The organism is Kitasatospora sp. NPDC094028, from assembly GCF_049543595.1.
GTDB lineage: Bacteria > Actinomycetota > Actinomycetes > Streptomycetales > Streptomycetaceae > Kitasatospora.
Genome location: NZ_JBMVFA010000021.1, coordinates 57,672 through 112,288, shown reverse-complemented (window position 1 = coordinate 112,288; position 54,617 = coordinate 57,672). Strand labels below are relative to the sequence as shown.

The following is a 54,617-nucleotide window of genomic DNA, read 5'->3' as shown; positions in this document are numbered from 1 at the left end:
TCCTGTTCACCGGCCGCCACCCCCTGCTCACCGCCGACGCCGACGCCACCGCGATCGCCGAACACACCGCCCTCGCCCTCGACTTCGCCGACCAGCTCGCCACCATGCTGCGCACCCTGCACGAACGCGGCATCGCCTTCGGCGACCTGCACCCCGGCAACATCATGGTCCGCCCGGACGGGCGCCTGGCCCTGGTGGACTTCGAGCTCGCCTTCGACCTCGACGGCGGACAGCCGCCCGCCTTCGGCGCCCCCGGCTTCATCTCGCCCGCCGCCCGCACCGGCCGCGACGTCGACACCTACGCGCTCGCCTGCCTGCGCCTGTTCCTCTTCCTGCCGCTGACCTTCCTCATCGAACTCGACTCCGGCAAGGCCGCCGACCTCGCCCACACCGCCGCCCGCCGCTTCGACCTGCCCGCCGGCTGGGCCGAGCAGCTGCTCGCCGACCTCGCCGCCGCCACCGGCGGCACCCTGCCCCCCGGCCGCCTCGAAACCGCCCCCACCCAGGCCGGCCCCACCGACCTGCCCGACCCCGCCACCCCGGACGGCCTGCGCCACCTCCTCACCGACCTCGCCGACGGCATCCTCGCCGCCGCCACCCCCCACCGCACCGACCGCCTCTACCCCGGCGACCCCGAACAGTTCACCCGCCAGGGCGTCGACCTCGCCCACGGCGCCGCCGGCGTCGTCTACGCCCTCGCCACCACCGGCCACACCGTCCCCGACGACCACCTCGACTGGCTGCTGCGCGCCACCCGCGACCCCAAGGCCGTACGCCCCGGCCTCTTCGACGGCCTGCACGGCGCCGCCCTGGCCCTCGACGCCGCCGGGCGCAGCGCCGACGCCCGCGACGTCCTGGAACGCGCCCACCACCTCACCGACGCCCGCGACGACCTCGGCGTCCTGGGCCCCGACCTCGCCTCCGGCCTCGCCGGCATCGGCCTGGGCCTGCTCCACTTCGCCCACCGCCACGACGACCCCGACCTCACCCGCCGCGCCCGCACCCTCGCCGAACGCCTCACCCGCCCCGACGCACCCGCCCCCGGCCGCACCGGACTCCTGCACGGCACCACCGGCACCGCCCTCTTCCTCACCCGCCTGTACGAACACACCGGCGAACCCCACTGGCTCACCGCCGCCGCCCACGCCCTCGCCCACGACCTCGCCACCGCCCGCCTCGACGCCCTGGGCCTGCTGCTCACCGAGGACGACCGTGCCAGCGCCTACCTCGCGGGCGGCTCCGCCGGCGCCGCCCTGGCCGCCCGCGCGCTGGCGCGCCACCGCCCCGAGGACGCCGAACTCGCGGACACCGTCGTGCAGTTGGAGAAGGCCTGCGGGGCGGAGTTCGTCCTGATGCCCGGCCTGTTCGAGGGCCGCGCGGGCCTGATCACCGCGCTGGCCTCCTCCGACTCGCCCCGCTCCCGCGCCCAGGCCGGGCGCCAGATCGCCCGGCTGGCCTGGCACCTGGTGCGCCACCAGGGCCGCGCGGCCGTCCCCGGCCACCAGCTCTTCCGCCTCTCCACCGACCTGGCCACCGGCTCGGCCGGCCTCCTGCTGACGCTGCACGCGGCGTCGCACGGGACGGGCACCGCCCTTCCCCTCCTGGACCACCGGGGCGCCGCCGCGCACCGGTGAACGAGAAGGACCCGCCGACGCCTCGGCCGACGCGGCATCAGTTCGCACGACCCACCCGATCCGAACCCGGATCCGAACCCGAAACAGAGGTGTGACATGGCTTTCATCCTGGACCTGCAGGGCCTGCACGAGGAGTCCGAGTCCTACGTCGAGTCCCTGTGGTGCAGCCACTGGTCCTCGCGCGCCTGCATGTGAGGCGCCGCGGTGGCCCCCGCCCCCCCGGGGGGGGGGGCCCCCCCCGTGCCCCCCCCCCGTGCCGCCGCCGCCCCCACGGGGCCGCGCGCGCCGCCTGGTGCGGCGCCGCGGTGCCCGCCTCCCCGCGGGGAGGCGGGCACCGCCCGTTCCCGCCGCCCGTTCCCGCCGCCCGCGCCGCGGCGCCGCGGCGCGGGCGGGGGTGACTTCCCGCGCCGTACTGGTGAGTTGGCTAGACTGCCGCGGACCTGGTGTGATCACGAAGGGACAGGGCATGAGCATGGGGGAGAGCTGGATGACGGCGAACGAGCCCGGGCCCGAGGAACCGGCCGGCCTGCGGATACGCCAGGACATCCCGCACAGCGCCCGGATGTACGACTACTTCCTCGGCGGCAAGGACAACTTCGCCGTCGACCGCGAGGCGGCCGAACGCGTCCTGACGGTGTTTCCGACCATGCGCACCGCCGTGCGGGCCAACCGCACCTTCATGCACCGCGCCACCCGCGCCCTGGCCCGGCGCGGCCTGCGCCAGTGGCTGGACATCGGCACCGGCATCCCCACCTCGCCGAACCTGCACGAGGTCGCCCAGTCCGTGGAGCCGCGCGCCCGCGTCGTCTACGCCGACAACGACCCCGTCGTCCTGGCCCACTCCCGCGCGCTGATGACCAGCACCCCCCAGGGCCGCACCGCCTACGTCCACGGCGACGTGCGCGAGCCCGCCGCGATCCTGAGCGCCCCCCAGGTCCTGGAGACCCTCGACCTCGACCAGCCGGTCGTGCTGTCCATGGTGGCGCTCATCCACTTCGTCCCCCGCCTCGACGACGCGCACGCCATCCTCAAGCAGTTCCTGGACCCGCTGCCCTCCGGCTCCGCCCTCGTCCTCTCCCACGCCACCGCCGAACTCGACCCGGTCGGCGCCAACAAGGTCGAGGAGATCTACAACCAGGCCGGCACCACCCTGCGCCTGCGCCCCCGGGCCGAGTTCGCGACGTTCTTCGAGGGCCTGGACCTCCTGGAGCCCGGCATCACCCCCGCCCACCGCTGGCTCGCCCCCGGCGAGGACAGCCCCGCCGACGACCTGCTGCCCCCCACCGTCACCGACGCCCAGGTCTCCTTCTACGCCGCCGTGGCCGTCAAGCCCTGACCGCCGCGCCCGGCTGCCGCGTGCCAGGCCGCCGCTCACCCGATCGGGTGAGCGGCGGTTGGGCACGGGCCGCGGGTGGCACAACGGCGGGCATGACGACCTCCTCCGCACGGCGCCCGCGCCGCCGCCCGGCCCTCGACCCCACCAGCGCCCCCGTGCCCGCCCCGCCGCCCCGCCCGCGCCGCGGCGCCCCCCGCTGCTGCCGCACCTGGAACAGCGAGCACCGCCTGCCGAGCGGCCAGGTCGTGCGCACCACCTGGCACCAGGTCGCCTGCCCGGCCCGCTGAGCGCCTCAGGCGTCGGCGCGGGGGCGGTCGGCGAGCTTGAGCCAGACCACCCCGGCGATGATGACGGCCAGCCACAGGGCGCGCGCCGCGGTGAGGGTCTCGTCGAAGACGGCGGGCCCCAGCAGGGCGGCGCCCACCGAGCCGATGCCGGCCCAGACGGCGTAGCCGGTGCCGACGTCGATGCCGCGCAGCGCGGCGCTGAGCGCCCACAGGGTCAGGAGGAAGAACACGACGGCGGCCAGCGACCAGGCGAGCCGGGTGAAGCCGTGGCTGCCGCCGACGCAGAGCGCGTAGCCGACCTCGAAGCCGCCGGCGAGCAGCAGCATGAGCCAGGGGCGGGCCGGGCGGCGGGCGGTGTCGCTCATCAGGGACCTCCGTGGATACCCCCGGCTTGAGCCGGGGGAGGGAACGGGACTCCTGCGGGGCAGGGCAAGGGGCTGCGATTCGCCACATGGTGAACCTCAGTGCTCTGACCCGCAGGTTTGGTTCTTGCATCAGGTGTCGCTAGTTTGTGAGCGTGGCGGCCACTCAGGTGAAGCGGGCTTTCAAGTTCCGCTTCTATCCGACTGATGCGCAGGCGGCTGAGCTGTCGCGCACGTTCGGGTGTGTGAGGCTTGTGTACAACAAGGCTTTGGCGGCCCGGTCCGAGGCGTGGACGATGCGTCAGGAGCGGGTGAACTACAACGCCACGTCGGCGATGCTGACCGAGTGGAAGAAGACCGAGGAGCTGGCGTTCCTCTCGGAGGTTTCCTCCGTGCCGTTGCAGCAGGCCTTGCGGCATCTGCAGGGGGCGTTCTCCAACTTCTGGCTCAGGCGGGCGAAGTACCCGACGTTCAAGTCGAGGAAGAAGTCCCGAAAGTGCGCCGAGTACACCACCAGCGCGTTCCGGTACCGGGACGGGCGGCTCACGCTGGCCAAGATGACGGAGCCGCTGGCGATCGTGTGGTCGAGGGCGCTGCCCGAAGGAGAGTCGCCGTCGACGGTGACCGTGTCGCGGGATGCGGCCGGTCGGTGGTTCGTCTCCCTGCTGTGCGATGACCGGCCGTCGATGCCCGCACCGGTCAATATGGCGGTGGGCATCGACGCCGGGATCACCAGCCTGGTGACACTCTCCACCGGGGAGAAGGTCACGAACCCGAAGCACGAGCGCGCCGACCGGGAACGCCTGGCCAGGGCCCAACGGGAACTCGCCCGCAAGGCCAAGGGCTCGAAGAACCGGGAGAAGGCCCGGGTCAAGGTCGCCCGCGTCCATGCGAAGATCGCCGACCGGCGCAGGGACTTCCTGCACAAGCTCACCACTCGACTCGTCCGTGAAAACCAAACGGTCGTGATCGAGGATCTGACGGTCCGCAACATGCTCAAGAACCACAAGCTCGCCCGAGCCGTCTCGGACGCCTCGTGGACCGAGCTGCGGGCCATGCTGGAGTACAAGGCCCAGTGGTACGGCCGCGAGCTGATCACCGTCGACCGGTGGTTTCCCAGCTCCAAGCTGTGCTCGGCCTGCGGAACCATCCGCGACAAGATGCCCCTCAACGTCCGCGAATGGGCGTGCGGCTGCGGCGTGACCCATGACCGGGACGTGAACGCAGCCAGAATCATCCTGGCCGCCGGGCTGGCGGCAGCAGCCTGTGGAGACGGTGTAAGACCTCAACGGAGCACTCCGGGCGGGCGGTCGTCGGTGAAGCAGGAAGTCGTCCCACCGCCGCGCTCACGCGCAGCGGCTCAGCCGCGAGGCTGAGGGGAATCCCCCTTCTTCAGGAGGGGGAGGAAGTCAAGGGACACGGTCCTTTCGTGGGACGGGAATCGGGAGAAGGGCGCAGTGGCGGGTGCTCAGGCGGCGCCGCTGAGCTGGAGGCCGACGACGCCGGCGATGACGGTGGCGATGCCGAGCGCCTTGCGCCGGTCGAGGCGCTGGCCGAACAGCGGCACGCCGAGCAGGGTGATGCCCACGCCCGCGGCGGAGGTCCAGATCGCGTAGCCGACACCGACGTCGAAGGTCAGCAGCGCCTTGCTGAGGAAGTAGGTGCCGACGGCGCCGCTGGCCAGGGTGGCGGCGGTCCAGCGCCGGTTCGTGAAGCCCTCGGCCTTGCCGGCCGCGAGGGCGACGGCGATCTCGAAGACGTCGGCGATGGCGAGGTAGAGCCACTGCATGGGCGGTCCCCAATCCACTAGTTGCTTGTACGTGCAAGCTTTTTGTGTCCGCAAAGCCCCGCAGGCGAGGCGAGCGGGAGCAGCAGAAGATTGCATGAGCAAGCATTTCGCTGTCAAGCACCCGGTAGAAGGCCCGCACGCGCGGCGCGTACGAGGCCTTCGGGTCTTCCGGGCCTTCGGGGCTTCTGGGTCCTCGGGGCGGTGGTGGTGGCGGGAGCCGGCGGGCCGTCAGTCCCGGGCCGTCGCGCGCAGGGCCCGCACGGTGGGGCCCAGCTCGGGGTCGGCGGTGAAGGTGTTCAGCGCCGAGGACAGTACCTCCGCGTAGGTGGCGCGGGCGGCCTCGTAGCGCAGGCGCCCCTGCTCGGTGATGACGGCGTAGACGCCGCGCTTGTCGGACGGGCACAGGTCCTTGACCGCGAAGCCCGCCGCCTCCAGGCGGCCCACCAGGCGGGTGACCGAGGACTGCCCCAGCCCGACCCGCTCCGCCAGGTCCTGCATCCGCAGCTCGCTCGTCCGCGAGCGGTGCAGGTGCTCCAGCGAGCGGTACTCCGACAGGCCGATCCCGTGCCGGCGCTGCAGCGCCGCCGCCAGCTCGCGCTCCACCCGCGCGTGGAGCGCGAGCACGCGGCTCCACGCGGCCTGGTCGGAGGCGGGCAGGGGTGCGTGGGGGGTGCGGGGCGCGCGCGGTGACGCCGTCATGGGCGCCTCCTTCCGGAGTCGTCGGTCACCTGCAGAATACATGCACATGCAAGCTTCTGGGGTGGTGGGCCGCGGGCCCGCGCGGCCATTCCCGCCGACCCGCGGAAAACGGCGCCGGGGCCACCCGGTCGCCCGCCGAAAAGCCCTCGGCGAAACTCCCGGCCGCGCCCTCACGGCCGAATTCCCGCCGCCCGGGAAAACCCCGGAAAACCCCGGAGAACCCCGGAAACGGACCACCGCGCCGCCGGCCGACGAAAAACCGCCCCGCACGACCGCCCGCGCGCCCCGCCACCCCATCGCCCCCCCCGCATCGCGGGCGCGGCGAACCGCGGCCGCGCACGGCCGGGGAATCACCGGGAAAAGGCGGCGGAGGAAAGCGCGCCTACACCGCCGCGCGCACCGGGCCCGCCGCGCCCGCCGTCCGCACGTACTCGGCCAGGCACGCCACCGAGATCAGCGCCAGGCCGTGCCGGTCGGCGAACGCGCGCAGCTGCGGCAGCCGGGCCATGGAGCCGTCCGCGTTGGCGATCTCGCACACCGCCGCCGCCGGCCGCAGCCCGGCCAGCCGGCACAGGTCCACCCCCGCCTCGGTGTGGCCGCCCCGCGCCAGCACCCCGCCGTCGACGGCGCGCAGCGGGAACACGTGCCCCGGGCGCACCAGGTCGCCCGCCCCGGTGGCCGGATCGGCCAGCAGGCGCAGCGTCAGCGCCCGGTCGGCCGCCGAGACGCCGGTGCTGATCCCGGCGGCCGCGTCCACCGAGACGGTGAACGCGGTGCGGTGCTGCTCGGTGTTGCGGGCGACCATCTGCTCCAGCTCCAGACGGTCCAGGTCGGCGCCGGCCATCGGCGCGCACAGCAGCCCGCGGCACTCCCGCATCGCGAAGGCGACCAGCTCGCAGGTGGCGAGTTCGGCGGCGAACACGATGTCGCCCTCGTTCTCCCGGCTCGCGTCGTCGACGACCACGACCGCGCGCCCGGCCGCGATCCGGGCGATCGCCACCTCCACCGGGTCGAACGCCCGCTCGTGGTCCACCCCGTCCACCCCGTCCACCTCGTCCGCCCCGAGGGTCCGGTCGAGCGGGCCGAGGCCGAAGGAGCCCCGGTCGGGCGAGCCCTGGACGGCGGAGACGGCTGAGACGGCGGAGACGGCGGAGACGGCTGAGCCGGTGGAGACAGCGGAGTCGGCGGAAGGGTACGGCAGAGCATCGGTGCTGGTCATGCCCGTGGGTCCTAACCTCGGTGGGATTCGGGGGTGCGGAGCGCGAAGCGCGGACCCCGCACACCCGGACCCGGACCGGGCAGCCAGCCGGCCGGACGGGGCGTCGAAGGTGCGGCCCATCGGAACTCTCCTCGCGCTCGGGGGCGCGGACGTCCGGGGCATCAGGCAACGGGCGTGCAGGGGCCACCCACCGCACCGAAAACGGAGCACCCCACGGCCAGGGGAGGCCGACGGGACACCCCGGCGAAGGGGGAAGGACCCTGCCCGCCGCGCACTGCCTCCCTTCCGGACTTTCACCGTCGGTCCAGGAGTTCCACCTGGTCAACCGGCCGCTGGAGGCGACCGGGTCGCGGACTGTAACCGCCGGCTCGGAATTTCACCGACCCCGGAGTGCGCAAACGTGTTGAACGTCCGCCAACCTGACACACCCGAAGCCGTCTTGACAAGCCGTCACCATTCACGCCCGGAAGTGGGATGCGTCACGTACCCGCCGGCCCCGGGCACCGCCGACCCTTCCGACCGGCCCGTATTGCCGATGCTCTCCACCCGCGCCTAAGATCCCAGCCGCCGCCGAACATCCCCAGGTTGACGAAACATCATCCGAAAAACCGGCCGACGACGAACGGGCGAACGGTTCCACGAGGACGCGACGCGGCATTCCGGCCACCGGGGAACCGGAAATCACCAAACGGGGGAGAACAACGTTCATGCACGAACTCACCACGGGCCCGACGCCGACCCCCACCCGCAGGCAGACGACCAGGGAGCAGCCGTGCCACCGCTGAAGACCGCCGACCCCACCCCCCGCACACCCCCCACCCCACCACCCGCCACCACCCCCACCCGCCGCCCCGCACCCACCCCCGCCCGCACCCGCCTGGCCGCCGTCCTGCCACCCCTGGCCTTCGGCCTGCTCCTGCTCGGCACCTGGGAGAGCGCCACCCGCACCAAAGCCGTCTCGGCGTTCTTCCTGCCCGCCCCCGCCACCGTCGCCCACGCCTTCGCCGACGCCCTCACCCACGGCTCCCTGCTCGACTACACCCGCCAGACCGTCGTCGAGAGCGCCGCCGGCACCGCCATCGGCATCGCCGCCGCCCTCCCGCTCGGCTACCTGATGGCCCGCAGCACCCTGGCCGCCCGCGCCCTGCAGCCCTACCTCGCCGCCACCCAGGCCGTCCCCGCCGTGGCCCTGGCCCCCCTGCTCGCCCTGTGGATCGGCTACGGCCTGCTGCCCATCGCCATCCTGTGCGCCCTGCTCGTCTTCTTCCCGATGCTCGTCAACACGATGCTCGGCCTGCGCGAACTGGACCCCGACGTCCTGGCCGCCGCCCGCGTCGACGGCGTCGGCCCCTGGGGCATGCTGCGCCACATCGAGTTCCCGCTGGCCCTGCCCAGCATCCTCGCCGGGGTGCGCACCGGCGCCACGCTGTCCATCACCGGCGCGGTCGTCGGCGAGTTCGTGATGGGCGGCGAGGGCCTGGGCGAACTCCTGGCCGTCCAGCGCGGCCAGGCCGACTCCACCGGCCTGTTCGTCACCCTGCTCACCCTCACCCTGCTGGCCGCCGCCACCTACGGAGCCGTCCGGCTCCTGGAACGCGCCGTCGACCGCTGAGCACCACCACCACCGACGCCCCACGCCCGACGCCCGAAGCCCCACGCCCGACGCCCGACGCCCGACGCCGAAGACAGGACAAGGACTCCCGCATGCGCACCACCGCCGCCGCCCGCCCGGCCCGCTCGCTCGCCCTCCTGCTCGCCACCGCCGCCGCACTGTCGGCCTGCGCCTCCGACCCCACCGCCGCCAAGTCCACCGACGGCAAGGGCGGCGCCCTCACCATCGGCCTCACCTACATCCCCAACATCCAGTTCGCCCCCTTCTACGTCGCCCAGAGCAAGGGCTTCTACCAGGACGCCGGCCTCAAGGTGACCCTGCGCCACCACAGCTTCACCGACGACCTCTTCGGCGGCCTGACCGCCGGCAAGGAGGACGTCGTCTTCGCCGGCGGCGACGAAATCCTCCAGGCCCGCGCCAAGGACCTGCCCGTCGTCGACGTCGCCACCCTCTACCACACCTACCCGGTGGCGATGCTCGTCCCGCAGGACTCCCCGATCCACACCGTCGCCGACCTGCGCGGGCACACCATCGGCACCCCCGGCCCCTTCGGCGAGACCTACTTCGGGCTGCTCGCCCAGCTCAAGGCCGGCGGACTGACCACCAAGGACGTCACCGTCCAGCACATCGGCTTCACCCAGCAGGCCGCCCTGGTCGGCAAGAAGGTCGACGCCGTCATGGGCTACCTCAACAACGACGCCGTCAACTTCCAGCAGGCCGGCCTCGCCGTCCGCCCCGTCGAGGGCACCGACACCGCCACGCCGCCCCTGGTCGCGGCCGGCCTCGGCGCCACCAGGACCACCCTCGACCAACACGGCGACGACCTGCGCAAGTTCATCGCCGCCACCCTGCGCGGCGTCCAGTACACCATCGACCACCCCGACGAGGCGGTCACCATCAGCAAGACCTTCATCCCCGGCATGAACGACCAGAAGCAGCAGGACTCCGCCCTGGCCGTCCTCAAGGCCACCGTCCCGCTGCTCACCCCGCCGCCCACCGGCAAGCCCGGCCAGAACGACGCCGCCACCTGGGAGAAGATGGCCGCCTTCATGAAGGACCAGGGCCTCATCGACAAGCCCGTCACCGCCGCCGACGCCTTCAGCAACGACTACCTGCCGTAAGGCCGCCCCCACCCCCGGGCAAGCCCGTGGCACGGCTGTCACGGGCAACGCCTAGGGTGTGACGGTCCACCACAAGACCTACACCGGGGATCCTCGACCGATGCCTTCGCCCGCCGTGTACAGCCCGCCGCGAACCACCGCCACCGTCGCCACGGTCGCGCTCGCCACGGGCTGCGCCGCGCAGTTGTTCACGCTCGTCGCCGACTTCCGCATCCTCGCGGCGGCGGACGACCGCTCCGCGATCCAGGACGCGGGCGGGCTCTACGACGCCGCGCTCGTGCTGCAGGACCTGGTCCTGACGGCCGTGGCGGTCTCCTTCATCACCTGGTTCTACCGGATGCGGGTCAACGCCGAGGCGATCAACCCGCAGGCGCAGCACCAGCTCCAGCGCGGGTGGTCGATCGGCGGCTGGCTCGTCCCGGTCGTCAGCCTCTGGTTCCCCCGGCGGATAGCGATCGACACCTGGCTGGCCAGCACCCGGCCGGACCCCTCGGGGGACCGGGTGCTGGTGCCGCCGGCGCTGCTCAACTTCGGATGGGCGGTGTACCTGGCGGGCGGCGTGATCGGTCTGTTCGGCTCCATGGAGTACGACCAGGCGGACTACCCGGACTCCTACCGGACGGCCGCCCAGTGGATGATCACCGGCGAGACGCTGACGCTGGCCGCCCTGGTCTGCGCGATCCTGCTGGTCCACAAGCTGACGGCCCTGCAGGAGGACTACGTCGCCCACAGCGCCGCCCAGGCCTACGGCGTCCACGTCTCGGACGTCGAGGGCTGAGCGGCCCGCCGTGAGCCGCGGTGCGTCGGCGCGAGCGCCCGCGCACCGGGCTCCGGCTCGTCGGCCCGGCCTCACCCCGCCGGGGCGACGCGGAACATCGCGGCGCCGTGGGCCGGGACCTCGGCGCTGATGGTGCCGGAGGTCTCGCCCGTGGTGTGCTCCCACAGGTCGCGCACCACGTAGGAGCCGGCCGCCGGCAGGCCGACGGCGGAGGCGGTCGTGGAGACGACGGCGCGTTCGGCGCCCTCGTTGAAGAGCGTGACGGCCACGGAGCCGTCGCCCAGGGGCTTGGCCAGGACGTCCAGGCCGCCGAGCGGGCCGACCGGACGGCCCTGCCTGCCCAGCGGGTCCTGGTCCACGGCGATGACCTCGGTGTTCCCCAGGACCGCCAGGGTGTGGGGCGTGGCCGTGCGCAGGTCGGTGCCGGCGAGCAGCGGCGCGGCCATGGCGGCCCAGAGGGAGAAGTGGGCGCGCTCCTCGTCGGCCGTCATGCCGTTGCCGACCTCCAGCGCGTCGGGGTCGTTCCACGCGCCCGGCCGGGCGTGGTCCGCGAGCTGAGCGTTGACGTGGAAGATGTCCAGCATCCGCTGGAAGCTGGGGTCGATGTCCGGGGTGGTCCGCCACAGCTGGCCGACCTCGCCGCCCCAGGACGCGACGTCCTGGTCGCCCCAGTTGCACAAGCTGTAGACGATCGGACGGCCGGTACGGGCCAGGGCCTCGCCCATCGCCTCGTAGCGCTGGCGGGCCGGCATCGGCTGGTTCCCGGGGCAGCTGTCGTACTTCAGGTAGTCGACGCCCCAGGAGGCGAAGGAGTCGGCGTCCTGGCGCTCGTGGCCCAGGCTCCCGGGGAAGTGCGCGCAGGTCTCCGTGCCGGCGCTCTCGTAGATGCCGAGCTTGAGGCCCCTGGCGTGGACGTAGTCGGCCACGGCCGCGATGCCGTGCGGGAACTTCACCGGGTCCGGCACCAGGCTCCCGTCGGCGCCGCGCTCCCCGCTCATCCAGCAGTCGTCGATGTTGACGTACTGGTAGCCGGCCGCCTTCAGGCCGGTGTCGACGATCGCGTCGGCGCTCTGCTCGACCAACTGCTCGTCGACCTTGCAGCCGAAGGCGTTCCAGTCGTTCCAGCCCATCGGCGGGGTGGGCGCCAGGGCGGCGCCGGCCGAAGCGGCGACCGGCGCCCCGGCCGCCGGGGCGACGGCGAAGGGGGCCACGCTCAGCACGGCCGCGAGCGCCGCGACCCAGGGTTTGCGCATCGTGTTCTCCAGGAGGGCAGGCAGGGCGAGGGGAATCGCCGAGGACGGAACCGATGCTTCGTAATCTGGTGGCGCCGCAGGCCCGTCAACCGAGCACCCCATGACGATCACTCGAACGTGTCCGGCCACAGGTCTGGGCGGGCGTGCCGCTCCCACCCACCGGGCCCACGGGCCGACGTGCCCCGCCGCCGAAGGCCCGTGCCCGCACGGGGCGTCAACCGCCCGCACGGGCAAGGGCCTTCGGGCCGCCAATGGCCGCATTCGCCCGACCGCGCCCGCCCGGGGGACTACGCTGCGAACGTGCCGCGTCACCGACCGCAAGCGGCCGTTCGCGAAGGAGTCCCGTGTCCTCGTCCTGCGACCCCCAGTACGCTCCCGTCGGCGACGTGAGCACCGCGCTGATGCTGATCGACTCCCGCCTCCAGGCCGTCTACGACGGCAAGAGCGGGACGGACCCCGAACAGCGGCGCATGATCAACGAGTTCGCCGCGTCACTGGGGGAGGACGGGCTCGACGATCTGCTGGAAGGCACCTGCACGCTCATCTACATGTACATGAACTGGCTGCGCCAGGCCTGCACGGACCAGGGCGAGGAGGTCGTCGGCTACTCGGTGCCCGCGCTGGTCGCCACCATGCGGATGATGCCCCGCACCTTCAAGCCCGAGGTCGTGCCCATGATGGCCGGCCTGCTGATCGCCGCCGGGACCGGACTGAGCCCCAACCTGTGGCGCGCCCAGTACGGGCCGTGGACGGACGCGGAGATGAACCCGCTGGAGGCCACCGCCGTGCTGCTCGCCGAACACATCAACCGGATTGCCGGTGACGACCACAGCTTCGCCACCCGCCTGATCGCCGATGCCCTGGGTCGACTCGACGACGAGGAGTGAGGGAGTGAGGTGAGGGCGGCGGATCCGCCGCCCTCACCCCAAGGATCAGACGTCGCCGAACTCCCCGGAGCGGACAGCCGAAACGAACGACTGCCAGGTGTCGGCCGGGAAGGCCAGGGTGGGGCCATCGGGGTCCTTGGAATCGCGGACGGGGACGATGCCGGGCATGCTGTTGGATACCTCGATGCACTGTCCGCCGTTGCTGCTGTAGCTGGACTTGAACCAATCGAGGGTCATAGTTGCCTCCGTAGCTCGCGGATCATCGCCACCGAGTCCGCCTGTGAAAGGGCATGCGTTTGTAGCTGATAGTAGGCCGCCAACTCGGCCGTCACCGCGCCGGTATCCCGCTCCAAGCGCCCCTGGTGCGCACTCTCGGCGTAGGAGGTCAGAGATCGGTCCGGCAACGTCAGAATGGACACCGGAAGATCGAAGGCCCTGTCCTCGCCGAGCAAGTACGGGGCAAGCTGGAGCCTTGCGGTGGGCTCGCTGGCGAAGTCGATGAGATGGTCAAGCTGGGCAGCCATCACAGCCTCCCCACCTACAATCCGACGAATGCAACTCTCATCCATGACCACGTGGACCAAGGGCGGCGGTTCCCGGCGCACGCGGATTTGGCGGTTTATGAGGACGTGCACCCGTTCGTCTGCCTGGTCCTGCGTGATGGTCCTCCGGCGTACGGCGCCTGCCGCAATGGCGGTTGCGTAATCCCTCGTCTGCAGCAAGCCCGGCACGATGCCGAGTTCAAAGAGCCGGAGCTCAACGGCCCGGCCCTCTTGGGTGACGAACTCCGCGAATCCATCAAGTAGGGCACTGTACTTGACATCGCTTGCCTTGTGCTTGAACGTGCCCGCCTGCGATGTACCAAATGCTCTGTCAAGTGCCGCAGCGATCCGTTGAGTTGGCCTCCTGCGGCCATTTTCAAGAGCCGAGATGTGGGACGAGGTGCAGCCGATCAGCCCTGCAAGGTGTTCCTGCGTCCACCCCCGCCGCTCACGTGACGTGCGGAGGAATGCCCCGAACTCGGCGGCAGGGGAGGCCTGAGGGTCAAGTTCCCGCTTGTTCAAGGCGATTCGCCCTACCAATCAAACAGCACGGATACGTTGAACTGCTCTGAAGCCTAGAGGACAGTGGGGCACCCCGGGTAGTCGCTGCGCTACGGATCGGAGTGACGCTGTGTATAGCGCTATTTGCGCACTACCCTCGCGCTCCCCAATACGCCCCCTGAGGAACTTCGCCATGCTCGCTTCCCACCGGCCCCGCACGTTCGCCGCGCGGCTCGACTCCTGCGTCGAATCCACGCCCCTCGCGCGGCACTTGCTCCGGGCGTACCTCGCCGCCCTCCCCGCCGGCGACCGCTACGCCGACGTCGCCGAGCTCCTCCTCGGCGAGCTCTTCGCCAACGCCGTCCAGCACTGCGACGCGCCCGACGACCGGCACATCGAGATCCGCTTCGCCCTCACCAACGGGCTCCTGCGCGTCGAGGTCCACGACGCGGGCGGCGGCCGCCCGTCGCTGCGCACCATCTCCCTCTCCGACGAGCGTGGGCGCGGGCTGTTCCTCGTCAACGAGCTTGCCTCGCGCTGGGGTTGCTGCCCCCGGGCCGGCGGGATCGGCAAGTTCGTCTGGGCCCTGATCGCCCCCGCCCCCGCCCTCGCCGCCTGAACAGGAACCGCCACCCATGCGACTCGCCCTCACCGCCCGGCACCTGTTCGACACCGGCGCCACGCCCGCCGAGGCCTACGCCACCCTCGCCCGTCGCAGCCGCGAGCCCCTGCGCTCGGCCCGCGCGGTCTGCACCGCCCTCGGCATCCCCGCCACCGAGACCGACCGCCGCCTCGACGACTGCTACGACGCCCTGCTCGCCGACCCCCGCCCGGGCTCCGAGGCCGACACCGGCGAACTCCTCGAAGCCCTCGGGGTCTTCGACGTCCCCAAGCAGCTCGACGCCCACGAACTCGCCGTCATCGACCTCTTCCTCACCGCCATCGACGCCCTCGGCGGCATCCGCGCCGGCCACCAGCACGGGCTGGCCCGCTGGTTCACCACCGGCAACCTCACCGCCGCCTACCTCTCCCTCGCCGCCACCCGCCCCCGCCCCGCCACCGGCGACCCCGACCGCTACTGGACCACCCTCATCCAGGCCGGCGAACTCCTCACCACCACTCCCAACCCCGACGTGCGCCTGCGCAACGCCCTCGCCCGCTGCCGCACCCACGCAACCAGGGCCTGAGCGCGGGAAGTCGACCCCATCGACTTCCTGCGCTCAGGGGACCCCCGAGCCTCGGCCGCACACGCGAGGTGCGCGGCGGGCCGTGGGCCCTGCCGCGCACCCCGGATCGCGCCGGTCAGCCGGTCAGCTGGTCTTGAAGGTGCCGGAGTTGATGGTGTTCCAGTTGCTCCACGGGCCGGCGTTGGCGCTGTACGAGTGGTACATCTTCCCGTCGGTGCCGACCGCGAAGACCTCCTCGGTCTTGGTGTCGGGGTTGCAGACGACCGCCGGCTTGGACGTGAAGTTGCCGCCCATCGAGTTCCACGAGCTGTTTCCCTGGCGGCGACCACCGGCTTCGCCGCCTGCCGACCCCGCCGGAAGGGTTTCCGGTTGTCGCCAATCGGCCCGTCTGCATCCGAATGTGCCGCCATGTGCACGTCAGGAAAATCCTCGGACAACGCCTGCGCGACAACGCCTTCGCGCGGATGGCGCGGCGGGTTTTTCCCGCGCGCCCGCGCCCCCCTGACGCTCTGGCCGAAATACTCCACCCCCGTTGCCCCGCGGGTACGTTCACCGCGGACGAACAAAGCGCCCGCCGAACGTCCGGTCCCCGTGGCGGGTCCGGTGTTCGGCGGGCGCTTTCCGTGTCAGGCGCGGGTGTTCACGCCTTTTCGAGTCGGTCGGCCAGGCCCGCGGCGGCGAAGGCGGCCTCCAATTCCGCGCGGCCCTCGGTGAAGTGGGCCCAGCTGTCGTGGTGGACGGCCACCACGCGGCGCGCGCCCAGCAGGGCCGCGGCCTCGGCGGCCTGCGCGCTGTCCAGGACGAGCGGCGCGCCGTCGAACAGGACGGGGAAGCGCGGCGCCCCGGCGAACAGGACGGCCGTGTCGACGGGCGCGTAGCGGGCGGCGATCTCGCCCACCGCCTCCAGCGAGGCGTTGTCGCCGCTGACGTAGACGGTGGGCAGGCCCTCGCCGGTCAGGACGAAGCCGACGACCTCGCCGGTGACGGCCTCGACGTCCGCACGCGCGCCGGGCCCGTGCAGGGCGGGCACGCCGGTGACGGTGACGGTGCCGCCGCCGGGGCGCTCCAGCTCGACCGCCTCCCAGTCGGCCAGTGCCCGGGCGGTGCCGCCCAGGCGCTTCGCGCCGCCGGGGGTGGTGAGGGTGAGCGGGACGTCGGCCAGCAGCGCCCGCCCGGCGTTGTCGAGGTTGTCGGCGTGCTCGTCGTGGGAGAGCAGGACCACGTCGAGGCGGCCGACCTCGGCGAGGGCCCCGGCGGGCGGGGCGGTCTTGACGAGCAGCGGGCGGCCCTCGCGCCCGTACTCGCCGGGTCCGTCGAAGGTCGGGTCGGTGAGGAAGCGCAGGCCGCCGTACTCGAACAGGGCGGTCGGGCCACCGAAGACGCGGACGGGGAAGGAAGCGGACGAAGCCATGACGACGACACCTCTCACGGATGGGGATGGAGTATCCGTGAGAAAAACTAGGGGATCATCACGGATGAGCGCAACCGATACCATGAGAAACATGACGGACCCCGACCTCGCCGGCGGCGAACCCGGCACCGTGCCCCCCGCGCCCGGCGAGGAGCAGCACCCCGGCCTCGCCCTCGCCAACAGCGCGATCACCCTGCCCGGCGGCCACCTCCTCGACCGCCTCGCCGCCCCCGAGGCCGCGGACCGCTGGCTCCTGGAACACGGCCTGACCCCCGGCCCGGCCGGCCTGCAGGAGATGTGCGCCGCCCAGCTGCGCGCGATGCGCGAGCACGTCCGCTCCCTGCTGGCCGCCCGCACCGCCGGCCTGCCCGCGCTGCCCGCCGCGCTGGCCGCCGTCAACGACGCCCTCACCCGGGTGCCCACCGCCCGGCTCCTGCAGTGGGACGAGCGCGGCCCCTTCCGCGCGGCCCCCCACCCCACCACCGCGATGCTCGACCACGCGCTGGCCGCGCTCGCGGCGGACACGGCCGACCTGCTCACCGGTCCCGACGCCGAGCGCCTGACCGCCTGCGGCTCCGCCCCGTGCAACCGGTACCTGCTGCGGCAGGGCCGGCGCCAGTGGTGCTCGACCCGCTGCGGCGACCGCGCCCGGGCCGCCCGCGCCTACGCCCGCCGCACCCAGGCCGCCCCGGCCCGCTGAGCCCCGAGCCCCGTTTCCCCCCACCGCGATGGCATAAACCGTGCAACTGGCCCAAGTCCACGGTTGCACGCAGACCCTGACTGCAGGAAAGTCATGGGGTTTGAAGCAACTGCAGAGGTTCGTACGCTCGCATGGAGCTAAAACAATCAATTGCAGGGGGAATCGCGAAGATGGTTTTCAGCAACCTGCACCAACAACGGCCGGAGTTGCCCGAGGACGGCGTCACCAACCTGTGGGGAGTTTCCAGACTGTCCGAGGTGCACCGGGTTCCGGTCGCCTCGCTTCGCCCGGCCGACTCTCCCCGTCACCAGTCGGAACAGGCCGAGCACACGCATCTTCTGGCCAATAGCGCGCAGGAGTTACCCCCGATTGTCGTGCACCGGCAGTCCATGCAAGTGGTCGACGGCATGCACCGGGTCCGGGCCGCGGAACTGCGCGGGCAATCGGAGATCACGGCCCGGTTCTTCGACGGGGCACCCGAGGACGCCTTCGCCCTCGCGGTGCGGGCCAACACCAGCCACGGCCTGCCGCTGTCGCTGTCCGAACGCACCGCGGCGGCGGTGCGCATCCTCACCACCCACCCCCACTGGTCGAACCGCGCCATCGCCGCCGTCGCGGGGCTGTCCGCGAAGACGGTGGCCGCCCAGCGCCGCAGGCTCGGCCCGGCCACCCAGACCACCGCCCGGATCGGCCGCGACGGCCGGGTACGCCCGGCCAACAGCGCCGAAGGGCGCCGGCTGGCCGGCCGGCTCATCCTGGAATCGCCCGGCGCCTCGCTGCGGACCATCGCGCAGAAGGCCGGCATCTCCCCGGGCACCGTGCGCGACGTGCGGGCCCGGCTGCTGCGCGGCGAGGACATCGTGCCGCTGCGGCACCGGTTGGACGAGAGCGACCGGGGCGGGCGGCGCCCGGCCCCCGTGGCCCGGCTGGTCGCCGCCCCGCCCTCACCGCCCGACTCCGGCCGGGACGACTCCGGCCGGGACGACCCCGGCGTCAGCGGCCTCTTCCCCAGCCTGTGTCGCGACCCGTCGCTGCGGCTGACCGAGAACGGCCGCCGGCTCCTGCGGATGCTGGAACTGCACATGCTGGACCCGCAGGGCTGGGAGAACGTCGCGCGGTCGGTGCCCGCGCACCGTGTGCAGATCGTCTCCGAGCTGGCCCTGGAGTGCGCCCGGCAGTGGCAGCGCTTCGCCTCCCAAGTGCGTGATGCGGCCGTGGCCCCGGTCGCCTGAGCAACTGCCGCCCCCCGCCTGCCAGTCGAGGCGGATTTCCCCACTTGACCATCCTTGACGCCGAGTTCGCGGCGCTGCTTACCTGACGCACCGCACCCGGAAGTGTTCGTCCACCGACCTGTCCCGCTGGTATACCGCCGGAGAAAGGCTGTATCGACAATGAGCGAGCCCAGGAATGCACCCGTAGCCGAAGAGCCGGCCGGCGCCGGGCAACTGCCCTTCAACCCGGCCGATCCGGCGCTCCAGGCCAACCCGTACCCCGCCTACCGCCTCCTGCGCGACGCGTTCCCGGCCCTGCAGGGGCCGCACAACGTCTGGCTGATCAGCCGCTACGAGGACGTCGAGGCGCTGCTGCGGGACCGCCGTCTGGGCAAGGACTTCAGCAACTCGACGTTCTTCGAGCAGATCACCGGCGCGGAAGGCGACGACCCGCTGCCCTTCCTGGGCGTGGACGACCTGGACGCCAAGCTGTTCATGCTGACCGACCCGCCGGAGCACACCCGGCTGCGCGGCCTGGTCTCGCAGGCCTTCACCCCCGCCACGATCACGGCCCTGCGCGAGTCCGTCGCCGCGATCGTGGACGAGCTGCTCGGCGACCTGCCCGAGCGCTTCGACATCATGGACCGCCTCGCCACCCCGCTGCCGATCCGGGTCCTGGGCACCATGCTCGGCATCCCGGAGGAGGACCGCGAGCGGTTCACCCTGTGGACCCGCGAGATCGCCGCGCTGCTCGACTTCGACACCGTGCTGACGCCCGAGCAGTCCAAGGCCCGCCGGGTCGCGGTCGCCGAGTGCACCGGCTACTTCGTCGAGCTGGCCACCCGGCGCGACGGCACCGAGGGCGACGACATCGTCTCCCAGCTGGTGCGCGCCCGCGACGAGGGCAGCGCCCTGACCACCCACGAGATCGCGGCCTCCTGCCTGCTGATCGTCGTCGCCGCCCAGGAGACCTTCTCCAACCTGATCGGCAACGCCGCCCTGGTCTTCGCCCGCCACCCCGAGGCCCTGGCGCACCTGGCCGACGACCCGAAGACGACCGACGCGACGATCAACGAGATCCTGCGCCTGGAGCCGCCGGCCCACCAGGTCGGCCGGATCGCGCTGGAGGAGGTCGAACTGCACGGGCAGACCATCAAGCCCGGCGAGGCCGTCATCCTCATGGTGGGCTCCGCCAACCGCGACGAGCGGGTCTTCACCGACCCCGACGACTTCGTCCTCCACCGCGAGGGCCCCGGCCACCTCAGCTACAGCCGGGGCATCCACTACTGCCTGGGCGGCCCGCTGGCCACCATGATGGCCCGCGAGGCCCTGCTCGGGCTCGCCACCCGCATCACCACCCTGGAACTGGCCGACAAGGACGTCACCTTCAAGCCCGGCTCCACCGGCCTGCGCGGCCCGGCCCAGCTGCCGCTGGTGGTCACCAAGCGCTGACCCGAACACCGCCGCACCGCCGCACCGACGTGCCCTGTCCCCGCCCCCGTGGGACAGGGCACGTCCGCGCGCGCGGCCGGGCCCTCGGGCCGGCACGTCGCAGCCCGGGCGCGCCGGCCGGCCCGCCGCCCCGCCCCACCGCCGCCCCGCCCCACCGCCGCGCCCCGCCCCACCGCCGCGCCCCGCCTCACGGCGCGCAGCAGCCGTCGCGCCGCAGCGCCAGGCCGACCTCGTACCAGTCCACACCCCCCGCCGGCACCCGCCCCGCCGCCGCCGCACCCGCAGCCCGGCCCGCGCCCGCGCCCGCCGTCCCGACGACGTCCTCGCGCCGGAACACCACCCCGCCGCGCATCACCCACACCGTGCGCACCAGGTCCGCGAAATCCCGCAGCGGATCCCCCTCCACCACCGTCAGATCCGCCAACTTCCCCTCCTCCACCGTCCCCAAGTCGTCCGCCAGCCCGAACAGCCGCGCCGGCGCCACCGTCGCCGTACGCAACGCCTGCGCCGGCGACAGCCCCGCGAACCGGTGCAGCGCCCGCAGCCCCAGATGCAGGTGCAGCCCCACCGGCACCAGCGGCGCGTCCGTCCCCAGCGCCAGCGCCCCGCCGTCCTCCACGATCCGCCGGTACACCGCCATCTCCCGCCGCAGCGCCCGCAGTTGCTCCGGCGTCGGCGCCACCTGGGCCGACCGCTCCACCTGCGCCGCGTCCCACGGCGGCATCAGCACCCCCACCCGCGGATCCCGCGCCAGCGCCGGATCCTCACCCAGCAGGCACAGCGCCGAGAACGGCGTGACCACGATCGCGAACTCCCCGCCCCGGTACACCTCGTGGACGTCCTGGTAGCTGCGCCCGGTCGGCGAGGCCGCCCGCCCGAACTCCTGACGCTGGGTCGCCGACAGGTGCGTCGTCAGGTCCTGCCCCACCTGCACCCCCGGCGTCAGCAGATGACCGCCCGCCACCACCCCCAGCCGCTCGTGCGCCACCCGCGCCGCCCGCCCCATCACCGAAGCCGGCGCCCGCACATACGTCTTCAGCAGGTCGTAGTCCAGCGCCACCGCCCGCTCCAGGCTGCGCCGCACCCCCTCCTCGGTGCGGTGCGCCCGCCCCATGCTGTACGCGACCCTGGCCCCGTCGATCAGCTCGCCCGTCGTCAGGAACCGCGGCCCGTCCAGCACCCCGGCGTCCACGTCCTCACGGATGCGCGCCTGCTCGTACGCCGCCCCGCCCAGCGACGCCGTCCCGCTGATCCCGTACGCCAGCATCAGCCGCAACTCGCGCCCGCCGTAGGTGTTCAGATACGGATGGGTGTGCGCGTCCCACAACCCCGGCAGCACCGTGCACCCGGACGCGTCGACCAGCCGCTCCCCGGAGCGCCGCGCACCCGAACGGTGCGGCTCGACGGCGGTGATCCGCCCACCGCTGACCACGATGTCCACGTCCTCGCGCACCCCCTCCCCGGTGCCGTCCCACAGCCGCGCAGCGTGGATACGGGTGACGTCGGAGCGCGGCGGCACACTGCGCGCCGTGCGCAGCCCCACCGCCACCTCGCGCGCCCCGCCCCCGTCACGCCCGATCAACCGCAGCCGCCCGCCCGACAGGTACAGCAACTGCCGCGAATCGCCCGACCAGGACGGATGGTCGGCCGCCTCCTCGGTCAGCCGCACCGCCTCGCCCGCCGGCGCACCGTCCGCCCCCACCGGCAGCACCCACAGCGCCGACTCCACCACCAGCGCCAGCCACGCCCCGTCCGGCGACCACACCGGCCCGCTGTCGACCCGGTCGGCCACCGAGGTGTGCGCCAGCGGCAGGAACGCCCGCGCACCGCCGTCACCCGTGTCCACCACCCGCACCACGTTGTAGCCCTCACGGAAACGGTGGTTGAGCCGGTTGCGGTCGCAGAACGCCACGTACCGGCCGTCCGGCGACCAACTCGGCCGACCCGGAAGGCCGTTGCCGCCCAACGGCGCCACCAGCACCCGCTCCGCACCGCTCGCCAGGTCGACCACCAGCAGACGGCCCAGCACGTCCTGGCACGCCAGCCGCGCGCCGTCCGGCGACAGCACGGGATTGAACCGGCCCCCCTTCGCCACCACCTCGTCCGCCCCGCTCTCCAGGGTCAGCCGGTGCACCGCCCCCAGGCCGTCCCCGCCCTCGTCCCCGTCGTACACGTACACCACGCTGCGCCCGTCCCGGCTCCACGAGGGCATCTGCAGGTAGTGCGCGGGCGGGGCCTGCACCAGCACGCGCGGCGCCCGGCCGATCGGCAGCAGCCACAGCGCGCCCCGCGCGCAGAACACCACGCTGCGCCCGTCCGGGGACAGCTGGGGCAGGTGGACGCCGCGCACCTCGCGTTCGGCGGTGGAGGTGAAGTCGCGTTCCTTGCGCCGGTATTGGGGCCGGGGGACCTGCAGGCGGGCGGTGAACGGGATCGGCGTGGGCGCGTCCAGGGCGGGGGAGCGCTCGGTGATGTGCCCGTCGGCGAAGTAGACGATGCCGCCCTGCGCCGTCCAGGACGGCGGCAGCGGGGAGACGTCCTCCTCGCCCGAGACCACCGTGCCGTCGACGACCAGCGACGACTTCGCCGCCTGGTAGGCGGTGGCGGCGGAGGACTCGCCGATCCACACGTACGCCAGCCGCCCCTGCGGGGACAGCGCGGGGCACACCAGCGTGCCGCTGTCCACCGTGCGCACCGTGCTCACCGCCCCGCCCGCGGCCGGCACCGAGGCGATCGTGCGCCCGAGCCCGCCGCGGGCGCGCACGAACAGCACCCGGTCCCCGTCCGGGTGCCAGCACGGGTCGTAGTCCTCCACCCCGGCCTGGTCGGTCAGCCGGGTCAGGCGCCCGCTCGCCACCTCCAGCGTCCAGATGTCGTACGAGGAACCCGCCACCGCGTCCCCCGCCCGCTCCGAGGAGAACGCCAGCAGCCGCCCGTCCGGCGACCACGACACCCCGCGCTCGTCCCACGGCCCCTCGGTCAACTGCCGCAGCCCCGAACCGTCCGCGGCCATCGCCCACAGGTGGAAGCCCCCGCCCCGGTAGGCGCAGAACGCGAGCGTCGACCCGTCCGGCGACCACACCGGCCGGGTCGGCTCCAGCCCCGGATCCGTCAGCGCCCGCGCCCGCCCGCCACCGCGCCCCAGCGCCCACAGCACCCCCTGCACCTCCACGACCAGCCGGGCACCGTCCGGCGACACCGCCACCGCCGCGTTGGTGCCCGCCGTGAACTCCAGCTCGCGCAGCCGCCCGCCGGCCTCCTGCGCACCCTCCTCGGCCACGGCCCGGCCCCCGCTCGCCCCGAGCGCGGCGCCGGCCCCCGCCAGTGCCGCCGCCCCCAGGAACCCCCGCCGCCCCAACCCCGGGCCCGGCCCGCTTCCGACCCGCCCGTTCCCCAAAGCCGACACACCCGACTCCTTCCCGACCCGGCCCGCGGCCCGCCCGCAGCCCGCCCTCCCCAACCGTGTCCACCACCGTGCGCACCCACACCACCCGCAGGACCCGACGCCCCCACCCGGACGAACCCCCGGCCCCGGCACACACCACCCATCGCCTGATCAACCGTCACCACCACACGGCCCCGGCGACCCTGGCGCACCGTCGGGTATCGTCACACGCCACCGAAGCCCGGCCACCCGTTCGACGAGCCCTGCGAGGAACCATGGAAATCCGACCCACGGCCGAGCGGCCCCGTCCGGTCCTGCTCACCGGCGCCGCCGGCCGCATCGGCACCAGCCTGCGCGAGCTGCTGCCCGCCTACGGCTACCGGCTGCGCTGCTTCGACCGCCTGCCCGTGCCCGGCGACCCCGACGCGATCACCGCCGAACTGCAGGACACCAAGGCCCTGACCGCGGCGGTGCAGGGCGTCGACGCCGTCATCCACCTGGCCGGCATCGCCGGCGAGGCACCGTTCGACGACATCCTCGCCGCCAACATCGAGGGCACCTACCGGCTCTACGCCGCCGCCCGGACCGCCGGAGTGCGCCGGATCGTCTACGCCAGCAGCAACCACGCGACGGGCTTCACCGAGCGGCCCGCCGACGGTGCCGCCGTTCCGGTGGACGCCCCGCCACGGCCCGACACCTACTACGGGCTCTCCAAGTGCTTCGGCGAGAGCCTCGCCTCCCTGTACGCCGACCGCCACGGCACCGAGACCGTCTCGCTGCGCATCGGCTCCTTCGCCGCCGAACCCCGCACCGTCCGGATGCTCGCCACCTGGCTCAGCCCCGGCGACTGCGCCCGCCTCGTGCACGCCGCGCTCACCGCCCCGGTGACCGGCCACACCGTCGCCTACGGCATCTCCGCCAACACCCGCGCCTGGTGGGACCTCACCTCGGCCCGGGCGCTCGGCTACCGGCCGCTGGACGACGCCGAGGCCTACGCCGCCGAACTGACCGCGAGGCTGGGCGAGTTGCCCGCCGACGACCCGGACCACCGCTACCTCGGCGGCCGCTTCACCCAGACCGGCCACTGACCCGGGCCCGCCCCCGGGCCCGGGCCCGCCCGGTCACCGCGCGCCCATGTCCCCGGTGGCGGGCGTGCCGCCGGCGAGCCCGTAGCGCAGGTACACGGTGCCCTTGGGGCCGGCCGCCGGCGGCTCCAGCAGGGTCAGGCTGGTGGGCACCGCGCCGGCGTCGAACACCTTCTTGCCGACGCCGAGCACGATCGGGTGCACCCACAGGTCGAGGCGGTCGAACAGCCGCTCTCGCAGCAGGGTCTGCACCAGGTCCAGGCTGCCGACGACCCGCACCTGCCCGTGCCGCTCCCGGATCTCGCGCACGGCGCCGGCCAGGTCCGGGCCCAGCCGCACCGACCCGGCCCACGGCAGGTCGGGCGTGCCGCGCGAGGCCACGTACTTGGGGACGCGGTTGAACAGCTCGGCGATCTCCCCGTCCTTCTGCTGCGGCCAGTACGCGGCGAAGATGTCGTAGGTGCGCCGCCCCAGCAGCAGCGCGTCCGTGCCCTCGTACGCGGCCAGGATCTGCGCCCCGGAGATCTCGTCCACCAGCGGCGCCTGCCAGCCCCCGAACGGGAACCCCTCCGGGTCCTCGTCCGGCCCGCCGGGCGCCTGCCCGACGAGGTCGAGGGTCGCGAACAGCTCGATCTGAATGAGGCCCATGCCCTGCTCCCGGTGAGTCGACTGCCCCCGTCATGATGCAGACCCGCCGGGGCCGGAAAACTCATCGCCGCGCCGACACTCGATTCCGGGCCCGTCCGCCCGCCCAGCGCAGCCCTCAAATGCCGCCTTTGATGATGCCTAAGATTTACTATTCAATCTTAACATCGATGCTGTGCTTGCGATTTGATCTGCGAATCACAGGTGTGGAAGGCTGCCATTGGCGCGCCGTTACCGACAGGTAACTCGGTGTGCCGTCAGCGCGCGGGCGCCCCGGGGGAGTGGACGGCGTCGCGCGCGAGAAGCCGGAGGACCGCGCCCGGGGGGCATCGTGCGCGCGGATCGTCCTTCGGCCCGAACAGCCTGGACATCCTGGAAAGCGGGGAACCCCATGGGCAGCGGTATCGATATGACGAGCTTGCGCAGCGAACTCGAAGACCTCTGGCAGCGGCGCGACGACACCGCGCTGCACAGCGCCGAGGCGGTGGCCGCCGTCGACGCGGCGATCGGCCTGCTGGACACCGGCCGCGCCCGGGTCGCCGAACCGACCCCCGGCGGCGGGGTCGTCGTCCACGAGTGGCTGAAGAACGCGATCCTGCTGCTCTACAAGCAGGCCTCGCCGCAGCCCTCGCAGTTCGGCCCGTTCCGGTGCGCCGACAAGATCCCGCTGAAGAGCGCGATCGACGGCGTCCAGGTCTCCCCGGGAGCGGTCATCCGCCGGGGCAGCCACCAGGAACCCGGCGTCGTGGTGATGCCCAGTCACATCGGCATCGGCTCCTACGTCGGCGAGGGCACCCTGGTCGACTCCTGGGTCGGCATCGGCTCCTGCGCCCAGATCGGCCGCAACGTCCACCTGTCCGGGGGAGTGGGACTGGGCGGCATGATCGAACCCCCCATGGCCAAACCGGTCGTGATCGAGGACGACGCCTTCATCGGCGCCCGCTCGATGATCTACAGCGGCGCCCGGGTCGGCGAGGGCGCCCTGCTGGGCGCCGGCGCCCTGCTCACCGACACCATCCCGGTGATCGACGCCGCCACCGGCGAGGAACTCGCCCGCGGCGAGGTGCCGCCGTGGACGGTCGCCGTCCCCGCCAGCCGACCGCGCGACTTCGCCGGCGGCACCTTCGGCCTGCCCTGCCTGCTGGTCATCAAGCACCTGAAGAAGGGCGAGCGTCACGACAAGGCCAGGCTCAACGACGCCGTGCGCACCCAGCCGCCCGCCGAGCTCACCCTCTGACACCCCCCCCGAGGAACACCCATGCCCGCCACCGGCATCCGCCCGCTCCTGGTCCGCCACCCCGAACTCGCCGCCCTCGAAACCAAGTTGACGGCCTTCCTGGACACCCATCTGCCCGCACCGGTCAGCGAGGGCGACCCCCGCCCCGACTGGCTCGCCCTGCGCGCACATGCCGCCGCCGCCGGACTCACCGGCATCGACATCACCACCCCCGACGCACCCGACACCCCCGACACCCCCGACGAGCCGCACGGCCCGCGCGGCCGCGTCGCCCAGGGCATGGCCATGTTCCTCGCCGGCCGGCGCGACTGCGACGCCCGCGAGGTCTTCAGCACCGGACACGCCGCGATGGCGCTGCGCCACGGCTCGCCCGCACTCGCCCGCCACACCCGCGAACAGGCCATCGACGCGGGCAGGCTGGCAGGGGTCGCGGCCAGCGAACCGCACTCCGGCTCGGACCTGCGGGGCTTTCGCACCGTCCTGGTCGACCACGGCGACCACTACACGCTCGCCGGCTCCAAGGGACTGATCAGCCGGGTCGAGGAGGCCTACGGCTTCGTCGTCTTCTGCAGGCTCGTCGACCGCGCCGACGCCGGCCGCACCGACCTGCGCGAGGTCCCGCTGTCCGCGGTGTGGGTGCCCACCGGCACCGCCGACGTCCTCACCGAGACCACCGACCCGCTCGGCATGCGCGGCTGGAGCTTCGGCCACCTGCACTTCGTCGACACCCGCCTGGACAAGGACCTCCTGCTCGGCGCCCCCGGCGACGGCCGCCGCATCTTCGACGCCCACTTCTCCGCCTGGCGCCTGATGATGTCCCTGGTCTGCCTCGGCGCCGCCGCCGCGGCGATCGAGGAGTCCGCGGCCCGCACCCGCGCCCGCACCCTCGCCCGCACCCCGCTCGCCGCCATCCCCTCCGTCGTCGCCCGCCTGGGCACCGCCGCCGCCGAGGTCGAAGCCGCCACCGCCTGGTGCTTCGCCCTGCTGGAACGCATCGACCAGGGCGAGACCGACACCGCCGCCTGCTCCGCGGCCAAGGCCCTGGCCACCGACACCGCCTACCGCGCCGTCGACCTTGCCCTCCAACTCCACGGCAGCGAGGGCTACACCCGGCACACCCCGATGGAAAAGCGCCTGCGCGACATCCGCGGACTGCGCATCGCGGACGGCCCCAACGACACCCTCTACAGCGTGCTCGCCCACGCCCTGCTCACCGAGGACACCCCGCGCCACCCGGCCGAGAACACCAGGCTCCTCGCCCACCACTGACCGAAAGCGCACCGGGAGCCACCCATGCCGACGCCACCCGCACCGCCCTTCCGCACCGAAGTCGTCGCCATCCTCGACGAGTTGGGCACCCGCCCCGACAGCCCCGCACTCACCCACCGGGGCACCGCCACCACCGCCGGGGCCCTGCGCGACCTCACCCACCGACTCGCCCACGCCCTGTACGAGCGCGGCGTCGACCGCCACCACACCCTCACCCTGCTCACCGGCAACCGGCCCGAGGCCATCGCCGCCCGCTACGCCGCCAACCTGCTCGGCTGCCGCACCAACCAGCTCTACACCCGGCTGCCGGCCGACACCCAGGCCGCCATGGTCCGCGACGTCGACACCCACACCCTGATCACCGACCCCGAACACGCCCACCGCGCCGCCGAGATCACCGCACACACCCCCGTCCGGTCCCTCCTCTGCCTCGGCCCGGCCCCGGCCGCCACCGACCTGCTCGCCCTCGCCGCCACCCACGGCCCCGACCCGTTCACCAGCCGCGCCCGCCCCGGCGACATCCGCACCATCCGCCACTCCGGCGGCACCACCGGCCACTCCAAGGGCATCGGCATCAGCTACGGCCAGATCCGCCGCTTCGGCCTCGACCTGCCCGCCGACGACCCGGCCGGCCCACCGCGCCTGCTCGTGTGCACCACCATCGCCCACGCCGCCGGCCAGCTGACCGACAAAGTGCTGCGGGCCGGCGGCAGCGCCGTCCTCCTCGACGACTTCGACCCGGCCACCGTCCTCGCCGCCATCGAACAGCACCGCATCACCGACGTCTTCCTGATGCCCCCGCTGCTCTACCAGCTCCTGGACCACCCGCACTGCGCACACACCGACACCACCAGCCTGCGCCGCCTCACCTACGGCGGCTGCCAGGCCTCACCCGCCCGCCTCACCGACGCGCTGCGCCGCTTCGGCCCGGTCCTCGTCCAGCTCTACGGACAGCACGAGGCCGGCATCGTCAGCGTCCTGGACACCACCGACCACGACGCGGCCCGCCCGCACCTGCTGCACTCGGTCGGGCGCCCCGCCCCCGGCTACCGGGTCGCCATCCGCGACGAACAGGGCCGCGACCTGCCCGCCGGCCGGCCCGGCGAGGTGTGCATCGCCTCCGACAGCCCGATGCAGGGCTACTGGAAACAGCCCGAACTGACCGCCGCCACCCTCAGGGACGGCTGGCTGCACAGCGGCGACGTCGGCTACCTCGACGACGAGGGCTACCTCTACATCGTCGACCGCCTGAAGGACCTGATCAACACCGGCGCCGGCCACGTCTACACCTCCGAGGTCGAAGACCTGCTCAACTCCCACCCCCACGTGCACCAGAGCGCCGTCTTCGGCGCCCCCGACGCCAACCGCGTCGAACGCGTCCACGCCGCCGTCGTCCCCGTCCCCGGCACCCACCCCGACCCCGAGGACCTGCGCACCCTGGTCCGCACCCGCCGCGGCCCCCTGCACGAGCCCGCCCACATCACCTTCCTGACCGAACTGCCCCTCACCGACGCCGGAAAGCCCGACAAGAAACTCCTGCGCCACCGGGCCGCCGCCACCCGCTAGCGGGCACCGGGCGGTTCCGTCGCGGGTGGTCCGGCCGCCGGCGGGGACCCAGGCCGAGGGGACGGCTTGGGGCCCCTCGACGTCACATCTCGTGGTGGAACAGATTCCCGGGTTCCAGCCGCGACATCCTCGGCGAAAGCGCGCCCGGCTCGATCCCGCTCGTCCCCCCGGAGGATGGGCGGCGGACCACCCCTCCGCCTAGCGTCGTGGACACGCCAACGAGCTTGAAGGGGGATCAACCGACATGTCGAAACGCACCGCCGCCTCGATCGGGTCGCTCGCGCTGGCCCTGGGCGCACTGGTCGCCGGCACCGGCACCGCCACGGCGCAGCCGGTCAGGACCTCGTGCTACGCCGCGAGCTGCAACCACCTGAACCCGTACAACACCTACTGCTCCTCGGACGGGCGCGCGGTCTACAGCGCGCACAACGAGCAGCAGCACGTCGTGTACCTCTACTACAGCCCGTCCTGCCGCGCTGTGTGGGCCGAGGCCTGGGGGCCGGCCGGCGACACGATCAGGGTCGAGCGCGCGGGCGACCCGTCGCTCTACAGCCGGGACGTCACGGACGGCTCGCATTCGTGGACCGGGATGATCAATGACGCCGGGTACACCGCGCACGCCATGATCGACGAGCAGGGCACGAACATCTGGGGCCAGACCGCGGACTACTGACAGCCCGCGGGCACCGGCGCCCGCCGCCGGTGCCCGCCCGCGGTCCGCGGGTGTCCGGGCGGGCCGCTGCCGGACCCCTCCCGCTCGCCCCGCGCAGCGTTCGATTCGTCCTTGTTCAACGGCAGTTGAAACACGGCGACGCCTCCCGGTGCCGGGCCCGATGCTGGTGCGGGAAGGGCGGGCCGGTCTGCCGGAGCACTCCCGCGTGGGACGCCGCCCGCACCACAGCGCACACCCACGCCCCGAAAGGCAGGACACCCATGAACCTGTCCCCGCGCAGCGCCGGCCGGGCCGGCGCGGCCCTGGCCACCCTCGCCTGTACCAGCGCCCTGCTGCTCGCGGCCCCTGCCGTGGCCCAGGCCGACGCCGCTTCGCAGCACGGGCGGGTCAACAAGAGCTGCGGACCGGAGAAGTTCAACGTCAACGACCTCATCGACCACCAGCTCCGTGACCAGCGCCCCACCGGCAAAGGCGCCTCGGTCGACCTGAGCCGCGGCTACCACCTGGACTACGGCTGGGTCTACTGGGCACACGTGGCGAACGCGCCGAGGAACAGCACGGTGTGGCTCAACTGGTCCGACAACCACGGCCGCACCTGGCACGAGTGCGGCCGGCCCAGGGTCGACGGCAGCCAGGGCCCGCACGACCGCTGGACGTGGGGCGTGAACTGGGTCCACGGGCGCACGTTCCAGGCCTGCGCCCAGGTCCCCGGACGCGCCCACACCTGCACGCCGTTCGAGAGCTGACCCGACCGCGGGCCTGCCGGGGCGCCGGCGGCCCCGGCCGACCTGTCCGGCGAAGCGTCGGCGGCCCGGGCCGTCCGGTGCCCGGTCACGGCGGGCCGCCGCCCGGGGAGCGGGCTCAGAGGTCGACCCGGGGCCGGAGCCCGGTCCAGATCTGGTTGGCGCCGCCGTTGGCGCCCCAGGTGACGACCGGGGTGCCGTCGGCGGGATCGGAGCCCGGCACGTCGAGGACCAGCCCGAGGCCGCTGATCAGGGGGCCGACCCAGCCCGAAGACATGAATCGACAACGTCAGCGTCGACAGCGCCCCGGCTGTCGCCCCGCCTCCTCGCCCCGCCTCCTTGCTCCGCCTCCTCGCCCCACCGACGACACCGACCCGAGCCCATGGAGGACCCATGAAGCGCACCCCACGTCTGCTGGCGACCCTGATCGGCACGCTCGTGCTGGGCGCCGCGTCAGCCAGCGCGACGGCGACCGTCGCGACCGCGGCCACCACCACCGCCACCGCGTCGACCTGCGCGTCCAGCAGGCCCCTGCTGTCGCAGGGCGACGAGGGCGGCTGCGTGCCCTACCTGCAGCGGGCGCTGACCAACAACGGCTTCCCCACCACGGTCGACGGCATCTTCGGCCCCAGGACGGAGGCCGCGGTCGAGGACTTCCAGTACGCCTGCGGCTTCCGGGGATCGGACGTCGACGGCATCGTCGGCCCGCACACCTGGGCCGGCCTGCTGGACCACGCCTGCGCGTGACGCCGCCGCACTCCGAGCCCCGCACCCCGAGCCCCGCACCCCGAGCCCCGCACCCCGACACGAACCCACGTCCCGAAAGGCAGGACAGCCATGAACCTGTCCCCGCGCAGCGCCGGCCGGGCCGGCGCGGCCCTCGCCGCACTCGCCTGCACCACCGCCCTGCTGCTCGCGGCCCCGGCCCAGGCCCAGGCCGCCGAAGCCGTGTCGCCGCACGGCGTGATCAACAAGAGCTGCGGACCGGCCCTCAACGTCAACGACACCGGCGACAACCACCTGCGCGACAAGCGCGCCACCGGCGGAGGCGGCTCGATCCACCTGAGCTACGGCTTCCACCTGAACTACGGCACGGTCTTCTGGGCACGCCTGACGCACGCGCCGAGGAACAGCACGGTGTGGCTCAACTGGTCCGACGACGGCGGCCACAGGTGGCACCAGTGCGGCGCGTACCGGGTCGACGGCAGCCAGGGCCCGCACGACCGCTGGACGTGGGCCGTGAACTGGGTCGACGGACGCACCTTCCAGGCCTGCGCCAAGGTCCCCGGATTCACCTCCACCTGCACGCCGTTCGAGAGCTGAGCCGGCCGCCGGCCTGCCCGGGGGTGACCGCCACCCCCGGGCAGGCCTCGGCTGCGCGTGCTAGCCGCGCAGGCGGGTGGTCTCCAGCGCCGGCGAGGCCTTGATCTCGGCCTCGGTGAAGCGCTCCGTCACCCACTGCTTGCGCGAGAACAGCGCGGTCTGGTCGGTGTAGTGCGGCGACGCCGGGTTCGCGGACTCGCCGTAGGTGAGCACCGTGCGGGTGCGTGGGCCCTGCGGGGTCAGCTCGGTGGCCATGACGAAGCTGGAGCCGCGCGCGCCGGTGCCGGCCTGCGGCACGCTGCCGCCGGTGCTGCCCGAATCCGGGCCCGCGGTCACGACGTTGAAGCAGCCCGCGCCGTCGTCGCAGCCGTGCAGTGCGATGCCCGCCCAGCGGTCGACGTCGCCGATGGTGGCGTCCAGCGCGGTGCCGGCCTTGTCGAGCCTTTGCACCGCGTCGGCCAGGGCGCGCCGCACGTCGGGGCTGTCGCCGTTGAGCCCGCGCGGGGTGGTGAGCGGCTGGGCCGGGTCGTACGGCACCCGCCAGACGGGGTTACGGGTGTGCAGTCCGTAGCCGAACGCCTGCCACAGCACGGCGCCGTGGCCGGTGTCGTCGGCGCGGGTGTTCCAGGCCGCCAGGACGTCGCAGGCCGCCTTCACGTCCACCCGGCTGCCGTCGCTGGCGGTCAGCACCGGGTTGGCCCGGCACATCGCGACGGCGTCGTCCCGGCCGAGCTCGGCGTTCTGCTCGCGGTCGCCGAACATCGCGGCCTGCAGGGTGGGCAGGGTGAAGCCCGGCGCGCCGAGCCCGTCGGTGCCGTCCCGGCGTTCGGCGATCATCCGCAGGCTGAGCTGGGCGCGCGGGCCCAGGCGGGGCTGCGTGCCGTAGATGCCGGGGTAACCGGCCAGCGGGGACGCGGGGTTGGTCAGGTACGGGTTGTTGTTGGAGTTGGCGACGTAGTCCGTCCGGTCCAGCCTGGGGTGGTCGGCCGGGCCGAACAGGCCGGGGACGACGGCGTGCGGGTCGGTGCCCCAGTCGCAGGAGGTGGTCGAGCCGTCCAGGACGGCCGGCAGGTCGTGGGAGGGCACCAGCGTGCACCGCGCCAGCTGCTCGTCGCTCAGGTGCGGGACGGCGGAGGAGTCGGTGAAGTACGTCGCGCCGCTGACGTCGGTGGCGAAGGTGTAGTTCCACGGCACGCCCTGGTAGGTGTCCTGCGCCCGCTTCAGCTCGGCCAGGCTCTGCGAACGGTCCAGTGCCAGCCACTCGCTCATAGAGCGCAGGTTGTCGGCGTTGGCGTCGCGGAAGGCGTAGGCGTAGGTGTCCGTCCAGGGGATGCCCGCGTCCTGGTCGGCCAGCACCGGGCCGTAGCGGGAGGTGTGGATCGTGCGGGTGACGGTGGACAGCGTCCCGTCCGCGCCCCGGACGGTGACCGGCACCTCCTGGCTCCCCATCTTCTCGGCCCTGCCGTCGACCAGGTAGGAGGTCGGGTCGCCGGGCACGAGGGTGAGCCGGTAGACGGACGCGTGGTCGGCGAAGCTGGTCGTCGCCGTGAAGGCCAGGTCGCGGGTGTGGCCGATCTCCACGACCGGCGTGCCGTAGAGCGCCGCGCCGGAGACGTCCAGCACGCCCGGGATGGTCAGCTGGACCTGGTAGAAGCGGTGGCCGCCGACCCAGGGCAGGTGCGGGTTGGCCAGCAGCATGCCGTGCCCGTCGCGGGTGGCGTCGCGGCCCAGCGCCCAGGCGTTGCTGCCCAGGTCGCGGCCGTTCTCGCTCCCGTCGGACGGGCGCCGCACGGCACTCGCCCGCGCCGCCGGCGCGGAAGCGCCCCCGGAGGCGGCGGCGCCGGGCGTGGCGCCCGGCGGGGCGGCGGTGGCGATGGCGCCCTGCGCGTCGGCGATACCGGCGTTCCCGTTCACCTCGTAGACGAGGTTCCAGATGTCCTCGGCGGTGATCGGGCCCACCCACTTCTGGCCCCGGCAGCCCGCGTCGGGCAGGCCGTCCACGCCGGTGTCGCGCAGGTAGCGGTCGTAGCCGGCCGCGTAGCCCTCGACCATCCGGCGCACGTCCTCGGTGGGGCCGACCGGCGCGGGCTGGTCCAGCAGCCTGCGCACGGTGCCGGAGCGCAGCAGGCCCTGGTGGTAGGTGTCGCCGGCGAGGTTCGCGCCGTCGCCCGGGGTCCGCGCGTCCGGGCCGAACCAGCGGGACCGCTCACCGCGCAACGTCACGACCTGGTTGGCGAGTTCGCACAGGTTGTCCTGCGCGAACGCGTACCCGTACCCGTAGCCGAGACCGCGGAAGTCGTGCGCGAGGACGTGCGGGATCCCGTACTCGGTGCGCCGGATCTGCGCCGAGTAGCCGTCCCGGCCGCCGAGTTCGCGATCGTCGCCGGCGGCGACGGCCGTGCCCGGGAGCAGCGTCGCGGTGACCGAGGCCAACGCGAGCGCCGCCAGCGCGGGGGCGAACCGCCGCGGAAGAAGATTGAACTGACGTCGAGTCATGCCATCACCCTGGCGCGCCGCCGCCCGCGAGACATCGGCCCGGCGATGTGTCCCCCCGCCGGACCATGGGCCCACGGATGTACACCCCCGGGCCCTCCCGGAATACGCCCACCGCGGGGCCGGTTGAGCCGGACCATGAACCAAGATCCGCAACGGCCCGGCGGCATCCACCCCCTGCTCGCCGCACGCTCCAGCCCCTCCGCGTTCGACCCGTCCGCCGCCGTCGACGACCACGCCCTCGGCCTGCTCCTCGAAGCCGCCCGCTGGGCACCCTCCGCCGGCAACTCCCAGCCCTGGGGCTTCCACACCAGCCGGCCCGGCGAACCGGACCACGAGCGCGTCCTGCGCCACCTCGCCCCCAGCTCGGCCCGCTGGGCGACCGACGCGGGCCTGCTCGTCGTCACCCTCACCCGCCGCACCGTCGACGACAGCGGGATGACGTACTCGGAGTTCGCCGACTACGACCTCGGCCAGGCCGTCGCCCACCTCACCCTCCAGGCCCAGGCCCTGGGACTGGCCGCCCGCCAGTTCCGCGCCTTCGACCTGGACGCCCTCACCGACGAGCTGCGCCCCGGCCCGGGTTGGGCGATCGTCTCCATGGTCGCGCTCGGCACACCCGCCGCCGCATCATCCGCCCCCCGCACCCGCCGCACCGTCGCCGACCTGCGCTCCGCCCCCTGGTCCCTCCCGCGGTGACCACCCCCGCGAACGCCGGGAGGGGAGGCGCCGTCGTCGGCACCTCCCCTCCCGGACCCCTCGGCACCTTCCCGGTGCCGGGTGGTCAGCACGCGTGCTGCTTGGCGAGGCGGCGCTGGAAGAGCGCGGCCACCGGACGGCGGCGAAGGCGGCTCGCCTGCTTGGCCTCGCGGACCAGGCGCTCGTGCTCGGCGTGGCCGGCGAGCTCGTGGGCGTGCTGCTGGAAGGTCTGGTACTCGATCATGTCGGTTCCCCTCTTCGCGGGTTCGGGTTCCGTTCCCCCGTTTCCCTGACATGTAAGAGCTTCCTCTCCCAGTGGGGGCCGGGGCATCGGGAGCCCGCCCGATCCTGCGGCCCCCGGATGCCTTAGCCCGCGGCCCGAATACCCCGCTTACCTCGATCCTGAGGCAAAACCCGGCCCCTGTCCTTACTTAGAGGGACTTAGAAGCCTTAGATGCCTACGACAGGCCGGGTTGACGAACCTTAGGTGCCATAGGGCGGGGCCCCGGCGGAACCATGCGCTCCGCACACTCGTCCACGGCTCCGGACCCGTGCGGCGCCCACCCGCGCCCACCCGCGGCCGCACGCACGACAACCGAACGGCGAAGGACCGACCGACTTGACTTCCTGCGGGTCAGAGCACTGCAATCCGCCTTACGGCGAATCGCAGCCCCTTGCCCTGCTCCGCAGGAGTTCCGTTTCTCCCCCGCAAGCGGGAGGTACCCCCACCCCCGGCTGAAGCCGGGGGTATCCACGGAGGTTTCAGATGACCACCCGCACCACCGCCCCCGAACCGCAGCAGCCCCCGGCAGACCCCGCCACCCCCACCGTCCCCGCCACCCCCACCGCCCCCACGCCGTCACGCCGACGCCTGCTGCGCATCGCCGCCGGCGCGGCGGGCGGCGCCGCCCTGCTCGGCGCCGCGGCCGCGGGCGCCATGCTCGCCGGCTGGCTGCCCGGGACGGTGCCGCTGAAGCGGACGCTGGGCATGACCGGCCCGGACGGCACGATCCCGCAGACGACGCCGGGAGCGGTGCACGTCGAGCAGGTGCGCTCGGCGGCCCGGGGCCGCGAGGTCACCCTGGTCACCATGCTCCCGCCCGGCGCCACGGCGGGAGCGAACCTGCCGGTGTGCGTGCTGCTGCACGGGCGCGGCAACGACGCGCAGGGCATGGTGACGCTCGGGGTGCCGCAGTTCCTGGCCGCCGCGGTCCAGGGCGGCGTGCCGCCGTTCGCCGTCGTCGCCGTGGACGGCGGGGACGCCACCTACTGGCACCAGCACGCCGGCGGCGGCGACGACCCGCAGGCAATGCTCCGCGAGGAACTCCCCGGCTGGCTGCACGCCCGCCAACTGCCCACACCACGCGCCGCGTTGGGCATCTCCATGGGCGGCTCCGGCGCCCTGCAGTACGCCGTCGGCCGCACCCGGGCCGGCCGCAACCTGGACGCCGTCGCCCTCCTGAGCCCCGCACTCTTCCGCACCTGGGCCGACGCCCGCACCACCGGCGGGTACACCGACGAGGCCGACTGGCAGGCCCACGAGCCGACCCTGCGCCTGGACCAGGCCCAGGTCGGCGCCCTCGGCGTGTGGTGCGGCCAGGAGGACCCGTTCTGCCCCGCCGCCCGCCAGGCCGCCCAGCAGGCCCGGGCCCGGGAAGCCCACTTCCCGGACGGCGAGCACACCGACGGCTTCTGGCGCCGGGTGCTGCCCGACGCCCTGTCACTCCTGGGCCACACCCTCACCACCACCAGCACCTGAGACCGGGGGGAGCGGGCCGGCCCGGGCCGGCCCGGGCCGGCCCGGGTGACGCTTCCTCAGGTCCGCCGGTGCTGCCAGAATCCGCAGGTGACACACACGACCCACCGTCTCACCCCCGCACAGCAGCGCCGCCAGTGGATCAGCGGCCCGCTCTTCCTGGCCGGTTCGGCCTACTTCCTCTACCTCGCCCTCAGCCGGCCCCCGACCGAGCGGACCGCCGTGGTGGCCGTGTTCGTCTCCCTGGCGGCCGTGACCGGCGTCGCCCAGCTGCGCGCCCTGCGCACCAGCGTGAGCTTCGACGAGCGCGAGCTGTGGTGGACCCCGCTGTGGGGCTCCCGCAAGCGCGTCGCCTGGTCGGACGTCACGAACGTCGAGGTGGTGCGCAAGAACGGGCGCGCCAACGCCCCGGAGATCGTGCGGATCGCGCACCGGGACCGCGGCACGCTCGACCTGCCGGTGCTGGTGGGCCTGCCGGGCAGCTGGCGCGACCCCGGTTTCGAGGCCAAGACCGCCGGCCTGGTCGCCGCCTGGCGCGCGGCCGCGGCGCCCGTCCGGTAGCGCCGCCGAGCGGTCCTGCCGGTCCCGCAGGACCGGCAGGACCTGCGATCAGGAGGAGTGCCCCGGGGCGCGGCGCCCGGCCGAGGCCTGCTCCTGGAGCAGCGCGGCGATCTGGTTGACGTCGTCGAAGATGCGGATGACGTCGTTGATGTCGGTGGCCGAAGCGCCGTTCACCCCGACGAAGAACAGGTGCAGGCAGCCGTCGTCCGTCTCCAGGTAGCCGGCGAGGTTCTGGGCGTTGTAGGCGATCCGCTGGTTGAGGTCGTCGGCGCCGACGACGGTGCCGGGCTTGGCGAAGACCTTGCCCTTGGCCGGGCAGTCGGTGGTGCAGGAGATCGCGAGCGAGCCGTCGACGCCCAGGATCGGCAGCGCGTGGCGGAAGGCGTCCGCGTCGGGGGTGCGCAGCCAGTAGGCGAGGAGCCGGTCGAGGCCGCGGGGGGTGGCGCGGTCCTCGAAGACGCCGCCGCGGCCGTCGGCGAGCTGGAACTGGGCCGGGTCGACGTGCGCCACGTCGGTGAGGAAGTCGTGCTCGACGCCGAAGCCGTCGAAGCAGTTGCGGCTCCCGCGCGTGACGGCCATGTTGCACAGGGCGAGGTTGGCGCCGAGGTTGTGGCTGACCTTCAGGATCAGCTTGGCGTACTGGCTGTACGGCGGGGAGACGTACGCGGCCACCCGCGGGTCGCCGTCGTAGGAGGCCGGCAGCTTGCCGTCCGGGTTCGGGCCGGTCGCCTCGGCGGTGACGGTGACCCCGGCGCGGGCGAGCGCCTCGATCAGCGCGGTGCGGCCGAAGGCGTTGGGGTCCTGGACGTGCGAGATGCGCAGGACGGGCTGCGCGTCGGCGGCGATGGTGCCGCTGAGGGTGATCCGGGTGCCGTCCGGGGAGGCGGAGACCTGGATGTCCGTCGCGCCGCCGGCCGCCACCGTCTCCACGGTGGAGGTGACCTGGTACGGGGCGACCTGGGGGCGCCAGGTGAGCTGGGCGCCGCTGCCGGGGGAGGTGGGGGTGGTGAGCAGGTCGATCACGTTGTCGTTGACGATGAGCGGGGTGGGCTGCGGGTCCAGCGCCGGGAGCGCGAACAGCCGCGGGTCGACGACGACGTCGCCGTCGACCCGGGTGATGCCCGCCTCCCGGACCTGGTGGGCGATCATGTCCAGGCCGGCCAGCGGGTCCTCGGGGGTGAGGGTGGCGCCGGGCAGGTCGTTGGCGCTGGTGTGGTCGATCGGGGTGTAGTCGACCGTCCCGTCGGGCCGGGTGCGCCCGCCCATGGTGAGGTCGCCCTGGGCGACGAGCGCGAGGTTGCCGTCCAGGGTCGAGCCGGTGCGCGTGCCGGTGGCGAACAGCGGGGTGGTGAAGCGGTGGTCGGGGCCCAGGGCGTGCCAGGCCCCCGAGATGGTGACGAGCTTGGCGGTCGAGCCGGGGACGAAGAACTGGTCCGCGAACCGGGAGTGGAACACCTCGCCGGTCGCCGGGTCGCTCTCCAGCACGCCCCACTGCGCGTGCTCGTAGCCGGGCTTGTGCATGATCGCCTCGATGGCGGGGCCGAGGTCGTCGTCCGCCGCCGCCGGGGGCGCGGCGGCCGTGCCCGCCAGGACGGCCAGCGTCGCTGCGGTGGCGGCCCAGGCCGGCAGGCGGCCGCGGATCGTTCGTCTCATGGTGTGAGTCCCGTCGTCTCTGGGGTCTGCGGCGGGCCGGTCGCGGGCTGGTGCGCACCGGCCGCTCATGGGCGGATCGTAGGAACCCGGTCGGCGTACGTCCGGGAACCCGTCGACGTGCTGACGGTGTGTGGCCGCAAATCCCACCGGTCGGCCGAGCCCCGCCTCCGCCCGCTGGCGGGATCTTGACGACCGCGGGCGTTCACGCCACTCGTCGGGGCCGGGCCGGGAATCGGAGGATGGAGCCATCGCCGACCGGGAAGACCCGGCCCGGCCCACCGGATCCCGTCCCGACCAGCAGGAACACGAGGCACCCCATGTCCGCCGCCCCCGCCAGCGCCGTCCTGAACGTCCCCGCCGCCACCCCCGCCGAGGCCGCCGCCCACTACGCCGCCCGCCTCGCCTTCGAGGCGGACGTCTCCGACGTCCACGCCGACCTGACCGCCGGCGTCCCCGGCGTCGTCGTGGTCGACACCCGCAGCCAGGCCGCCTGGGACCAGGGCCACATCCCCGGCGCCCTCCACCTGCCCACCGGCCGGATCGCCGACCTCGCACCGCGCTCGATCGACCCGGCCCACACCGTGGTCACCTACTGCTGGGGCCCCGGCTGCAACGGCGCCACCCGCGCCGCACTGGCCTTCGCCCGCCTCGGCTACCAGGTCAAGGAGATGCTCGGCGGCTTCGAGTACTGGGTCCGCGAGGGCTTCGCCTACGACACCGCCACCGGCACCGAGCAGCGCCCCGTCGACGACCTGACCGCCCCGCGCTCGGGCATCTCCTGCGCATGCTGACCGACCCCGCCCGGCCGGGCGCCACCATCCGCCCGGCCACCCCGGCCGACCTGCCGGCGATCGCCCACCTGTGCGCCGCCCACGCCGCCTTCGAACGCGCCGACCCCGTGCCCGCCGACCTCGCCGCCCGCCTGGAACCCGCCCTCTTCTCCCCGCACCCGCAGGCCTGGTGCCTGGTCCTGGACCGCGGCGGCGAACTCACCGGCTACGCCACCTTCTCCCGGGAGTTCTCCACCTGGCAGGCGGCCGACTACATCCACCTGGACTGCCTGTTCGTCACCGAGGCGCACCGCGGCGCCGGCTGGGGCCGCGCCCTGCTCGACGCCGTCCGCCACGCCGCCACGGCCCTGGGCGCCACCCACCTGCAGTGGCAGACCCCCGACTGGAACACCGACGCGATCCGCTTCTACCACCGCACCGGCGCCCGCTCCCGCCCCAAGGTCCGCTTCTCCCTACCGACCCCGCCGGTCGGTGCCCGACTGTCAAATGACTGATGCCGCACCCGCCTTGGACGGGAAACAGTGGAGTCGACGGCCGCAGGGCGCACCCGCTCCGGCCTCGTCGTCCCCCTGCGTTTCTCATTCCAAGGAATCCCGATGAACTCCATCCGCGCCAAGTGGCGCCTGGCCGCCGTCACCGCGGCGACCGCGCTCGCCGTCCTGATCTCCTCCGGTGCCCCGGCGTCCGCCGCGGTGTTCGGCGAGAGCACCACCTGGGCCAACGAGATCGAGGACGACAGGCCCGTCCGGGCGAACGGCTTCATGGACGAGGCACGCTCCGCCAACAGCGACCTCATCCAGGTGTGGCGCAGGTACGGCACCACCGAGATGTACCTGGCGCTCGACCACGGCCGGCAGATCCGGCTCGCCGGCAACACCAACGCCAGCCCGCAGATCGTCTACATGGGCGGGGTCCAGTTCGTGCTGTTCCACACCGGCACCAACGGGTTCATCTTCTACAGTGTCCTGACCGTGAACCAGGCCAACAACGGCCAGCGCTACCTGCGCTTCAGCGACTGGCACCAGGTCCCCAACGGCGCCCGGACCAACGACGGCCGCCCCGTGGCCGTCGCCGCCCTGCCCCACAACAACATCGCCCTGGCCTTCCACGGCGCCAACAGCAACGAGATCTGGAGCATGACCTTCAGCGTCCCCAACAGCCTGTGGGGCGACCCGGTCCGCGTCCCCGGCGCCACCAGCGACTCCTCCCCGGCGCTGGCCTTCAGCCCCGCCAACAACCTGCTCATGATGGCCTACCGGGGCCTGGACAACCGGGTCAACGTCATCCGGACCAACTACCAGACCAGCGGCTGGTACGGGCGCTCGATCCTCGACGGCGTCGAGACCGACGCGGAGCCGGCCATCGCCATGGCGCCCGCCGGCTGGGGCCAGGTCGCCATCCGGCAGCGGGGGACGGGAGTGCTGTACCTGGAGGACGTCCAGGACACGGGCCAGCACGGCGGCTGGACCCGCGAGGCCCTCGGCTTCGCCTCGGCGGGCGGCCCGCGCCTGATCATGGACGCCTTCCGCGCCTACCTGGTCGCCACCAACCTCGCCGGCTACGTGCAGTGGAAGCAGTCCCGCCAGTACTGAACAGCCCCCTCCGGGGCCCGGGCACCGGTGCCCGGGCCCCGCGCACCGACGACCACCACCCGCCCCACCTCGGGGGAGACCCATGCCAGCAACCGCCCGCCCGGCCACCGACGAGACGGCGAGCCACCGCGCCGTCGAGAACCTGATCGCCCGCTACGCCGAACTCGTCGACGACGGCGACTTCGCGGGCCTGGGCGCCTTGCTCGCCGACGCCGACTTCACCGGCGGCGCCGGGACCGTGCACGGGAGCGAGGCGATCGAGCGGATGTTCCGCGACACCGTGATCGTCCACGCGGACGGCACCCCGGGCACCCACCACGTCACCACCAACCTCGCCGTCGAGGTCGACGAACGCGCGGGCACGGCGACCGCACGCTCCTACGTCACCGTCCTGCAGGCCCTGCCCGGCTTCCCCCTGCAGACCATCGCCGCCGGCCGCTACCGTGACGGCTTCGAACGCCGGGACGGCCGATGGCACTTCACCCGGCGCCGGGTGCGCATCACCCTGCTCGGCGACGTCGGCCGCCACCTGCGCCAAGGCGGGCCGCACCCGGGTCAGGGCGCGGCGGGCTGACGGTCCAGCCTGGTCAGCGCGTCGCGCAGGGCCGCCCGGGTGGTGACGCCCAACTTCGGGAAGACACGGTAGAGATGGGCGCCCACCGTCCGGGGGGACAGCCGGATCCGCTCGCCGATCTCCTTGTTCGTCAGACCGCCGGCGGCCAGCTCGGCGACCCGCCGCTCCTGCCACGTCAGCGCCACCGCGGCACCCACCGGAGCCCGGGGCGCGACCCCGGCGGCCCGCAGCTCGGCCCGGGCCCGCACCGCCCACGCGGTGGCGCCGAGCCGCTCCAGCGCCTCGGCCGCCGGGGCGAGGAACCCCCGGGCCGCCGCCGCGCCGTGCGTGCGGCGCACCCGGATCCCGTGCGCCAGGGCGATCCGGGCCAGCTCGAACGGGAACCGTTCGGCCGCCGGATGGGACCGGGCACGGGCGAACATGTCCGCGGCCTCCCGCCCGTCCTCGGCCGTGATCGCCAGCGCCCCGTAGGTGACCACGGCCAGCCGCGGCGACAGGTCGGCCAGGCCGGCGTCGCGGGCGGCGAGCGCGTGGGCCCGGGCCTGCTCGGCGCGCCCGGTGTGCATGGCCGCCTCGACCAGGTCCAACAGCGTGCGCGACGCCTGGTGGGCGTAGGGCCGCAGCACCCCCGGCGCGGTGATGCCGGCGGCGTGCCGGAACGCGCCCTCGTAGTCGCCGGCGCCCAGGGCGGCGCTCGCACCGCAGGCGTCCGCGAGCTCGGTCAGGAACCCGACACCGCGCGGCCGCGCCCACGCCTCGACCGCGGCCCGCAGCTCACGCGCCTCCTCGGCCCGGCCGCGCACGGCCGCCAGCTGGGCCAGGTAGGCCCGGCTCTGGTGCGCGAACAGCTGGTTGCCCGCCGCGGCCGCCAGCGCGAGGGCACGGCGCCCGGTGCGCTCCGCGGCGTCCCACTGGCCCAGCGCCGTCTGGTCGAGCGTGATCAGGTGCAGCATGACGATGCCGCTGGACGTGGCGCCGGTGTCCAACTCCCGGTCCACGACCCGCTCCAGGTGCGGACGCAGCGGGCCCAGGACGTCCAGGTGGTAGGCCGACACGGCCAGGCGCGTGACGTCCCACGGGTCCTGCTCCGCCAGGTCCGCCGCGGCCCGCTCCACCCGCCCCGACCAGCCGGCGCCGTGCCGCACCACGTCGCTCCAGGTGTCGGCGTACATCCGGGCCCGCTCGGTCGCCAGCGCGCCGAGGCAGGCGAGGACCTCGTGCGTGCGCCGCCACAGTGCGGGGCTGGCGGCGTACTGGCTGACGGCGAGCAGCAGGCTCACCAGCCGGTCGAGCACCTCCCCGCCCCCGCCACCCTTGCCCGGAGCGCCGCCGGCCGGGCCGCACCACCGCTCCAGCGCCGCCACGACCCACCGGTGCGCACCCCGCACGTCACCGTCGCGGTACAGCGCCAGGTACGCCCCGGCCAGGACCGCGGCGGGGCCGTCGTCCCCACCGGGCCCGGTGGCCGCCAGCGCGAGGCTGCGGGCCTGCCCGAGCCGGTCCGTCTGCCCGGCCACGAACGCCGCGTCCCCCAGCCGCCTCGACCGCTGGGCCCGGTCCTCGCTCAACTCGGCGGCCCGGGTCAGCCAGACCACGGCCGTGCGCGCCGCGCCGCGCCGCGTCGCCGACCGGGCCGCGGCCTCCAGCGCCGCGGCCACCTCCTCGTCCGGATCCACGGTGGCCGCCGCCAGATGGGCCGCCCGCCGCTGCGGATCCTCCCGGTGGACGTGCGCCAGCACCCGGTGCGCCGCCCGGCGCTGATCGGGCGTGGCCAGCTGGACGACACTGGAACGCGCCAGCGGATGCCGGAACACCAGGTCACCGGTGGCCGGCTCGACGACCAGCAGACCGCAGGCCAGCGCCTCGTCCACCCCGCGCATCCGGTACCGCGCGGCCCCGGCCGGCCCCTCGCCCGGCCGGGCCGCCGCACCGTCGAGCGCGGCCCCGAGCAGCTGCGCCCGCACGGCGGGGTCGAGGCGGGCCAGGCGCCCCGCGTAGATCTCCTGGATCCGCCGGGGCAGCGGCACGGTGTCCGGTCCGGGCAGGTCCTGCGGCGCCCGCTCGCCGAGGCGGGCGGCGAGGTGGGCGGGCAGCTCCAGCAGGGCCAGCGGGTTGCCGCGGGCGGTGTCCAGCACGAGCGCTCGCAACTGCCCGTCCAGGCCCGGATGGTGACGGTCCAGCAGGAGTGTGGCGTCCGCGTCCGCGAGCGCGCCGACCGCCACCTCGGGCAGCGCCGCCGCGTCGAACCGCGAGGAGATGTCGCTGCGCACGGCCAGCAGGAGCTTGACGCCGGGGCTGCCGGCCAGCCGGCGGCCGACGAACCCGCAGACCTCGGCACTGGCGCCGTCCAGCCACTGGCCGTCGTCGAGGACGACCAGCAGGGGCCGCCGCGTGGCCGCCGCGGACAGCAGGTCGAGCACGGCGATGCCGAGCGCCATCACGGACGGCGCCGGGCCGTCCGCGCGGCCGAACGCGGCCTCGAACACCGCGCGGTGAGCGGCGCTCGGCCGCCCCCGGTCGGGCTGGCCCCGGTCGGGCCGCCCGCCGTCCGGGAGCAGCTGGTGGAGCAGCTGGTGCAGCCCCGCGTAGGGCAGGTCGCTCTCCGCCTCGACGCCGCTCGCGCGCACGACCAGGTGGCCGTCCCCGGCCGCGAGGTGCGCCGCGAGGTCGAGCAGGGTGCTCTTGCCGACGCCCGCCTCCCCGCGCAGCAGCAGGGCCTGTCCGGCGGGGGCCCGTACGAACGCGGACAGCCGCGCCCGCTCGCCGTCCCGGCCGACCGTCACCATGCCCGGTTCCAAGCCCGGTTCCCTCCCCTTGCCCCGAGGCTCACCCATCGGTGTTCAACGTTCAACTTGATGGTGAGTCGATTAGATTGTGTCGAGGTCAACCTGTCAAGTAACCGGTTAGTTAGGAGCGGTGCATGGAGCGCGACGCCGAGGCCACCAGACGCAGACTCATCACGGCCGGCCGGGCCGAGTTCGCCGCCCACGGGCTGGGCGGCGCCCGTGTCGACCGCATCGCCCTCGCCGCGCGCAGCAACAAGGCGCAGATCTACCACTACTTCGGGAGCAAGGCCGGGCTGTTCGACGCGGTCTGGAACGAGCTGGTCGAGCAGATCGTCACGGGCGTGCCGCTCGACCCGCACGACCTGCCCGAGTTCGCGGCGGGCCTGAGCGACTTCTACGCCGAGCACCCGGACGCCCCCCGGCTCGTCACCTGGCAGCGGCTGGAGCGCGACGGCGCGCTCAACGAGCTCGGCGTCGCCGAGGTGCGCGGCCGCAGCGCCGCCGTCGCCGGGGCGCAGGCCCGGGGCCTGGTCTCGACCCGGTTCGAGCCCGAGGTCCTGTTCGCCCTGCTCGTCCACGTCGCGATGCTGTGGGCCGCGGCCAACCCCGAGGTGCTGGCCGTCGTCGGCCTCGCCGACCGCGCCCGGCGCCGTGACACCGTCCGCCGCATCGCCGCCGCCCTGGTGGAGTGACCGCCGCCCGCACCCGGACACGGCGGCGGCCCCGACTCGTCTCCGGCGACGGCTGTCCTGCGGGAACAGCCGGCCCGGGGAGGCCGGGACGTGCGGGTGGGGCGAAGGGCGGCGGGTCGGCGCCGAGGGGCCGTCGCCACTGGTGGCAGCGGCGGGTCGAATCGGCTCGGACGTACCGTGGTTGACGCTTCGTCAGGCTTGCCGTCCGGTCGGTTTCCCCGGCGGCGATCACCGGCTTCGTCGCCAGTCGCCCCCGGCGGAAGGGCTTCCGGTCGTCGCCCGTCGGACTGGCGGCCTCCGGCAGGTGGTCATGTGCACGTCAGAAATCGGGTCGTGCCGGGGATGCGCGGTGTGATCCGTCCGGCGATCCTGGAACTGCCAGGCACTCCGAAGGAGGACGGCCATGTCCATGCTCGACAAGCTCAAGAGTCTCCTGCACGGCCACGAGGACCAGGCCACGCGGGGCGTCGACAAGGCGGGCGACGCCTTCAACGAGCGGACCGGCAGCACGTACGAGAGCCAGGTCGACACGGCGAAGCAGAAGATCGACGAACGGCTCGGCACGCAGCAGCCCCCGACCGACCAGCCGTAGCCGGCCCGACCGGCTCCCGCGCACCGCACTCCTGCCTCTGCCCCTGCCCCCGGCCTCACCCGAGGCCGGGGGCAGGGGCAGGGGCGTGCCGTCGCCGGGGCGGTGTGTTCGGAATGTGAACGCACGCGTGCCCCCCTGGGGGATCCGACCGTTGTGTCACCCGGCCGCCGGCGAGGCGCGGGCGTCGCGGTCGGGTCGCGCGGAGCCTCGTGTTCCGGCCAAGTCGGGGCCTTCACAAGCCAAACATCGGTTGGTCGCATGATCTTCGCACTAGGGTGAGGCCCGATCCACCGCTCGGCCCTTTCCCCCGACCCGGGGGGCATCAAGCATGCCCGCCGCCAGGACTGGAGTGAACCGATCATGCATCCTCGTCACCTGTGGAAGCGCTTTACCGGCGCGGTCGTCCGCCGCGGCACAGGCGCCACCATCGGCGCGCTCGCGCTCATCGCCTCGTTCGTCCTCGCGGGCACCGCCGCCGGCACGTCGAGCGCGGCCGCCGCGCCGGCCGGCGCCACGAGCGTCGGCCAGTGGGCCTGCTCCGGCGCCGCCATCCCGAACGGCTATGTCCTCACCGCCTTCAACAAGGACGGCTGCAGCGGCTGGGGCTCGTGGTTCCAGCAGCCGGAGGCGGACGGGCTCTACAGCTGCGGCGGCTCCCCGATCATCCAGGGGTACGTCCTCACCGACTACGTGAGCTTCGGCTGCAACGGGATGGGCTCCTGGCGGCACAGCCTCGTCAAGGACGGGATCTGGACCTGCGGCGGCTCCCCGATCGTCCCGGGCTACGTCGTGACCGGCTACGTGGTCGCCGGCTGCCACGACGTCGGCGCCTGGTTCCACCAGATCGCCAAGCCCGGCCTGACCGTCTGTCCCAACTCGCCGATCCCGGCGGGCTTCAGCGCGGGCGCCTACTGGGCGGCCGGCTGCAGCGGCCACGGCGGCTACTGGCTCTCCCGCGCCTGACCCCGACACCCGGCGGGCCGTCCCTGGGCACCGGTGCTCAAGGACGGCCCGCCCGGGGCCACCGGAGCGCGGGGGCAAGCGTCCACCGGCATCACCGAGGACCGGCATCACCTCGGTCGGTCAGTGGCCCGGGTGCTCGTCCCGGCGCGCGATGGCCGCCGTCCACTGCCAGAACTGCGTCAGGGGTATCCCGGGCGATGCGGCGGGCAGGAACGCGACGCGGCAGCGCCGGCACAGCCAGGTCGTCCGCCACACCTCCCGCAGCTGCCGCCACTGCTCGTAGGTCTGCGGCCACCGGTCCGCCGTGTCACCGCGACTGTCCCGGTGCTCGGAACGGACGACGAGTCCGATGCTCAGCAGGATCGCGGCGATGATCAACGCGCCGTAGCGGTAGCCGAACTGGTACGCGGGGTCCGGGCTGGCGCCGTCGCTGCCGCCGGTGAGCAGTTTGCCCAGTCCCAGGAGGCCACAGGTGCCGGCCAGCGCGAACAGGGCGGTCGCGGCCCCGCTCGTGCCCTTGGGCTCGGGCGGCATCTCCAGCAGCTCCCGCGTCGGTGGGTCGAGGGGGCGGTCGGTGTCCAGCAGGGCTTTGGGTACGGCGACGGTGTCGTCGGCCGCGGCGCACGTCGGGCAGGTGGCGCTCATCGCGGGATGCCTCCGGAAGCGGTGCACGGTGTGCACGGAAGAACACGTAGGGCAGCACAGGGAACTGACTGATCATATGATCAGCAGGGCGGCCGGGGCGGGCGGGCCCGAAGCACGGTGGCCCGGCCCTGCCCGCCCTCCTACCCGAGCGCGAGCATCGCGGCGGCGACCTCGCCCGCCGCCGCGTCCGGGAGCGCGGTGGCGGCCTCGTCGAGGACGAGCAGCCGCGCCCCGGCGATCCCGTGCGCGATGGCCTCGCCGTCGCCGAGCGGGAAGAACCGGTTGCGACGGCCGTGGACGACGAGCGCGGGGACCGCGACCTCGGGCAGGCGTTCGCGCCAGCGGGGCGTGCAGTCGAGCCGGGTGAACACCAGGCCCAGGTGGTTGGCCGTCTGGACCGGGGCCGTGGTGCCGGGGGCGCGGTCCCAGACGCGGGCGGCGCGGGCGTGCGCGGCGGCGGGGTCGTCGCCGAGGATCCGCGCGCCTTCGGCGGCGAAGTCCGCGACCGCCTCGCGGTCGGCCCAGTCGGGCGCCGCCCGCGCGAACAGCGCGCCCATCACCGCCTCGTCGTGCCCGGGCAGGTCGTCGTCGCTCGGGCCGGGGGCGACCGGGCGGGTGTTGACCAGGGTGAGCGCCGAGAAGGCGCCCGGACGGTCGAGCGCGGCCACCTGGGCGACCATCCCGCCGATGCCGATCCCCGCGAGGTGCGCGGGCGCCCCGCCGAGTACGCCGGCCAGCGCCGCGGCGTCGGCGGCCAGGTCGCGCAGGGTGTAGGCGGGGGCCTGCGGATCCGCCGTCGTCGACTCCCCGCTGTCGCGCAGGTCGTAGCGCACCACCCGGCGCCCGCCGGCGGCCAGGCGCGCGCAGAGCGCGTCCGGCCAGGAGAGCATCGTCGGCCCGCCCGCGAGCAGGACCAGCGGCGCGCCGGCGTCGCCGAACGACTCGACGCCCAGGGCGAGCCCGTCGACATCGATCGTGGTCACCGGGATCACCGCCCGCCCTCGCGCCCGAGACCGCGGTCCGGCGCGCCCATGTCCCCGGTCCCGGGCACGCCCTCGACGCGCCCGTAGCGCAGGTACACGGTGCCCTGCGGACCGCCCGCCGGCGGCTCCAGCAGCGTCAGGCTGGTGGGCACCGCGCCGGCGTCGAGCACCTTCTTGCCGACGCCGAGCACGATCGGGTGCACCCACAGGTCGAGGCGGTCGAACAACCGCTCCCGCAGCAGGGTCTGCACCAGGTCCAGGCTGCCGACGACCCGCACCTGCCCGTGCCGCTCCCGGATCTCGCGCACGGCGCCGGCCAGGTCCGGGCCCAGCCGCACCGACCCGGCCCACGGCAGGTCGGGCGTGCCGCGCGAGGCCACGTACTTGGGGACGCGGTTGAACAGCTCGGCGATCTCCCCGTCCTTCTGCTGCGGCCAGTACGCGGCGAAGATGTCGTAGGTGCGCCGCCCCAGCAGCAGCGCGTCCGTGCCCTCGTACGCGGCCTGGATCTGCGCCCCGGTGACCTCGTTCAGCAGGGGCACCTGCCAGCCCCCGAACGGGAACCCTTCCGGGTCCTCGTCCGGCCCGCCGGGTGCCTGCCCGACGAGGTCGAGGGTCGTGAACAGCTCGATCCGAATGAGGCCCATGCCGTGCTCCCGATGAATGGATCCGTCCCCCGTCGAGAGGTAGACCCTGCGGGACCGGAAAACTCATCGCCGCGCCGGCACCCGGTTCCCCGCACCTTCGCGCAGGGCTCGCGGGCGCACCCCACCGAATCGACGAAGATCGTCCGGTTCTCCTGTCCTGCGCGGATGTCCGACAGCACAGCCCCCGACCCTGCTCTTCGGCCTCTGACCCACCGCGCCGCCGTGCGCCCGCGCTCAGACGACGGCGACGACGAGCAGGACGGCCGCGAGCAGCAGGACCAGGGTCAGCGCGGGCACCCCGGGGCGCCCGTCCGGCCGGGCGGAGCGTTGGCGCCGCCAACTCCCCGCAACGGCTAGCCTGCTGCGCATGCCGCCCACCCACCCCGCAAGCCCGGCCCGCACCACCCTCGACCGCCTGCTCGCGCTCGGCTCACTGCCCGCCGCGGCGGCCGTCCTCACCGGGACGAACGCGCTCTACCTGCTGCTCGTCGTCCTCGGGAACGTCACCGACTTCGCCACCAACCAGCACTTCGTCCAGCACGTCCTGGCCATGGACACCACCTTCCACGACAAGCACCTGATGTGGCGCGCCATCACCTCACCCGGCCTGCAGAACACGGCCTACGTCGCGATCATCGCCTGGGAGGCGCTCAGCGCCCTGGTGCTGACGGCGGGCACGCTCGCCTGGTGGCTGCGGCCGCAGCTGGCGCGCCGGCTCAGCAGCCTCGGACTGCTGCTGATGCTGCTGCTCTTCGGCGCCGGATTCATCGGGATCGGCGGCGAGTGGTTCGCCATGTGGCAGTCGAAGACGTGGAACGGCCTGGACGCGGCGATCCGCAACGTCACCCTGGCGGGACTGGCCCTGGTGGTGGTGAACCTGCCGCCCCGCGCCCCCGCCCCGCCGCAGTGAGACGCCCCGCACCGGCCCCGGCGCCGACTTCTCGCAAGCCGGCGCCCGAACGGCGCGGGGCGAACCGTCACGCGAAGCGCGAACTGCGCACCGGCCCCGAGGAGTTGACCCGGTCGCGCGGGCCCGCGGCCGGCCAGCCGACCGCGCCGGCCGCGCGGGCGGCGAACGCCGTCAGGACGCCGTCCGCATCGGGCGGGGCCTGGCCGTCGCCCTCCGGGGCCCTCGGCGCGGCGGCCAGGATCGCCTCGGCGAGCTCCTCGGCCGAACGCCGGTCCGGCTCGGCCTCCACCGCTTCGCCGTCCTCGCCGAACTGCAGCCCGGACTCCCACGGGGCGTTCACGATCTGCCCCAGCAGGGTGCAGACGTCGGCCGTCACGGCCGGCGGGTCGGTCCAGCATGTGGCGTGCTCGAAGAGCAACTGGCCCGGCGCCCGCTCGTGCAGCTGCGCCACCTCGCCGGGATCGCACTCGGTCAGGTCGTACGCGACCACCAGCACGTCCGCCGCACCCGGCCCGTCCGGCGCGCCCGGCCGGAACGGCGCCGCCGGTACGCCGAGCAGCCGCGCCGCCGCCAGCCCGAGCGCCCGGCTGCCGCGGTCGGCCAGCAGGGCGACCGAGGCGGGCTTGCGGCCGGTGGCGGCCAGCACGGCGAGCAGCCGCTCCAGACCGTGGCGGCAGTGCTCGAAGTCGTCCTGCAGGTAGGCCCAGCGGCCGGTCATGCCCTGGTCGAACCCGTGCGGCGACAAGGTGGTGAGCAGGCCGCCGGTGAGCACGTAGTGCCAGCCGCGCAGGTCCCGCTCGTCCGCCGGCGGCAGGGCCGCGGCCCGCTCCAGCATCCGCCCGATCCGCTGCCCCGGGCCCACCCAGATCCCCTCGGGGGCCGACATCGCCCCGTACACCTCCCGGGCCAGGGACAGCCGGCCGCTCATCAGGGCGTTGTAGACCGTCAGGTACCGCTCCGGCCAGTCGCCGAGCAGCGCGTCGTGCTCGCGCAGCACGGCCAGGGCCTCGGCGTGCCGCTCGCAGCCCTCCAGGGCGGAGACCAGCTCCAGCAGTACCTTGCGCAGGCCCGGCTGCTCGGCGGCCTGCGCCTTGGGCTTGCGGCGGAACAGACCGGTGCGCGCCGCGGCGGCGGGCGGCGCCTGGACCAGCCGCAGCGCCTCCCGCAGCGCCGGGACGGCCACCGCGTCGATGCCGCGCTCGACGCAGGCGTAGCCGTACGTGTAGAGCCGGCCGGCGTCCGCGGGCCCGGCCGCCAGCGCTGTCGAAGCCTGCGCCAGGTCCTCGAAACCGGCGCCCCTGGCCAACGCGGCCACCAGCGGCGCGACATCGGCGGGCGGGAGCCGGTCGGCGGCGGAGCGCAGCAGCCGCATCGCTGCCTGCGGGTCGCCGGACTCGAGGAGCTCCCGGGCTTCGGACAGTTCGGTGGCCATGTGTCTCCGGGGGTTCGGGGGTGTCAGGACCTCAGGATGATCGTCGACCGACCGCCGCCCGGGCAACCGCGTTTCCCCCTCGGCGGCCCCACCGCCCCGGGACGGGCCGCGAAAACCAGTTGCCCGCACCGCCGATCGCCCGGCACAGTGGGCCCAACGCACCACAGACCCCCAGGAAGGAGCGAGACCGTGCACACCACCACCCGTGTCCCGTCGTATCGGCGCTCCTCCAGTCCCCGGCCCACCGGGACGTCCTCGTAACGCGCTGACCGGCGTTCCGCCGGCCGCCCCGGGGACCACGTCCCGCCCGGGCGGCCCGTCTGCGCGCGTGCCGCCCCGAACCACAGCACCAGGAGAGTTGGCCGAGTGGTAAGGCAGCGGCTTGCTAAGCCGTCGTCGGGGTCACACCCGCGCGCGTTCGATCCGCGCACTCTCCGCCAAGGGCGAGCTGGGCACTGGAGAGCCCAAGGGTCTGTAACACCCCCGCTTCGGCTGTGGCGGTTCGAATCCGCCCTCGCCCACCGACCGCCCACCAACCCCCGCGCCCCCTCACCCCTTGGCGCGCGCCACCCGCGCCACGAGGAGCAGGAACAGCCCGCACCCGGCCACCAGGACCCACCCCGGACGCGAGGCCGACGCCAACTGCGCCGGCCCGGCATGCGCGACCAGCGCGCCGGCCAGGGCGATACCGAGCGCGGAGCCGACCTGCCGCGCGGTGGACGTGATCGCGCCCGCCACCCCCGCCCGGGCCGGCGGCAGCCCGCCGACCGCGGTGTCGGTGATCGGCGCGTTGGCGAAGCCGAAACCGACACCGATGAGCAGATAGGCACCCAGCAGCAGAACCACACTCGTGTCCCGGTCCAGCCCGACCAGGCACAGCCCGCCGGCCAGGAGGAAACCACCGGCCAGGGCCAGCGGCAGCCGCGGCCCGAGACGACCGACCAGACGGCCCGACCACGGAGCGCACACCGTCGCACCGACCGCCATCGGCAGCGTCGCCGCCCCGGCGGCCAACGGCGTGAACCCCCGAGCGTGCTGCAAATACAGCGTATTCAGCAGCAACGTCACGTTCAGGGCGACGAAGACCGCCACCGCCCCCAGCACCGCACCGCCGAACAACGGACCGCGAAACAGCCGCAGATCCATCAGCGGATCGGACCGACGCGACTCCACCCGCACGAACGCGACCACCGCCACGCACACGAGCGCGTACGCGGCCAGAGCGAGCGGCGACCCCCAGCCGATCCGCGGACCCTCGATCAGCGCACCCACACCGACCGCGATCGCCACCGTCAGCAACACCTGCCCCGGCACGTCGAGCCGCCGCGCCCGCACCCCCCGCGACTCCGGCACCAGCACCGCACTGAGCACCAGCGCGACCACGATCACCGGAACGTTCACCCAGAACAACGACCGCCAGCCCAGCCCCGCCAGCAGCGCGCCACCGGTGACCGGGCCCACCGCCATGCTCAGCCCGAAGACCGACGCCCACACACCGATCGCCCGCGCCCGCTCCCGCGGATCCGGCATCACGTTCACCACGATCGCCAGCGCCACCGGACCGAGCATCGACGCACCCACACCCTGAACGGCCCGGGCCGCCACCAGCCAGCCCACCGAAGGCGCCACCGCACACACCACCGACGCCGCACCGAACACCGCCAGCCCGCACCGGAACACCCGCCGCCGCCCGAACCGGTCCGCCACCGCACCCGAGGAGATCAACAGCCCGGCCAGCACGACGGTGTACGCATCCACCGTCCACTCCAGACCGCGCACCCCCACGCCCAGGCTGCGCCCGATCGCGGGCAGGCCCACATTCACGACGGTGGTGTCCAGACCCACCAGGAACATGCTCAGGCAGCACACCGCCAGCACCGTCCACCGCCTTCGCGCACTCAGAACAGGCCGAACGGGGTGGGTCATCGTCGCGGTCAAGGGTCCGCCTCTCGCCTCCGGGAGCACCAACCCGGCCAGGCTCCGGCAGACCGACCACCACCGACCAGCATTTTTGCGAAGACCGCAAACGAGTCCAGACTGAACGACGTGGACGCAGAACTGGAACAGATCCTCGACGGCATCGGCCCCCGGCTGCGCGCCCTGCGCCGCGACCGAGCACTCACCCTGGAAGCGCTGGCCACCACGACCGGAATCTCGATCAGCACGCTCTCCCGCCTCGAATCAGGCCACCGCCGCCCGACCCTGGACCTGCTCATCCCCCTCGCCCGCGCACACCGCGTCCCCCTCGACCAACTCGTGGCCGCCCCGGCCACCGGCGACCCCCGCGTCCACCTCACACCCCTGCGCAAGGACCACGGCAGCATCCTCGTCCCCCTGACCCCATACCCGGGCCGGGTCCAGGTGTTCAAACAGATCCTGGCGCCCCGCGAACCGAAACCCGTCACCCACCAGGGCTACGAGTGGCTCTACGTCCTCGCCGGCGAGCTGCGCCTGATCCTCGGCGACCACGAACACACGCTCCACCCCGGCGAAGCGGCCGAGTTCGACACCGGCGAGCCGCACTGGTTCGGCCCGGCAGGCAGCACCGCCGTCGAGATCCTCCACCTCTTCGCGCCCCACGGCGACCAGCCCGCCGTCCGCACCCACCCCGGGCGCCCGGCCTCGCCCTGACCCGCAGCACCCGGCCCGGTCACTCGCCGGCGTGCGCGAGGGTGTCCGTGACGAGGGTCGTCCGCGGGCGGCGTTGATCGGACGTCAACACGCGGCTGCTCTGCTGGGACCAGCACCGCGCGGGGCACGCTGCGCGCAACCACACACCAACTCGTCGGAGTTCGGACATGAATGACACCCCCATCCACGCACGCACGGCGCTGCCGGCGCTGGAGACCGCTCTCGTACGGCTGCGGGACCACCGCGCCGACGACCTCGCCGCCATGCGCTCGGTCTGGGGCGACGCGGACGGGATGCGCCACCTGTCGAC

General features: G+C 73.9%; 54 protein-coding genes, 2 tRNA genes, 2 pseudogenes and 1 riboswitch (2 of these 59 cut by a window edge). Of the genes and pseudogenes, 36 read left to right on the top strand and 22 right to left on the bottom strand.

The window, feature by feature from the left end; genetic code table 11:
• The 3 genes from lanKC to ACPC54_RS27305 all read left to right on the top strand — a co-directional run.
• Positions 1 to 1,634: the 3' portion of a class III lanthionine synthetase LanKC gene (gene lanKC / locus ACPC54_RS27315; protein ID WP_498968487.1), read on the top strand. It extends 961 nt beyond the left edge of the window; 1,634 of the gene's 2,595 nt are visible here — the last part of the coding sequence; its start codon lies beyond the left edge, outside the window; it ends in the stop codon at positions 1,632 to 1,634.
• Positions 1,635 to 2,121: 487 nt separating this feature from the next.
• Complete coding sequence (locus ACPC54_RS27310; protein ID WP_498968529.1) at positions 2,122 to 2,970, top strand: SAM-dependent methyltransferase; 849 nt, start codon at positions 2,122 to 2,124, stop codon at positions 2,968 to 2,970.
• Positions 2,971 to 3,062: 92 nt separating this feature from the next.
• Positions 3,063 to 3,257, top strand: a complete 195-nt coding sequence (locus ACPC54_RS27305) for a hypothetical protein (protein ID WP_498968486.1) — start codon at positions 3,063 to 3,065, stop codon at positions 3,255 to 3,257.
• Positions 3,258 to 3,262: 5 nt separating this feature from the next.
• Here the strand turns inward: ACPC54_RS27305 and ACPC54_RS27300 are convergent, their stop codons facing one another.
• A complete protein-coding gene (locus ACPC54_RS27300; RefSeq protein WP_498968485.1) occupies positions 3,263 to 3,622 on the bottom strand; it encodes a DMT family transporter in 360 nt (119 codons plus the stop codon).
• Positions 3,623 to 3,768: 146 nt separating this feature from the next.
• Between ACPC54_RS27300 and ACPC54_RS27295 the strand changes: the two genes are divergently transcribed.
• Positions 3,769 to 4,995, top strand: coding sequence for an RNA-guided endonuclease InsQ/TnpB family protein (locus tag ACPC54_RS27295; RefSeq protein ID WP_498968483.1), 1,227 nt, complete (start codon positions 3,769 to 3,771; stop codon positions 4,993 to 4,995).
• Positions 4,996 to 5,087: 92 nt separating this feature from the next.
• Here ACPC54_RS27295 and ACPC54_RS27290 read toward each other — a convergent pair whose 3' ends face one another.
• The 3 genes and pseudogenes from ACPC54_RS27290 to ribB form a co-directional block, all read right to left on the bottom strand.
• Positions 5,088 to 5,408 (bottom strand): DMT family transporter, encoded by a 321-nt coding sequence (locus ACPC54_RS27290; RefSeq protein WP_498968481.1) that lies wholly within the window; start codon positions 5,406 to 5,408, stop codon positions 5,088 to 5,090.
• Between the two features lie 228 nt (positions 5,409 to 5,636).
• On the bottom strand, positions 5,637 to 6,107 hold the full coding sequence (locus ACPC54_RS27285; RefSeq protein ID WP_498968480.1) for a MarR family winged helix-turn-helix transcriptional regulator: 471 nt from the start codon (positions 6,105 to 6,107) through the stop codon (positions 5,637 to 5,639).
• Between the two features lie 415 nt (positions 6,108 to 6,522).
• Positions 6,523 to 7,326 (bottom strand): annotated as a pseudogene (ribB, locus tag ACPC54_RS27280) (3,4-dihydroxy-2-butanone-4-phosphate synthase); the annotation flags it as partial.
• A 267-nt stretch (positions 7,327 to 7,593) separates the two neighbouring features.
• A riboswitch (FMN riboswitch) is annotated at positions 7,594 to 7,724 on the bottom strand.
• 629 nt (positions 7,725 to 8,353) lie between these two features.
• Here ribB and ACPC54_RS27275 point away from each other — a divergent pair.
• The 3 genes from ACPC54_RS27275 (at position 8,354) to ACPC54_RS27265 (ending at position 10,837) form a co-directional block, all read left to right on the top strand.
• Positions 8,354 to 8,938, top strand: a complete 585-nt coding sequence (locus ACPC54_RS27275) for an ABC transporter permease (RefSeq protein ID WP_498968527.1) — start codon at positions 8,354 to 8,356, stop codon at positions 8,936 to 8,938.
• Positions 8,939 to 9,030: 92 nt separating this feature from the next.
• On the top strand, positions 9,031 to 10,059 hold the full coding sequence (locus ACPC54_RS27270) for an ABC transporter substrate-binding protein (protein ID WP_498968478.1): 1,029 nt from the start codon (positions 9,031 to 9,033) through the stop codon (positions 10,057 to 10,059).
• A gap of 100 nt (positions 10,060 to 10,159) precedes the next feature.
• A complete protein-coding gene (locus ACPC54_RS27265) occupies positions 10,160 to 10,837 on the top strand; it encodes a DUF4328 domain-containing protein (protein WP_498968477.1) in 678 nt (225 codons plus the stop codon).
• Between the two features lie 71 nt (positions 10,838 to 10,908).
• Here the strand turns inward: ACPC54_RS27265 and ACPC54_RS27260 are convergent, their stop codons facing one another.
• A complete protein-coding gene (locus tag ACPC54_RS27260) occupies positions 10,909 to 12,090 on the bottom strand; it encodes a glycoside hydrolase family 27 protein (RefSeq protein WP_498968476.1) in 1,182 nt (393 codons plus the stop codon).
• Between the two features lie 344 nt (positions 12,091 to 12,434).
• On the opposite strand from ACPC54_RS27260, the gene ACPC54_RS27255 reads away from it, so the two are divergent.
• Positions 12,435 to 12,977 carry a hypothetical protein gene (locus ACPC54_RS27255; protein WP_498968475.1) on the top strand — a complete coding sequence of 181 codons (543 nt, stop codon included), beginning with the start codon at positions 12,435 to 12,437 and terminating at the stop codon, positions 12,975 to 12,977.
• Positions 12,978 to 13,022: 45 nt separating this feature from the next.
• Here the strand turns inward: ACPC54_RS27255 and ACPC54_RS27250 are convergent, their stop codons facing one another.
• A complete protein-coding gene (locus tag ACPC54_RS27250) occupies positions 13,023 to 13,214 on the bottom strand; it encodes a DUF397 domain-containing protein (protein WP_498968474.1) in 192 nt (63 codons plus the stop codon).
• Positions 13,211 to 14,041, bottom strand: coding sequence for a helix-turn-helix domain-containing protein (locus tag ACPC54_RS27245; protein ID WP_498968472.1), 831 nt, complete (start codon positions 14,039 to 14,041; stop codon positions 13,211 to 13,213). The genes ACPC54_RS27250 and ACPC54_RS27245 overlap by 4 nt, the downstream gene beginning before the upstream one ends.
• Before the next feature lie 172 nt (positions 14,042 to 14,213).
• Between ACPC54_RS27245 and ACPC54_RS27240 the strand changes: the two genes are divergently transcribed.
• Both ACPC54_RS27240 and ACPC54_RS27235 read left to right on the top strand, forming a co-directional pair.
• A complete protein-coding gene (locus tag ACPC54_RS27240; RefSeq protein ID WP_498968471.1) occupies positions 14,214 to 14,639 on the top strand; it encodes an ATP-binding protein in 426 nt (141 codons plus the stop codon).
• A 16-nt stretch (positions 14,640 to 14,655) separates the two neighbouring features.
• A complete protein-coding gene (locus ACPC54_RS27235; protein ID WP_498968469.1) occupies positions 14,656 to 15,207 on the top strand; it encodes a hypothetical protein in 552 nt (183 codons plus the stop codon).
• Between the two features lie 123 nt (positions 15,208 to 15,330).
• Here ACPC54_RS27235 and ACPC54_RS27230 read toward each other — a convergent pair.
• Positions 15,331 to 15,510 (bottom strand): annotated as a pseudogene (locus ACPC54_RS27230) (DUF8189 domain-containing protein); the annotation flags it as partial.
• Between the two features lie 337 nt (positions 15,511 to 15,847).
• Complete coding sequence (locus tag ACPC54_RS27225) at positions 15,848 to 16,618, bottom strand: MBL fold metallo-hydrolase (RefSeq protein ID WP_498968468.1); 771 nt, start codon at positions 16,616 to 16,618, stop codon at positions 15,848 to 15,850.
• A gap of 82 nt (positions 16,619 to 16,700) precedes the next feature.
• On the opposite strand from ACPC54_RS27225, the gene ACPC54_RS27220 reads away from it, so the two are divergent.
• The 3 genes from ACPC54_RS27220 (at position 16,701) to ACPC54_RS27210 (ending at position 19,981) form a co-directional block, all read left to right on the top strand.
• A complete protein-coding gene (locus tag ACPC54_RS27220; protein WP_498968467.1) occupies positions 16,701 to 17,318 on the top strand; it encodes an ABATE domain-containing protein in 618 nt (205 codons plus the stop codon).
• Positions 17,319 to 17,449: 131 nt separating this feature from the next.
• On the top strand, positions 17,450 to 18,550 hold the full coding sequence (locus ACPC54_RS27215) for a ParB/RepB/Spo0J family partition protein (protein ID WP_498968466.1): 1,101 nt from the start codon (positions 17,450 to 17,452) through the stop codon (positions 18,548 to 18,550).
• Positions 18,551 to 18,709: 159 nt separating this feature from the next.
• Positions 18,710 to 19,981, top strand: a complete 1,272-nt coding sequence (locus ACPC54_RS27210) for a cytochrome P450 (protein ID WP_498968464.1) — start codon at positions 18,710 to 18,712, stop codon at positions 19,979 to 19,981.
• 187 nt (positions 19,982 to 20,168) lie between these two features.
• Here the strand turns inward: ACPC54_RS27210 and ACPC54_RS27205 are convergent, their stop codons facing one another.
• Positions 20,169 to 23,387 carry an amidohydrolase family protein gene (locus ACPC54_RS27205; protein ID WP_498968463.1) on the bottom strand — a complete coding sequence of 1,073 codons (3,219 nt, stop codon included), beginning with the start codon at positions 23,385 to 23,387 and terminating at the stop codon, positions 20,169 to 20,171.
• A 254-nt stretch (positions 23,388 to 23,641) separates the two neighbouring features.
• On the opposite strand from ACPC54_RS27205, the gene ACPC54_RS27200 reads away from it, so the two are divergent.
• Positions 23,642 to 24,454 (top strand): NAD-dependent epimerase/dehydratase family protein, encoded by an 813-nt coding sequence (locus tag ACPC54_RS27200; protein WP_498968462.1) that lies wholly within the window; start codon positions 23,642 to 23,644, stop codon positions 24,452 to 24,454.
• Between the two features lie 33 nt (positions 24,455 to 24,487).
• On the opposite strand, the gene ACPC54_RS27195 is transcribed toward ACPC54_RS27200, so the two are convergent.
• A complete protein-coding gene (locus tag ACPC54_RS27195) occupies positions 24,488 to 25,099 on the bottom strand; it encodes a dihydrofolate reductase family protein (RefSeq protein WP_498968460.1) in 612 nt (203 codons plus the stop codon).
• Between the two features lie 406 nt (positions 25,100 to 25,505).
• Between ACPC54_RS27195 and ACPC54_RS27190 the strand changes: the two genes are divergently transcribed.
• The 5 genes from ACPC54_RS27190 (at position 25,506) to ACPC54_RS27170 (ending at position 30,587) form a co-directional block, all read left to right on the top strand.
• Positions 25,506 to 26,333 carry a 2,3,4,5-tetrahydropyridine-2,6-dicarboxylate N-succinyltransferase gene (locus ACPC54_RS27190; RefSeq protein WP_498968458.1) on the top strand — a complete coding sequence of 276 codons (828 nt, stop codon included), beginning with the start codon at positions 25,506 to 25,508 and terminating at the stop codon, positions 26,331 to 26,333.
• Positions 26,334 to 26,354: 21 nt separating this feature from the next.
• On the top strand, positions 26,355 to 27,602 hold the full coding sequence (locus ACPC54_RS27185; RefSeq protein WP_498968457.1) for an acyl-CoA dehydrogenase family protein: 1,248 nt from the start codon (positions 26,355 to 26,357) through the stop codon (positions 27,600 to 27,602).
• Positions 27,603 to 27,626: 24 nt separating this feature from the next.
• Positions 27,627 to 29,168: an AMP-binding protein gene (locus ACPC54_RS27180; RefSeq protein WP_498968455.1), complete on the top strand. Its 1,542-nt coding sequence runs from the start codon at positions 27,627 to 27,629 to the stop codon at positions 29,166 to 29,168.
• A gap of 244 nt (positions 29,169 to 29,412) precedes the next feature.
• Positions 29,413 to 29,841 carry a DUF2690 domain-containing protein gene (locus ACPC54_RS27175; RefSeq protein ID WP_498968453.1) on the top strand — a complete coding sequence of 143 codons (429 nt, stop codon included), beginning with the start codon at positions 29,413 to 29,415 and terminating at the stop codon, positions 29,839 to 29,841.
• A 260-nt stretch (positions 29,842 to 30,101) separates the two neighbouring features.
• Positions 30,102 to 30,587 (top strand): hypothetical protein, encoded by a 486-nt coding sequence (locus ACPC54_RS27170; RefSeq protein WP_498968452.1) that lies wholly within the window; start codon positions 30,102 to 30,104, stop codon positions 30,585 to 30,587.
• Between the two features lie 115 nt (positions 30,588 to 30,702).
• Here ACPC54_RS27170 and ACPC54_RS27165 read toward each other — a convergent pair whose 3' ends face one another.
• A complete protein-coding gene (locus tag ACPC54_RS27165; protein WP_498968450.1) occupies positions 30,703 to 30,861 on the bottom strand; it encodes an RICIN domain-containing protein in 159 nt (52 codons plus the stop codon).
• Positions 30,862 to 30,977: 116 nt separating this feature from the next.
• Between ACPC54_RS27165 and ACPC54_RS27160 the strand changes: the two genes are divergently transcribed.
• Positions 30,978 to 31,331: a peptidoglycan-binding domain-containing protein gene (locus tag ACPC54_RS27160; RefSeq protein WP_498968449.1), complete on the top strand. Its 354-nt coding sequence runs from the start codon at positions 30,978 to 30,980 to the stop codon at positions 31,329 to 31,331.
• 90 nt (positions 31,332 to 31,421) lie between these two features.
• The gene (locus ACPC54_RS27155) at positions 31,422 to 31,907 is read left to right on the top strand and encodes a hypothetical protein (RefSeq protein ID WP_498968447.1); all 486 of its coding nucleotides are present in this window, start codon (positions 31,422 to 31,424) and stop codon (positions 31,905 to 31,907) included.
• Positions 31,908 to 31,967: 60 nt separating this feature from the next.
• On the opposite strand, the gene ACPC54_RS27150 is transcribed toward ACPC54_RS27155, so the two are convergent.
• Entirely contained in the window at positions 31,968 to 34,403 is a 2,436-nt protein-coding gene (locus tag ACPC54_RS27150) for a penicillin acylase family protein (protein WP_498968445.1), read from the bottom strand.
• Between the two features lie 135 nt (positions 34,404 to 34,538).
• Here ACPC54_RS27150 and ACPC54_RS27145 point away from each other — a divergent pair, with 135 nt between their 5' ends.
• Entirely contained in the window at positions 34,539 to 35,099 is a 561-nt protein-coding gene (locus ACPC54_RS27145) for a nitroreductase family protein (protein ID WP_498968444.1), read from the top strand.
• 85 nt (positions 35,100 to 35,184) lie between these two features.
• Here ACPC54_RS27145 and ACPC54_RS27140 read toward each other — a convergent pair whose 3' ends face one another.
• Positions 35,185 to 35,343, bottom strand: coding sequence for a hypothetical protein (locus ACPC54_RS27140; RefSeq protein WP_498968442.1), 159 nt, complete (start codon positions 35,341 to 35,343; stop codon positions 35,185 to 35,187).
• Between the two features lie 522 nt (positions 35,344 to 35,865).
• Here ACPC54_RS27140 and ACPC54_RS27135 point away from each other — a divergent pair.
• Positions 35,866 to 36,858, top strand: coding sequence for an alpha/beta hydrolase (locus tag ACPC54_RS27135; protein WP_498968441.1), 993 nt, complete (start codon positions 35,866 to 35,868; stop codon positions 36,856 to 36,858).
• A gap of 87 nt (positions 36,859 to 36,945) precedes the next feature.
• Positions 36,946 to 37,416, top strand: coding sequence for a hypothetical protein (locus ACPC54_RS27130; RefSeq protein ID WP_498968440.1), 471 nt, complete (start codon positions 36,946 to 36,948; stop codon positions 37,414 to 37,416).
• Between the two features lie 48 nt (positions 37,417 to 37,464).
• On the opposite strand, the gene dacB is transcribed toward ACPC54_RS27130, so the two are convergent.
• Complete coding sequence (gene dacB, locus ACPC54_RS27125) at positions 37,465 to 39,069, bottom strand: D-alanyl-D-alanine carboxypeptidase/D-alanyl-D-alanine endopeptidase (RefSeq protein WP_498968438.1); 1,605 nt, start codon at positions 39,067 to 39,069, stop codon at positions 37,465 to 37,467.
• 317 nt (positions 39,070 to 39,386) lie between these two features.
• On the opposite strand from dacB, the gene ACPC54_RS27120 reads away from it, so the two are divergent.
• The 4 genes from ACPC54_RS27120 to ACPC54_RS27105 all read left to right on the top strand — a co-directional run bounded on the left by ACPC54_RS27120 (position 39,387) and on the right by ACPC54_RS27105 (position 42,026).
• Positions 39,387 to 39,860: a rhodanese-like domain-containing protein gene (locus ACPC54_RS27120; protein WP_498968437.1), complete on the top strand. Its 474-nt coding sequence runs from the start codon at positions 39,387 to 39,389 to the stop codon at positions 39,858 to 39,860.
• The gene (locus ACPC54_RS27115; protein ID WP_498968435.1) at positions 39,854 to 40,354 is read left to right on the top strand and encodes a GNAT family N-acetyltransferase; all 501 of its coding nucleotides are present in this window, start codon (positions 39,854 to 39,856) and stop codon (positions 40,352 to 40,354) included. The genes ACPC54_RS27120 and ACPC54_RS27115 overlap by 7 nt, the downstream gene beginning before the upstream one ends.
• 102 nt (positions 40,355 to 40,456) lie before the next feature.
• Entirely contained in the window at positions 40,457 to 41,452 is a 996-nt protein-coding gene (locus tag ACPC54_RS27110) for a PLL family lectin (protein WP_498968434.1), read from the top strand.
• Positions 41,453 to 41,534: 82 nt separating this feature from the next.
• Positions 41,535 to 42,026, top strand: a complete 492-nt coding sequence (locus ACPC54_RS27105) for a nuclear transport factor 2 family protein (RefSeq protein ID WP_498968432.1) — start codon at positions 41,535 to 41,537, stop codon at positions 42,024 to 42,026.
• On the opposite strand, the gene ACPC54_RS27100 is transcribed toward ACPC54_RS27105, so the two are convergent.
• Positions 42,008 to 44,824, bottom strand: a complete 2,817-nt coding sequence (locus ACPC54_RS27100) for a helix-turn-helix transcriptional regulator (protein ID WP_498968431.1) — start codon at positions 44,822 to 44,824, stop codon at positions 42,008 to 42,010. The genes ACPC54_RS27105 and ACPC54_RS27100 overlap by 19 nt on opposite strands.
• 122 nt (positions 44,825 to 44,946) lie before the next feature.
• On the opposite strand from ACPC54_RS27100, the gene ACPC54_RS27095 reads away from it, so the two are divergent.
• The 3 genes from ACPC54_RS27095 to ACPC54_RS27085 all read left to right on the top strand — a co-directional run bounded on the left by ACPC54_RS27095 (position 44,947) and on the right by ACPC54_RS27085 (position 47,059).
• A complete protein-coding gene (locus tag ACPC54_RS27095) occupies positions 44,947 to 45,504 on the top strand; it encodes a TetR/AcrR family transcriptional regulator (RefSeq protein WP_498968430.1) in 558 nt (185 codons plus the stop codon).
• 403 nt (positions 45,505 to 45,907) lie between these two features.
• Positions 45,908 to 46,096 carry an antitoxin gene (locus ACPC54_RS27090; RefSeq protein ID WP_498968428.1) on the top strand — a complete coding sequence of 63 codons (189 nt, stop codon included), beginning with the start codon at positions 45,908 to 45,910 and terminating at the stop codon, positions 46,094 to 46,096.
• Between the two features lie 360 nt (positions 46,097 to 46,456).
• Positions 46,457 to 47,059: a hypothetical protein gene (locus ACPC54_RS27085; protein ID WP_498968427.1), complete on the top strand. Its 603-nt coding sequence runs from the start codon at positions 46,457 to 46,459 to the stop codon at positions 47,057 to 47,059.
• A 120-nt stretch (positions 47,060 to 47,179) separates the two neighbouring features.
• Here the strand turns inward: ACPC54_RS27085 and ACPC54_RS27080 are convergent, their stop codons facing one another.
• The 4 genes from ACPC54_RS27080 to ACPC54_RS27065 form a co-directional block, all read right to left on the bottom strand.
• Positions 47,180 to 47,704 carry a hypothetical protein gene (locus tag ACPC54_RS27080; RefSeq protein WP_498968425.1) on the bottom strand — a complete coding sequence of 175 codons (525 nt, stop codon included), beginning with the start codon at positions 47,702 to 47,704 and terminating at the stop codon, positions 47,180 to 47,182.
• 140 nt (positions 47,705 to 47,844) lie between these two features.
• Positions 47,845 to 48,687: an alpha/beta fold hydrolase gene (locus ACPC54_RS27075; RefSeq protein WP_498968424.1), complete on the bottom strand. Its 843-nt coding sequence runs from the start codon at positions 48,685 to 48,687 to the stop codon at positions 47,845 to 47,847.
• 5 nt (positions 48,688 to 48,692) lie between these two features.
• Positions 48,693 to 49,334 (bottom strand): dihydrofolate reductase family protein, encoded by a 642-nt coding sequence (locus tag ACPC54_RS27070; protein ID WP_498968423.1) that lies wholly within the window; start codon positions 49,332 to 49,334, stop codon positions 48,693 to 48,695.
• A 234-nt stretch (positions 49,335 to 49,568) separates the two neighbouring features.
• Complete coding sequence (locus tag ACPC54_RS27065; protein WP_498968422.1) at positions 49,569 to 49,703, bottom strand: hypothetical protein; 135 nt, start codon at positions 49,701 to 49,703, stop codon at positions 49,569 to 49,571.
• On the opposite strand from ACPC54_RS27065, the gene ACPC54_RS27060 reads away from it, so the two are divergent.
• Entirely contained in the window at positions 49,702 to 50,244 is a 543-nt protein-coding gene (locus tag ACPC54_RS27060) for a DUF2165 domain-containing protein (protein ID WP_498968421.1), read from the top strand. The two genes, ACPC54_RS27065 and ACPC54_RS27060, sit on opposite strands and share 2 nt — an antisense overlap.
• A gap of 67 nt (positions 50,245 to 50,311) precedes the next feature.
• Here the strand turns inward: ACPC54_RS27060 and ACPC54_RS27055 are convergent, their stop codons facing one another.
• Positions 50,312 to 51,676 carry a hypothetical protein gene (locus tag ACPC54_RS27055; protein WP_498968419.1) on the bottom strand — a complete coding sequence of 455 codons (1,365 nt, stop codon included), beginning with the start codon at positions 51,674 to 51,676 and terminating at the stop codon, positions 50,312 to 50,314.
• 352 nt (positions 51,677 to 52,028) lie between these two features.
• On the opposite strand from ACPC54_RS27055, the gene ACPC54_RS27050 reads away from it, so the two are divergent.
• Both ACPC54_RS27050 and ACPC54_RS27045 read left to right on the top strand, forming a co-directional pair.
• Positions 52,029 to 52,116, top strand: a tRNA-Ser gene (locus ACPC54_RS27050).
• A gap of 1 nt (position 52,117) precedes the next feature.
• Positions 52,118 to 52,197: transfer RNA gene (locus ACPC54_RS27045), tRNA-Tyr, on the top strand.
• Between the two features lie 28 nt (positions 52,198 to 52,225).
• Here ACPC54_RS27045 and ACPC54_RS27040 read toward each other — a convergent pair.
• Positions 52,226 to 53,614, bottom strand: coding sequence for an MFS transporter (locus ACPC54_RS27040; RefSeq protein ID WP_498968418.1), 1,389 nt, complete (start codon positions 53,612 to 53,614; stop codon positions 52,226 to 52,228).
• Between the two features lie 108 nt (positions 53,615 to 53,722).
• On the opposite strand from ACPC54_RS27040, the gene ACPC54_RS27035 reads away from it, so the two are divergent.
• Both ACPC54_RS27035 and ACPC54_RS27030 read left to right on the top strand, forming a co-directional pair.
• The gene (locus ACPC54_RS27035) at positions 53,723 to 54,307 is read left to right on the top strand and encodes a helix-turn-helix domain-containing protein (protein WP_498968416.1); all 585 of its coding nucleotides are present in this window, start codon (positions 53,723 to 53,725) and stop codon (positions 54,305 to 54,307) included.
• A 167-nt stretch (positions 54,308 to 54,474) separates the two neighbouring features.
• Positions 54,475 to 54,617, top strand: the 5' end (the start) of a protein-coding gene (locus tag ACPC54_RS27030; RefSeq protein ID WP_498968415.1) for a GNAT family N-acetyltransferase. 457 nt of this gene lie beyond the right edge of the window; the window shows 143 of its 600 coding nt (coding positions 1-143); it begins with the start codon at positions 54,475 to 54,477; its stop codon lies beyond the right edge, outside the window.

Bases quoted from the DNA above. Each gene is read 5' to 3' on its own strand.
- ACPC54_RS27310 (WP_498968529.1), top strand. From the start codon at position 2,122: ATGACGGCGAACGAGCCCGGGCCCGAGGAACCGGCCGGCCTGCGGATA.
- ACPC54_RS27305 (WP_498968486.1), top strand. From the start codon at position 3,063: ATGACGACCTCCTCCGCACGGCGCCCGCGCCGCCGCCCGGCCCTCGAC.
- ACPC54_RS27300 (WP_498968485.1), bottom strand. From the start codon at position 3,622: ATGAGCGACACCGCCCGCCGCCCGGCCCGCCCCTGGCTCATGCTGCTG.
- ACPC54_RS27290 (WP_498968481.1), bottom strand. From the start codon at position 5,408: ATGCAGTGGCTCTACCTCGCCATCGCCGACGTCTTCGAGATCGCCGTC.
- ACPC54_RS27285 (WP_498968480.1), bottom strand. From the start codon at position 6,107: ATGACGGCGTCACCGCGCGCGCCCCGCACCCCCCACGCACCCCTGCCC.
- ACPC54_RS27270 (WP_498968478.1), top strand. From the start codon at position 9,031: ATGCGCACCACCGCCGCCGCCCGCCCGGCCCGCTCGCTCGCCCTCCTG.
- ACPC54_RS27265 (WP_498968477.1), top strand. From the start codon at position 10,160: ATGCCTTCGCCCGCCGTGTACAGCCCGCCGCGAACCACCGCCACCGTC.
- ACPC54_RS27260 (WP_498968476.1), bottom strand. From the start codon at position 12,090: ATGCGCAAACCCTGGGTCGCGGCGCTCGCGGCCGTGCTGAGCGTGGCC.
- ACPC54_RS27250 (WP_498968474.1), bottom strand. From the start codon at position 13,214: ATGACCCTCGATTGGTTCAAGTCCAGCTACAGCAGCAACGGCGGACAG.
- ACPC54_RS27240 (WP_498968471.1), top strand. From the start codon at position 14,214: ATGCTCGCTTCCCACCGGCCCCGCACGTTCGCCGCGCGGCTCGACTCC.
- ACPC54_RS27235 (WP_498968469.1), top strand. From the start codon at position 14,656: ATGCGACTCGCCCTCACCGCCCGGCACCTGTTCGACACCGGCGCCACG.
- ACPC54_RS27225 (WP_498968468.1), bottom strand. From the start codon at position 16,618: ATGGCTTCGTCCGCTTCCTTCCCCGTCCGCGTCTTCGGTGGCCCGACC.
- ACPC54_RS27220 (WP_498968467.1), top strand. From the start codon at position 16,701: ATGAGAAACATGACGGACCCCGACCTCGCCGGCGGCGAACCCGGCACC.
- ACPC54_RS27215 (WP_498968466.1), top strand. From the start codon at position 17,450: ATGGAGCTAAAACAATCAATTGCAGGGGGAATCGCGAAGATGGTTTTC.
- ACPC54_RS27210 (WP_498968464.1), top strand. From the start codon at position 18,710: ATGAGCGAGCCCAGGAATGCACCCGTAGCCGAAGAGCCGGCCGGCGCC.
- ACPC54_RS27200 (WP_498968462.1), top strand. From the start codon at position 23,642: ATGGAAATCCGACCCACGGCCGAGCGGCCCCGTCCGGTCCTGCTCACC.
- ACPC54_RS27195 (WP_498968460.1), bottom strand. From the start codon at position 25,099: ATGGGCCTCATTCAGATCGAGCTGTTCGCGACCCTCGACCTCGTCGGG.
- ACPC54_RS27190 (WP_498968458.1), top strand. From the start codon at position 25,506: ATGACGAGCTTGCGCAGCGAACTCGAAGACCTCTGGCAGCGGCGCGAC.
- ACPC54_RS27185 (WP_498968457.1), top strand. From the start codon at position 26,355: ATGCCCGCCACCGGCATCCGCCCGCTCCTGGTCCGCCACCCCGAACTC.
- ACPC54_RS27180 (WP_498968455.1), top strand. From the start codon at position 27,627: ATGCCGACGCCACCCGCACCGCCCTTCCGCACCGAAGTCGTCGCCATC.
- ACPC54_RS27175 (WP_498968453.1), top strand. From the start codon at position 29,413: ATGTCGAAACGCACCGCCGCCTCGATCGGGTCGCTCGCGCTGGCCCTG.
- ACPC54_RS27170 (WP_498968452.1), top strand. From the start codon at position 30,102: ATGAACCTGTCCCCGCGCAGCGCCGGCCGGGCCGGCGCGGCCCTGGCC.
- ACPC54_RS27165 (WP_498968450.1), bottom strand. From the start codon at position 30,861: ATGTCTTCGGGCTGGGTCGGCCCCCTGATCAGCGGCCTCGGGCTGGTC.
- ACPC54_RS27160 (WP_498968449.1), top strand. From the start codon at position 30,978: ATGAAGCGCACCCCACGTCTGCTGGCGACCCTGATCGGCACGCTCGTG.
- ACPC54_RS27155 (WP_498968447.1), top strand. From the start codon at position 31,422: ATGAACCTGTCCCCGCGCAGCGCCGGCCGGGCCGGCGCGGCCCTCGCC.
- ACPC54_RS27150 (WP_498968445.1), bottom strand. From the start codon at position 34,403: ATGACTCGACGTCAGTTCAATCTTCTTCCGCGGCGGTTCGCCCCCGCG.
- ACPC54_RS27145 (WP_498968444.1), top strand. From the start codon at position 34,539: ATGAACCAAGATCCGCAACGGCCCGGCGGCATCCACCCCCTGCTCGCC.
- ACPC54_RS27140 (WP_498968442.1), bottom strand. From the start codon at position 35,343: ATGATCGAGTACCAGACCTTCCAGCAGCACGCCCACGAGCTCGCCGGC.
- ACPC54_RS27135 (WP_498968441.1), top strand. From the start codon at position 35,866: ATGACCACCCGCACCACCGCCCCCGAACCGCAGCAGCCCCCGGCAGAC.
- dacB (WP_498968438.1), bottom strand. From the start codon at position 39,069: ATGAGACGAACGATCCGCGGCCGCCTGCCGGCCTGGGCCGCCACCGCA.
- ACPC54_RS27120 (WP_498968437.1), top strand. From the start codon at position 39,387: ATGTCCGCCGCCCCCGCCAGCGCCGTCCTGAACGTCCCCGCCGCCACC.
- ACPC54_RS27115 (WP_498968435.1), top strand. From the start codon at position 39,854: ATGCTGACCGACCCCGCCCGGCCGGGCGCCACCATCCGCCCGGCCACC.
- ACPC54_RS27110 (WP_498968434.1), top strand. From the start codon at position 40,457: ATGAACTCCATCCGCGCCAAGTGGCGCCTGGCCGCCGTCACCGCGGCG.
- ACPC54_RS27105 (WP_498968432.1), top strand. From the start codon at position 41,535: ATGCCAGCAACCGCCCGCCCGGCCACCGACGAGACGGCGAGCCACCGC.
- ACPC54_RS27095 (WP_498968430.1), top strand. From the start codon at position 44,947: ATGGAGCGCGACGCCGAGGCCACCAGACGCAGACTCATCACGGCCGGC.
- ACPC54_RS27090 (WP_498968428.1), top strand. From the start codon at position 45,908: ATGTCCATGCTCGACAAGCTCAAGAGTCTCCTGCACGGCCACGAGGAC.
- ACPC54_RS27085 (WP_498968427.1), top strand. From the start codon at position 46,457: ATGCATCCTCGTCACCTGTGGAAGCGCTTTACCGGCGCGGTCGTCCGC.
- ACPC54_RS27080 (WP_498968425.1), bottom strand. From the start codon at position 47,704: ATGAGCGCCACCTGCCCGACGTGCGCCGCGGCCGACGACACCGTCGCC.
- ACPC54_RS27070 (WP_498968423.1), bottom strand. From the start codon at position 49,334: ATGGGCCTCATTCGGATCGAGCTGTTCACGACCCTCGACCTCGTCGGG.
- ACPC54_RS27060 (WP_498968421.1), top strand. From the start codon at position 49,702: ATGCCGCCCACCCACCCCGCAAGCCCGGCCCGCACCACCCTCGACCGC.
- ACPC54_RS27065 (WP_498968422.1), bottom strand. From the start codon at position 49,703: ATGCGCAGCAGGCTAGCCGTTGCGGGGAGTTGGCGGCGCCAACGCTCC.
- ACPC54_RS27055 (WP_498968419.1), bottom strand. From the start codon at position 51,676: ATGGCCACCGAACTGTCCGAAGCCCGGGAGCTCCTCGAGTCCGGCGAC.